Origin of the sequence: Ruixingdingia sedimenti, assembly GCF_031432425.1 — a bacterium.
GTDB lineage: Bacteria > Pseudomonadota > Alphaproteobacteria > Rhodobacterales > Rhodobacteraceae > Ruixingdingia > Ruixingdingia sedimenti.
The window spans coordinates 1-54122 of the sequence record NZ_JAVKPH010000024.1 but is presented as its reverse complement, the minus strand read 5'-3'; the positions used below and the strand labels follow the sequence as shown (position 1 = coordinate 54122).

Here is a 54122-nt window from a genome sequence, read left to right as displayed (position 1 = left end):
GGGGAAACACTCCGACCGCAAGCTCCAGGGCGGCGTCAGGCCCGGCAGCAGTCTTCCCGACGATCCCTGGACAGCAACCGACGACAACACGGAGCGTCACCATGTTCAAGACTACCCCTCTGAAGCGCCTGCGCGAACTGCGCTGGCTGGAAATGCTTCCCGACAACATCGACGTCCCGGCGGTCTTCGACAGGCCGGACCAGGTCGTGCCGATCGAACGCGCCACGGTGGACGAGATCGAGTTTGCCCTTGTCGCCCTGGCGCGACAGCAATCCGACCTCTACCGCCTGACCGGCGCGCTCGGTGACGTGCTGAAGATGGCGCGCCGTCAGGGCGCCTGTGGAGCGGACAATGCCATCTCGGCGGCCGCGCGCGATCTGGAGAGCGGCAAGTGAGCGCCCCGTTCGGCGCCGGGCCGCTCCGGATCATCACCGCCGACGAACGGCTGCGCGAGGCGCGCGGCATCAAGGGGGTGCTCACGGGCACCTCCGGCATCGGCAAGACCACGCAACTCCTGACCCTCGATCCGCAGCGCACGCTGTTTCTGAACCTCGAGGCGGGCGAGCTCGCCGTGCAGGGCTGGCCCGGCGACGAGATCCGCATCCGCGATTGGGAGGTCGCCCGCGATCTCGCAGCCTGGATCGGCGGCGCCAACCCGGCGATGCGGGACGACCAGTCCTATGGGCCCGGGCATTTCGCGCGGGTCTGCGCCGCCTTCGGCCCCGCCACCCAGCTCGACAAATACGACACCGTCTTCGTCGACAGCATCTCCGTCGCCTCTCGCATTTGCCTTCAGTGGTGCAAGGGTCAATCCCAAGCCCAATCCGACCGCACCGGCAAGCCGGATCTCCGCGCGACCTACGGGTTGCTCGGCCAGGAGATGATCGGCTGGCTCACGCATCTGCAGCACACGCCCGCCAAGAACATCTGGCTGGTCGGGCTGCTGGACCGCAAGCTGGACGATTTCGGCAAGCCCTTCTTCTCGATGCAGATCGAGGGCTCGAAGACCGGGCTCGAACTGCCCGGGATCGTGGATGAGGTCATTACCCTGACCGAGTTGCGCCCTGAGAAGGGCGAGGCGTTCCGTGCCTTCATCTGCACCACCATCAACGATTTCGGCCTGCCGGCAAAGGACCGCAGCGGGCGGCTGTCGATGATCGAGCCCGCCCATCTCGGGCGGCTCATGGCGAAGATCCGCCGCCCGCGCCCCGAGGGCGCTGCCCGCCTGAACTTCGATCTGCCCGCGGCCGCGACCGCACCCAATCCCCCGACGACGCAAGGAGCATGACCATGGCGAGCGACATGGATTTCAACGGCGCGGACACGCAGGACGCCGCCTTCGACCTCATCCCGGCCAACACGCTGGCCAAGGTCTGCCTAACCATCCGCCCCGGTGGCGCGGGGCCCGAGGGCTGGCTCACCCAGAGCAAGACCAGCCCGGCCCTTTACCTCAACACCGAGGCGGTGGTGATGGAGGGGCCGTTCGCGCGGCGTCGCATCTACACGCGCATCGGGTTTCGCGGGAAGGCCGCGGGCGGTCCGGGCGACGACACTTACGGCAATCGCGGCCGCGCCATGATCCGCGGCATCCTCGAATCCGCCCGGGGCGTGCGCGCCGACGACCAGTCGAACGCTGCCCGGGCGGCGCGGATGATCCGCAGCCTCGGCGAGTTGAACGGGCTCGAGTTCGTGGCCCGCATCGGCATCGAGCGCGACAAGGACAAGCCCGAGGACAGCGGCCGCAACGTCATCAAGGCGGCCATCGGCGCCGACCATGCCGAATATGCGCGTCTGCTGGGCAGCGTGCCGCAGCCGCCGCAGCAGGGTCAGTACACCGCGACGGGCACCCAGCTGTCGAACACCGGCATGGGCCAGTCCGGCGCGCCGTCCTCCGGTTCCGCACCCTTCTGGGCACGCTGAGGGGGGGACGGTCATGATTCCACGCGACTACCAGAGGGCGGCAGTCGATGCCGCCCGCGACCGCACCGCCACCCACGGCAATACCATGCTGGTCCTGCCGACCGGGGCGGGCAAGACCGCCATCGCCGGTTTCTACATCGGTGAGGAACTGGAACACCGGCGACACGACCGCGTCCTGGTGCTGCAGCACACGGACGAGTTGATCGACCAGAACCGAACCTCCATCGGGGCCGTGACCGGAATGACCACCTCGGTGGTCAAGGCCGAGCAGGACGATTGGGGCGGCCGCATCGTCTTCGGCAGCGTCCAGACGCTCGCCCGTGCCAACCGGCGCGAACGCATGGCGCCGGTCTCGCATCTCGTCATCGACGAATGTCACCGTTCGGCCGCGCAAAGCTATCAGTGCGTCATTGACGCGGCACGGGAACTCAACCCCGAGATCAGGCTGCTCGGACTTTCGGCCACGCCCGGTCGCGGCGATGGGCGCAGCCTCCGGCGCACCTTCAGCAATGTCGGCTATCACCTGAAGATCGGCACGCTGATCAGGCGCGGTCTCCTGGTGCCGCCGCGCACCTATACCATCGATCTCGGCGTCGAGGACGAACTGGCCGGGCTGGAGGCCACTGCGGGCGATTACGACATGCGCGCCGCCGACAAGGTGCTGAACCGCTCGGTGCTGAACGAGGCGGTCGTCGAGCACTGGCAGGCGAAGGCGGCGGACCGGCGCAGCATCTTCTTCTGCGCGACGGTCGACCATGCCGATGCGGTGGCAGAAGCCTTCCGCGCCGCGGGCGTCACGGCCGAGACGATCTCGGGCGACATGCCATCGCGGACGCGCGCCGACCTCATTGCGCGGTTCGACCGGGGCGAAGTGCAGGTGCTGACGAACTGCATGGTCCTGACCGAAGGTTTCGACAGCCAACCGGTCGGCTGCATCGGCATCCTGCGCCCTATGCTGCACAAGGGTACCTTCATCCAGGCGGTCGGTCGCGGCCTGCGCCGTGTCGATCCCGCGCGTTTCCCCGGTATCGTGAAGACCGACTGCATCGTGCTCGATTTCGCGGGCGCCGCGCTCCGGCACGGGTCGCTCGAACAGGAGATCAACCTCGACGAGGACGATCCCGAGCCCGGCCAGGCCCCGTGGAAACTCTGCCCCACCTGCGAGGCGGAACTGCCGCTCGGCGCCTCGGTCTGCGATTTCTGCGGTCATGTCTTCACGCGCGAGCGTGGTGAGGCCCGCCTGCTCACCGCCTTTGACATGATGGAGATCGACCTGCTGGAACGGTCGCCGTTCGCCTGGTGCGACCTGCATGGCGACGGCCAGGCGATGATGGCGAGTGGGTTCAATGGCTGGGCCGGCGTGTTCCACGACGGCACGCTCTGGCATGCCCTCGGACAACCGAAAGGCAGGGCGATCCGGCCGCTCGCCATCGGCACCCGGGTGCAGGCGCTCGCCGCCGCCGACGATTTCCTGCGCGCCACCGAGACCGGCACCGCCTCGATCAAGAGCCGCCGCTGGCTGAACGACCCCGCCACGATGAAACAGATGGCGCTGCTGCAGCGCGCGGGGCACGAGGCCAACGGGCTGGATTTCAGCCTGTCGAAATATGCAGCCAACTGCCACCTGAACTTCCGCTGGAACCGTGGGGCGATCACCGCCGCCGTTCTTGGCCGGGCGGAGCGGTCGGCCGCATGAAACGCCCCAATCCGCTGCCGCCCGACCTGATGACGCCCGCCGAGCGCCGCACCGAGCTCTGCGGTCTGCTGGCGCTCGGGCTGGTCCGGCTGCGGATGCGGGAAAGTGGCGAAGTATCTGACGATACCGGAGAAAGTTGCCTACACTTGTCCAGCGACCAATGCCCTCATGCAACTCCAACGCACCGGAGAACCGCATGACGACCCATGATCCCATCCCCGCGCGCCTGGCCGCGCTGAAGACCACGCCGACGCCAGATTTGAAAGCGCAATGGCGCGAGTTGTTCGACAGCGAGCCGCCGCCGTTCAATCGCCGCTACCTTGAATCCCGGCTGGCCTACCGCATTCAGGAACTCAGCCTTGGCGGGTTGAAACCGGAGACGATCCGGCGGCTGGAACGGCTGGGCGAGGAACTGGATGGCGGCGACCGATTGAGGCGCAGCATCCGCGCCGACCGCAACCGCCCGATCACCGGCACGCGGCTGCTGCGCGAGTGGCAGGGCGTCGAGCAGGTCGTCACCGTCACCGCCGACGGCTTCGAATGGCAGGGGCGGCCCTACAAGTCGCTATCTGCCATTGCCCGCGCCATCACCGGCACGCGCTGGAACGGCTGGATCTTCTTCGGGCTCCGGAACCACAGGAGCCGGTCATGACGAAGGCCCCGGAGAAATCGAAACCTGTCCGCAAGCTCCGCTGCGCGGTCTACACAAGGAAATCCTCCGAGGAAGGGTTGGAGCAGGAGTTCAACAGCCTGCATGCACAGCGCGAGGCCTGCGAATCCTACATCGCCAGCCAGCGGTCCGAGGGTTGGGTGCTGGTCCGCGATCAGTATGATGATGGCGGTATCTCAGGCGGCACGCTGGAACGCCCCGGCCTGAAGCGGCTGCTGGAGGACATCGAGGACGGTTTGGTCGACGTGGTGGTGGTCTACAAGATCGACCGCCTCTCGCGCTCTCTGGCCGATTTCGCCAAGCTGGTCGAGGTGTTCGACCGCAACGGCGTGACCTTCGTTTCGGTCACGCAGTCCTTCAACACCACCACCTCGATGGGCAGGCTGACGCTGAATATCCTGCTCAGCTTCGCCCAGTTCGAACGCGAAGTGACGGCGGAGCGCATCCGCGACAAGGTCGCCGCCTCTCGGCGCAAGGGCATCTGGATGGGCGGGGTGCCGCCCTATGGCTACCGGGTGGAAAACCGGAAGCTGCTGGTCGACGAGGAAGCCGCCGGCCATGTGCGCTGGATCTTTGCTCGGTTCCTCGAGATCGGCTCCTGCACGGAACTGGCGCGGGAGGTGGGCCAGCGCGGCCTGCGCACGCCGCGCGGCAACCGGATCGACAAGAAATACCTCTACCGGATGCTGAATAACCGCGCCTATATCGGTGAGGTGGTGCACAAGGGCGACAGCTATCCCGGCGAGCATGACGGGATCATCGACCGCGAGACATGGGATCGGGTCCATGCGATCCTGACCGAAAGCCCCCGCAAGCGGGCGGCACGAACCCGCGCCGACACGCCCGCGCTGCTGAAGGGGCTGCTGTTCGGACCGGACGGTGCCGCCTTCTCGCCGACGCACACCCGCAAGGGCGACAGGCTCTACCGCTACTATGTGAGCCAGACGGTGCTGAAACACGGCGCTGGATCTTGCCCTGTCGGGCGCATGCCAGCGGGCGAGATCGAGGCGGCCGTCATCGATCAATTGCGGGCCGTGTTCCGCCAGCCCGAGATCGTGGTTGGTACGTGGAAGGCAGCGCGCGCCCACGCCGACAACATCACCGAGGCCGATGCCCGCGCGGCTCTGCAGCAATTGGACCCGCTGTGGGACGAGTTGTTCCCCGCCGAGCAGGCACGGATAGTCGCGCTGCTGGTCGAGCGGGTCGAGATCGGCACCGAAGGGCTGAACGTCCGGCTGCGTATGGACGGACTGGCCGGGCTGGCGCGCGAAATCACCACCGACCTTGGAGCAGCAGCATGACCCGCGCCACGCCGATTCCCGACACCGTCACCATCCACGTCCCTTTCCGCATCGTGAGGCGCGGTGGGCGGAAGGAGATGCAGCTGCCCGAGGGCGCAGCGCAGCAGCGCAAGACCGACAGCGCGCTGGTCAAGGCGCTGGCCCGCGCCTTCCGGTGGAAGCGCATTCTGGAGTCGGGGGATTTTGTAACGATCAATGAGCTGGCCGAGCGCGAGGGTATTGCCGTGTCCTATCTGACCCGCGTGCTGCGGCTGACGTTGCTCGCGCCGGACATTGTGGAGGCAATACTGGATGGCACACAGGAGCCTGATGTGACGCTGTCACGGCTGCTCGAGCCCCTTCCAGCGGACTGGCGATTGCAGTGGCGCGGTCGCAACGGACTCGGGTCTGTAACAGACCTAACGCGAAGCTAAGTTCTTCGGGCCCTGGTCACCTTCCGCATCATGCGATCGCACGGGTTGGCTGACAGGGGGTTGCCAGAACGACAGTCACCACCTATGTGATCCCTCACAGGGATCGTTTTGCATTGACGGGCTAGGGGATCGCTGTATAAGCATGATGGATGAGAATCATCTCCCGGCCCAAGCTAATCGCTTTCGGGGAGCGCTTTCCAGATGCGAAAGCGCAGATCGACGTTTGGTGGGCTGAGGCAAGGCGAGCAGAGTGGAAAACGCCAGCAGACATCAAGGCCCAGTACCGCAACGCGAGTATTCTCAAGGGGGGGCGTGTGGTCTTCAACATCTGCGGCAACAAATATCGGCTGATCGTGAAGTTCGAATACGAGAAGGGGATGGGGTTCGTCCGTTTCCTAGGAACTCACAAGGAGTACGACGAGATCAACGCGGAGGAAGTATGATGATGAACGAACATCGTATTCGGCCAATTCATTCCGAGCAGGACTATGCAACCGCTCTCGCCCGCGTTGAATCGCTCATGGATATGGGGCGCTCTCCTGCGGAGGATGACGAGCTCGACGTGCTCGCAACTCTCGTCGAGGTCTACGAAGATCGGCGTTTTCCAATGGATGCGCCCGATCCCGTAGAAGCGATCAAATTCCGCATGCAGCAGCTCGGAATGAGTCAAAGTGACCTGGCCCCAATCTTCGGAAGCCGAGCCAAGACTTCTGAGGTCTTGAGCGGCAAGCGCGATCTGACCCTGAAGATGATCCGCGCACTGCACGAACATCTGGGTATTCCCGCCGAGGTACTGATCCGAGATGGGGGGGGCCTGCCAAAGGCTCCAGCCGGTATCGAACTCGACCGCTTCCCGATTGCGGAGATGGCGAAGCGAGGCTGGATCAAGAAGACAGCCGACATGAAGGATCGCGCCGAGGAGATCGTGCGTGAGTTGATAGCGTGTGCCGGTGGTCCGGCTGCTCTTCCCCAGGCGCTCTTTCGCCAAGGTGGCGGCGCTCGCGCGAACGCCAAGTCGGATGTGCATGCCCTGCAAGCGTGGTGCCTCCACATCCTCTGTGTGGCACGCCGTACTGGGCTTGCGGGTGTCTACAAGACCGGAACTATCGACCACGCTTTTTTGCGAGAGCTCGCTCGGCTAAGCACCTTCGACGAAGGCCCGAAACTGGCCCAAGAGAAGCTCGCGAAGCACGGGATCGCGCTTGTCGTCGCAGCCCACCTGCCGAAGACCTATCTCGATGGTGCCGCGATGTGGACCGTAGACAAGGTTCCCGTAGTCGGAATGACGATCCGTTACGACCGTCTCGACAACTTCTGGTTCTGCCTCCTGCATGAACTTGCGCACATCGGCCGCCATTTTCCGGATGGCAACGGCGAGGTCTTCATTGATGATCTTCAGCTTCGCGAGCGCAACCATGAACGCGATGACGAGCGCGAACGCGAAGCTGACGAATGGGCGCAGGAAGCCTTGATTCCGTCGAAGCTTTGGGACGAGCATCCAGCGCGTTTCAGCCCGAGCGTTCAAAACGTCCTCTCGCTGGCGCGCAAGGCTGACGTGCATCCCGCCATCGTCGCAGGGCGCATCCGCCATGAGATGCACAACTATCGGCTCCTTTCACAATTCGTCGGGACAAATGAAGTGGGACGGCTGCTGATGGAGGATGCCGCATGAAAGGTTAAGCGGGGCGCCCGGCAAGGCACCCCGCTTTTCACTACACGTCGGAAGGGCTTAGGCGCACCCAACTTGCGTGGCTCCGGAGACCGAAGCACTCTTGTGGTGGTACGCGAGAGATAGACGTTTCGAGTCTCCAGGGCAAATGTTTTCACCTGCGCCTCGGAGTTGCCTCAATGGCTACCATCACCAAGCTGACACCGCAGGAGGTGTCGATCATCAAGGCCCGGCTTGCCCGGGGAGACTTCCAGCACCGGATCGCTGCGGACTTCGATCTGAACCAAGGTCGTATCAGCGAGATCGCGACTGGCAAACGCTTTGCGGACGTCCCACCCGAATCCATGGGGGTGGGGCATGCCTGACAAGCTCCTCAAGCCTGGGCAAAAAGCCCCGAAATCCGGTCAGTATGAGATCACCGGCCCACGGGGTGGCGGAACCGGCGTTGAGCGCACCGTCACGCGCAACGAGCCCCTGCCTCCGCCCGAACAGAAGGGCCAGCGGTACCGCCTCGTCGATCCGACCCAGCACCGCCGCAAGCCCTGAGAGAAACTGCACGGTCCGGCATTCGCTGGGCCGTGCGCTCTATTCACCCATGTCGCAGGCGTATCGCATGAACTATGGCTGGTCGACAACCCTTCCCATCATCTGAGCCCGCATGTCCTTCCCGTCCACCGTCTTCTCGACCACGACGAACAAGCCCTTGCCGCCGCTTTTTCTCTCCCACAACTGGCCGATGGTCCGCTTTTCAGCGGTATCCGGGCCGTCGGCGATGTGGGCGCCCTTGTACTCGACGACGAGCAGGCGTCCGTCATCCATCCGCGCCACGAAATCCGGGTAGAACTTGTCGGTGGCGGTCGGCAGCCAGAACGAGTTGGGATGCCGGGCGACGTTGCGAATCCAGAACTTCAGGCCCGGAAGGCTGTCGATGGCCTGCGCGCACTGGAATTCCTCACCATTCTCCGCGCCGTCGAAGGCAGGCACATGGTCGGGGCCGAGGAAGTGCCGTCGCGGTTTCCAGCGCCCGCGATACCGGCGCTGATCCCAATACATCCCGTCCTTGAAGGTGAAAGCCTCGTCGAACGACACCTCGACCCGGGCTTCCGGCGCAAACAGGTACCGCTGATAGACGCCGTCGCGTTCCTGCTGGCGGATGGCGGCGAGCTTCTCGCGGGCCTTGCGGGCGAGGATGAACTTGCAGCGCATCAGCGCCGCGACGTGCATGCCGCGCGCGGTGATCAGGTGGCTGACGAGGTCGCGCAGCCAGCGCAGAAGTTCGCTCTGATGGATGTCCGGCTGACGCACCTGCCGGTCGAGCCACAGCACCAGCGCCTCGGGCGTCCAACCTTCGACATCGATATCCAGCGCCAGTTGCTCGGCCTCGTCGGCGAACTGATAGGTGACGCGGTTGCCGTCGAGGTCGATCTCGAAGCTGCGGGCCGTCTCGCGGATCGCGAACTCGGCCTCGCCCAGCTTCGACGAATGATCGAGCAGCGACCAGTCGTGGAACTCCATGAACACGTCGGTGTCTGCGAATTCGAACGCGCCCTGAATCTCCGACACCAGACGGGGAACCTCGAACGCCTCGCCCTGTTCCGCAGGCGACAGCTGGTCCTTCACCTCGACGCGATACTTGGTGACGGCGGCTGAGAAACCCGTCCGTTCGGTCTCGGGCAGCGCCGCGATGATCGCCTGTTCGAGGCCGCCATCGACGCGGCCGGTCACGACGATCTCGACCTTGCCATCGGCGGTCTCGCGGACGCTCACACCTTCGCGCTTCTTCAACTCGGCAACCACCTCTGGCGTCGCCGCTACCGTGTGCCGGAAGGTCGGCTTTGGCTTGTCGCGTGGGCCGAACAGGCCGGTATCGGCATCGAGCGACCCCTGCGCCGGTTCGATATTGTCGAGCGCCTCGTCCTCCTCGAAGCCCATCGCCACCAGCTTGTCGGCCAGCGACCGGGCCGCCTCGCCGAATGACGGCTCCGACAGGAACGCATAGGCGCGGTTCAGATCCTCGGCCTTGCGGCGCCGCGCATAGGGCATCCGCAGGACGCGGCCCAGCAATTGCTCCACATCCACCGCGCTCTGGATCCGCGAGACTGAGCAGAACGCATAGGCGAAGGAGCAATCCCAGCCCTCCTTCAGCGCCTCGACGGTGATGACGTATTCGATCGGGCATTTCGGATCGAACAGGTTGATCCCGTCCAGTTCACGCTGATCGCCGGTCGCGATGGCGATCTTGTGCTCGGGGATCTGCTCCACCTCCATCAGGTGCTTCTTCAGCACCTCGACCGTCACCTCCTGGTTCTTCGGCTGCGCCTGGAACAGGACGATGGGGCGGATGTAGTCGGAATCTCCTTCGGCCGTCTCGGCCAGCGACGCCCGCGACGCGATGGCGCCGTTCACCGCGTTCTGCCAGGTGTCGTGCTCGGACAGCATGATCGGCAGCTTGATCATCTCTTCCAGCTTCAGCTCCTGCGCCGTCACGCTGTGCAGGATGTTGGAATTCAGCCGCGGCGTCGCCGTGAACTCGATGATCGCGGACGGGTTCACCCGCGCCTGCATCTCGCGCGTCAGGCCGGTGACGGCGTTGTGCGCCTCGTCCACGATCATCAGCGGCCGGTGCACATGCATCAGATTGGCGAAGGAGAACTTGCACCCGCCGCCTTCCAGCGTCTCCAGCCCCGGTAGGGTCTTGGGCAGCGCGGTGAAATGCGGCTCCATGTTCTCGTTATGGGCATAGACCTTGCGCCCTTCGGTGTTCGACACGCGCAGGGTCTGGATCGTGCCCACGATGATGCAGCAATGGTCGCGGATGTCGTGCGGGCGGATATGGGTGAAATCCGCGATGTCGAACACCCGCACCCTTCCGTCGAAGGCCTCGTCCAGCGCCTGCCGATAGGGGTGGCGGGGGTTCTTCAGCGCCTCGGCGGTCTGCAGCCGGATGGTGTTCGACGGCACCAGCCACAGCACCATCGGATAGTCCTTTTCCACCCAGGCGTCGCGCGCGATGCCGATGGCATGGGCGCCGAGGATTGTCTTGCCGCCGCCGGTGGGCAGGCGCAGGCAGACGTAAGGCACGGCCGGCAGTTCGGCGAGCGGCGCGTAGGTGCCGCCATAGCGGCCGAGCCGCCGGGCCTGCTCCGGCTCCGCCGTGATCGCCTCATAGGCGCCCTTCGGACCCGCCACGCGCGCCTCCTCGAAGAAGCGGCGGAGAACGGAGAGAGTATCGGCCTGGTATTGCTTCAGCTTCATCGGATGCCCCGTTACTTGCGCGCTTTGACGTCGTAGGGCGTCTGCTTGAAGGTGATGCGCTCGCGGTCGAGCGTGGCGGGCGTCAGGCGGGATTGCTCGCCATAGACAGTCAGCGGATAGCCGGGGTTTTCCCTGACGAAATCCGGCGCGAGCCTGGCGATATCTTCCCGGATCAGGGCCAGCGTCGCGCGGGTCAGCACATTGCCGCCGCCTGGCCGCTTGTCGCCGAGAATGCCGTTGTAGAGCAGCGCATGGGCGCGGCCGCCATGGATGCCGAGCAGCGGGCTGTCGCCCTTGCCATCCCAGGGCCGGTCGGTTTCCGAGAACCAGACATGCGCCGCCAGCACCGCAAAGCGGATGTCCTGCCGGATATGGCCCTCCGCGTCGAAGACCGGCGGGCCGAGGCGGTAGAAGCGAAACCCGCCGCCGCCCTGCCAGCCGACGGCTTTCGAGATACCACCCTGTTCGCCCTCGATGACCTTTTGCAGGCGCGGGGCGCAATGGGTGCGGGCGTGCTCGCCCATCTCGATGCCGATCCAGCGCCGCCCCATCTTCTGCGCGACGGCCGCCGTGGTGCCCGAGCCGAGGAAGGAGTCGAGCACGAGGTCGCCGGGGTTGGTGGCGATATGCAGGATGCGCTGGATGAGGCGTTCGGGTTTGGGCGTGTCAAAAACGGTCGATCCGAAAACTTTCACCGTTTCTTTTTTCGCCTCGTCGTTTGTACCCACGTCAGCCGCGAGCCATAGGGTATTCGGCGTCAAGCCGGCTTTCGCCTCGGACAGGAATTTCTTTTCTCGCGGTGCGTTGTTCCCTGTGGCACCAAACCAAATCCGATTGTCTGCGATTTTCTCCTGCATCACCGGCCAAGTGTAGAGCCAACAGCGCCCGGCCGGGAGCATGTGAACTTTTCCGTTGGGTGCCGTGAAATCATAGAACTGGCTTGGAGTTCCATGCCCGCCCTGTGCGTTCACCGATACGGACTGCCATGGGCCTCGCGGGTCGTCGTCAGGATTCTTGTATCGGCCCTTCACCGTGTCGGAGAGTTCGAGATCATTTCGCGCTGCCCCAAACTTCGCAGGCTCTCGACAATAAATCATGACTCGTTCGCAATCCTCCGAGAACACTTTGCGATTTTCCCGGGTTGTCCGTTGTTGCCATGTGCATGAGGTGACGAAGTTCCTGCGCCCGAACACCTCATCCATGATGACCTTGAGGTAATGCCCCTCGTTGTCGTCGATGCTGACCCAGATCGAGCCATCCTCGGCCAGCAGCTCCCGCAGCAGTTCCAGCCGCGGCCACATCATGGCCAACCACTTCGTGTGCTCCAGGTTGTCGTCGTAATGCTCGAAGGCCGAACGTGTGTTGTAGGGCGGGTCGATGTAGATGCACTTCACCCGACCGGCGTAGAACGGCAGCAGGGCCTTCAGCGCTTCCAGGTTGTCGCCCTGGATCAGCATGTTGCCCGCGTCACCGCCGCCGGCCGACAAATCCGGGACTTCTTCCAGCAGGCGATAGGGCACGTGCTGTGCCGTGCGGATGTCCTCGTCCCGTGTCAGCCAGTTCAGTATCGGCATGCGCTACCGCTCGTCCTCTCGTTTCTTGCCAGAGGGTTCCACGGTCCGGCCGGTCAGCCGCTGGTACTCTTCGACCGCGAGGACGACCACCACCGGGCGCCCGTGCTTTTCGACCACCACAGGCTCGGCCCGCGCCTCGTCGATCAACTGGCCGAAGTGATGCTTCGCCTCACGGGCAGACACGGCCTTCATAGGCCCCTCCCTGATTTGTGGTCAGAATGGTCACAATGGGTCGGGATGGTCAACGGCCCGCGGGAATGCGGTCGTTAAATCATGGAGTTCGACGCCAGTGGCATTTCACTCGAATGGCACCGGGATCGGAGTCCGCGAGGAGGCATGAGAAAACGCATTTATGATCAGATGCTTACAAGCTGTTCACTAAATCCGCGCAGTCAACAGGTCCAGAGAATATCGGCCCGGAGAGAACGCTTCCGGGCCTCCTGGCGCGGGGGCCAGTGCTCAGCCACTCCCGCATAACCCTCGGAAACAACGGAAAAATCCAGTCGCAGCCGGATCGGGAGAACGCTTTCGCGGGGGAAAATGGCGGAGGGGATGGGCCTGATGTCCAACCTTCTCCACCCTAAGTCATTGTTTTCGTTATGACCGACTTCGCATCGCCACCGCACGGTGGCTGGTGTCAGCCAGCATCCTCCTTTCCTCCATGTCCATACAGGCTTGCGTTCTGGTGGGCCCGCTCTTGTCGCTCGAATTCCAGCGTCGAATGAGCAATGCCGAACTGGCTCTCAAGCATTCGCTTGATCTCGTCCTTGATGTCCTCGAGGCGCTCCCAAGATGCTGTCTCGATGACAACATGCGTATCGAGTGCCGCCGCGTGTTCTTGCATCTGCCAGAAATGAGCGTGGTGGATGTCCGCCACGCCGGCGATGCCGCGCACCGCGTCGACGACAGCGCCGTTGTCGATGTCGGGCGGACTGCCGAGCATCAGTGTGCGAATGGGGCCGCCGATCTCCGTAAACGCCAGGTAGAGGATGTACAGCGCGATACCGATGGTGATCGCAGGATCGACCCATCGCATGTCGTAGAGGATGATGAGCGCACCACCGATGATGACCGCAACGGAGGCCAGCGCATCCGACAGGTTGTGCAGGAACAGGGCGCGAATGTTCACGCTGCCCTTCTGCATCGAATAGGTGAGCAGCGCTGTCAGCGTGTCCACGGCAAGCGCCACACCGCCGAGGATCACGACCGTCCAGCCGGCGACCTCAGGCGGGTCGATCATCCGCATCCCGCCTTCGTAGATCAGGTAGAAGCCGACGAGGATCAACGTGGTGTAGTTGATCAGAGCCGCCACGATCTCGATCCGACCATATCCAAAGGTCATCCGTTCATCCGCAGGCCGCCGCGCGATCTTGCGTGCTGCGAAGGCGATCACCAGGGACGCCATGTCCGAGAAGTTGTGCAGCGCATCAGCAATCAGCGCGAGGCTGCCCGAGAGGATGCCTCCGACGATTTGCGCGACGGTTAGAAGAGCATTCGCCCAGATCGCGACGGAGACGCGGCGATCGCCGGACTTGGGGTCGATATGGGCGTGGCCATGATCATGCGGCATGTGCGTCCCCCTCGTGGCGGTGCCGGGCAGTGCCTGGCTTGAGAGGCAGGCGCCCATCGCGGATCCTGCGAACCCGAGCATTCATCCAGTGCCGGACGATGTGACGATAGAGCCAATCGCGCAGCTGGCCGAACGCTTGCCGGTGCACATCATAAAATTGGTCCGGCGTCTCGAATGTTCCCAGATCCCGGGCAATGCCGGTTTTTTGGATATACGTGCTGGCCCCCGTCCATTCGACCGGCGGACTGTTCAGGCACTCGGTGCCCGCACCATAGCCGCAGAGGCTGTCACTGTCGCTGAACGCCCGCTGCAACGCCGTGAGGTACGGCGCGTCGAGGATGAAACCCTCCAGGTCGATCCACGTGTCGCCGGTCTCCACCTCGATCCAGGAATGGAGGATTTCCGCGGGCGCGACCGGATAGACAAGCTCGGGGACGACACCGCGCTGGAGCGCCTTGTGAATGGTGAAGCCATGCAATCTGCACCGGATGCCGGTTCCCCTGAGCAGCGCCATCAGCAATGTGCCCTTGGTGTTGCACTGGCCGAAGCCGTCCACCAGCACCTGTGATGCCGGAATGTCGTCCGCCCGATTGTAGCCGAAGGCGATTTCGTTGCGGACGAAATCGTAGATGGCCCCGATCCGCGCGTCAGGCGGCAGAGCTTTCCAGCCCCGCGCTTCCAATAGCGCCGCGATCGCCGGACTCTCGAAATCGAGAAGCCGCGTGGGGGCGAGCAATGGGTCTGTTTGAATCATGACATCTCTCCTCGAATCGGTATGGGAGAGAGATAATTGCTACAGCGACTGCAGCTTCAAGCCCTGAATTCACGCACCGCGCGGGGCGGCCAGAATGATCGCGGCGCCAACCAGGCACACCGCTGTACCAAGTAAGTCCCACCCATCCGGCCTGTGTCCTTCCGCGAGCCACATCCACAGAACCGATGCCGCGATATAGACCCCGCCATAGGCCGCAAAGGCGCGTCCCGCAGCCACGGTGTCGACCTGCGCCAGAAGCCAGCCGAACGCCACCAGCGCGGCCACGCCAGGCACGAGCCAGAGGGCGGATGCGCCGAGACGCCACCACGCCCAGATTGCGAAGCATCCGGCGGATCTCGGCCAAGGCCGCGAGCGGATAGGCGAGCGCGGCAGGCATCTCAGGCGCCGATCTCGTCGTGGTCCGTCAGGCACTCGGAATGGTCGCGCAGCACCTCCAGCACGCGGCAATCGGCCGTCTGCCCGCCACTGCATTCGTGAACCATGCGCTGTAGTTCGGTGTGCAGGGCTTCCAGACGCGCAAGGCGCTGCTCCACCTGCTTCAACTGCCTGCGCGCGATGGCGTCGGCCTCAAGGCACGGGCGATGGGGGTGATCGCTGAGGTCCAGCAATTCCCGGATCGCTTCGAGGGAAAAGCCCAATTGTCGCGCGTGCCGGATGAAGGCGAGCCGGTCGAGCTCATCGTCGCCATAGCGGCGCTGGCCACCCTCGGTCCGGCCGGGTTCCGGCATCAGACCGATCTGCTCGTAATAGCGGATCGTCTGCACCTTGGTGCCGGTTTTATTGGCCAGACTGCCGATCGTAAGCATGGGCGCCTCCGTAATGCTTCAGTGTTGGTAGGTTTTGCCGCACCGATTGGCAAGGCCGTGAGCCGCTACACAGGTCCGTGAAGCCGCCATGACGACGGAACAAGCGGGTTGAACCTCTAGTAGCTTGAGGGTGTACACGACCACAAAATCAAGAATCACAGGCAGGCCACGCGCATTGCGACTGACATTTCTTCAAAAGATCCTCTGGGGGCTCGTGGGCGTTGCGGCGCTGGCTTTCGTCTGGTTGCTGCTCTGGGCGGACTATCGAGCCGACCAGGCTGGGGAGGGCGAGCCTGCGTTTCGTGCGGATTTCGAATTGACGGATCACACCGGAATGGTCCGGACGCAGGAAGATTACGCGGGCCGCTGGATGCTGGTCTTCTTCGGTTTCGCCAACTGCCCCGATGTCTGCCCGACGACGCTGGCCGAGGTCGCCGCCGTCATGGACGGGCTGGACGAGGATGCGGCGCAGGTTCAGCCTCTCTTCATCACCATCGACCCCGAGCGGGACACGCCGTCGGTCCTCGCGGATTTCGTGCCGAGGTTCGAGGCCGGGATCGTGGGCCTGACCGGAACGCCCGACCAGATCGACCGGACCGCCGACAGCTTTCACATCTTCTACGAAAAGGTCGAGGAGGCCGCGGCGCCCGGCGGCTACACGATGGGTCATTCCTCGCAGTTGTTTCTGTTCGATCCGGAGGGCGGTTACGTGAAAGCCTGGAGCTACGGCACCCCGGCCGAGGAGATCCTTGCCGATCTGAGGGGGCGCGTCGCCGGATGAGTCGGGGATTGACGGGAGAAGCGGCTCTGACTGCCGCCTGGGTGGTGGCGCTCGTGGCAACGCTCTCGGTGCTGTTCATCGGCGAGGTGCTGGGCCAGATGCCTTGTCTGCTGTGCTGGTATCAGCGCGCCTTCATGTTCCCGTTGCCCATCGTTCTGGGGCTCGGCCTGTGGTTGCAGGACGCCCGCGTCGGACGCTATGGGTTGGCGCTCAGCCTGCTCGGCGGGGCCGTCGCGCTCTGGCACATGGGCCTTTACGTCGGCATCATCCCGGAGCCCATCCAGCCCTGCACGGCGACCGGCCCCTCCTGCACCGACGCCAATCAATTGATCCTCGGGGTTCCGATCCCGCTCCTGTCGCTTGTCGCCTTCACGCTCACCGCGAGCCTGTCGGCCCTCTCTCTGAAGGACCCGCGCCCATGAATCGTCGCGCTATCATGCTCTCCGTTGTTGCCGTCGCCGTTGCCGTCTTTGCCGCAGCGGCCTGGTTCACGACACGTCCCGCGTCCGTCGCCGCGACCGCGACGGTTCCGCCAGAACAGAGCGAGGCGCTGCTGCGGTCTTACTCCCCGATCCTCGGACCCGAGGATGCCCCCGTCACCATCGTCGAGTTCTTCGATCCGGCCTGCGAGGCGTGCCGCGCCTTCTATCCGGTGGTCAAGGACATCATGGAAGAGCACGGCGACGCGGTGCGCGTCGCGATCCGCTACACGCCGTTCCACGGCGAAGCGTCGGAGGAAGCGATCCGCGTGCTCGAGGCGGCCCGGATGCAGGACGTCTACGAGCCCGTGATGGAGGCGCTGCTGCGCGAGCAGCCCCGGTGGGCCTCGCATGGCGCGCCGGCTCCGGGACTGATTCTGGAGGTCGCTGCGACCGCGGGGCTGGATGTGGAAGCGGCGCGCACGCAGATGCTCGCGCCGGACGTCGTGGCGATCCTGAACCAAGATCGCGCCGATGTCGAAACCATGGGTGTGCGCCAGACGCCCACATTCTTCGTCAACGGGCGGCCGCTCGATCCGTTCGGTGAGGCCGAACTGCGCGCGCTGGTGGCCGAGGAAGTGGCCGCGAGCGGCTCGTGACCCTGGCACGCACGACAAGGAGGCACTTACGAATGACCAAGCTCACCACCCCGATGCTGGCGACCCTCACCACACTTGCGCTCACCTCCGGTGTCGCCCTTGCCGGGTCGGAGGATGTGGTCGTCGATGACGCGTGGGCGCGGGCCTCCATCGGCGTCAACCGCCCCGGCGCGGCCTACATGACGATCCGCAACAACGGAGACGAGGCCGTCACGCTGACCGGCATTTCCACGCCGCTCGCCATGATGCCGGAGATCCACGAGAGCAAGACCAATGCCGAGGGTGTCAGTTCGATGGCGCCTGCGGGCGAGATAACCATCGCCCCCGGCGAAGCCGCGGAACTGGCGCCCGGCGGGCTGCACGCGATGCTCATGCAGCTACAACAGCCGATGACCGAGGGCGACAGCTTTCCGCTGACGCTGAGCTTCTCGGATGGCGGCGACGTGACAGTCGACGTGCCGATCCTCGGAATCGCGGCGCGCGGGCCGGAGGGCTGATGCGGCGCCGAACGGCTCTTGGATACGGCGCCACTGCTCTGGGTGCCATGGGGCTGACGCTGTTCGTCGGCTGGTGGCGGGTGGACGGCCCCGGCGCGCCGGAGGCTGTGGCAAGCCTTCCCCTACCGCTCACTGAAATGGACTTTCGTCTTACTGATCACGAGGGGCAGCCGGTTGGCCCGGAGACCCTGGTCGGCCGTCCGACCATGGTGTTCTTCGGCTTCACCTTCTGCCCCGACGTCTGCCCGACCACACTGTCGGACATTTCCGGCTGGCTCGATGCGCTCGGCGAGGATGCCGGGCAGATGAACGTGGTCTTCATCACCGTGGATCCGGACCGCGACACCGTCGAGGCAATGGCCGAATATGTCGGCTACTTCCATCCGGCGATCCGCGGCTGGACCGGTGCGCAAGATCAGATAGCACGCGCGGCGGAAGGGTTCCGGGCGAGCTACGAGCGTGTTCCGACCGACGGCGGCGACTACACCATGAACCACACGGCGAGCGTGTTCCTGTTCGACGCGGCCGGCGGGTTCGTCAGCATGATCGACTATCACGAACCGAGGGAGTTCGCAGTGCCGAAGATCCGCCGGGCACTGGAAGAAGAAACGGAGGGGGCGACATGAAGCTGAGGTATCTGGCAGTCGGAATCGTGACGGCGGGAAGCGTGTCTGCGACCGCCCTCGCTCTTTCGGGCACCTGGACACGGGACCCTGTTCCGCCCGGTCTTGCCGAGGCTGCACTCTGGACGCCTGAGGCCATGCCCATGCCGGCGTCCACTGAGGCCCCGGTCCTCGCGCCGACCCTCGCCCGTTCGGATGTTGCCCCGATGGTCAGCCCACCGGCTCTGCCGTCTGCCGTGGTAGTCGCGCCATCGCTTCCGAGGGTCGAGCCTTCGCTCCGGACGTGGGCACGGGAGATCGCCGCGGGCGAGACGCTCGATGCAGTTCTCGCGGAGGCAGGTCTCGATGCCCCGGTTCGCGCCGAGGTGGCGCTTGCACTTGCGGCAGAGTTCGACCTGCGCCGCTTGCGTCCGGGACATGCCCTGAGCGTCATCACCACCCCGGAGGGCAGCCCCCGTCGCGTCGTTCTGGAGGTGGACGACGGCGTCCGGATCGAGGCTGTCTTTGGCGTGCAGGTTGCGACGCGCGTTGTCGCCCCCGATCCCGAAACCGTCCACCTCGCCGGTGAAGCCCGCATCGAAAGCTCGGTCTTCGCCGCGCTCGACGCGGGCGGCATTCCGGCACGCTTCGCGGTCGATCTGGCGCAGATGCTGGGTGGCGCCGTAGATTTCCGGCGCGACCTGACGGGTGGCGAAACCCTTAGGCTGATGTGGCGCGAGGCGCGGATCGGCGACGACATCGTCGGCCAGCCGGACCTGACCTTCGCGGCGCTTGACCTTGGCGACACGCTGTTCGAGATCGTCTGGCCGGAGGATGGCTCCGGGCGGGCCACGATTTACCGTGATGGCGTGGTTTTGCGCGTCTTCGCGCAGCCGGTCGAGGGCGCGCGGCTCAGTTCCGTGTTCGGGCGCAGGACGCACCCTGTTTACGGCGATGTGCGGATGCACACGGGCGTCGATTTCGCGGCCGCACGGGGTACCCCGGTCTACGCGACCGCACCGGGCCGCGTCAGCTTTGTCGGCTCGCGCGGCGGCTATGGCCGCGTGGTCGAGATTGCGCATGGCTCGGAGACCACGACCCTTTACGCGCATCTCAGCGCTGTCCCCGATGGGCTGGCGCAGGGTGACCGAGTCGCGGCGGGCGATCTTATTGGCAGCGTTGGCGCGACGGGCACCGCAACTGGGCCCAACCTGCATTACGAGGTGCGCGTGAACGGCCGTCCGACCGACCCTCTCTCGGACGACCGCCTTGCGGAAGCCGCGGAGCGGGTCGCCGACGACGGAGCGGCTCTTGCGCGTCTTGGCGATGCGCGCGCCCGTCTCGAGGAGCGTCTCGCAAGTGCGCTCGCCCCTAATACCAACGAAAGGCTCTGACCCGTGAAACGATCCCTTGCCGCTTTGGCCCTCGCCCTTGCTCTCCTCCCGGCCGCACAGGCGCTGGCGCAGGCGACGCCGATCGAGGTCCGCAAGACCAACGGCTGCGGGTGTTGCCTCGCCTGGATGGAGCACCTGGAAGAAAACGGTTTCGCGCCGACCGGGCAGGACATGTTCGCGGGACTTCTGGTGCGCTTCAAGCTCGACAATGGCGTGCCCCCGCGGATGGTCTCCTGCCACACGGCGCTCGTCGACGGCTACGTGATCGAGGGTCACGTGCCCGCGTCGGACATCCGGCGATTGCTGGCGGAGCGTCCGGACGCGGTGGGTCTTGCGGTGCCCGAGATGCCGCTCGGGTCGCCCGGCATGGATCAAGGCAGATGGCGCGAAGCCTACGACGTCTTCCTCATCCGAAACGACGGCTCGACGGAAGTCTTCGCCAGCTATGAAGGAAATTGACACATGATCCGATCGCGCACGCCGGGCAAGACGCTTCTGCTGATTGGAAGCTTGCTGGCCCTCGGCGCCTGCGCCGTCCCAGTCGCCGAAACCGCAGACCCGGATACGGGCCTTTCGGCAGAAGTGATGACCCAGCTGAGTGCGATGGCGGCACCCTACCAGGATCTGCAGTCGGTCCGGTTGCGTCCCGAGGACGGCTGCTACTGGTACCGCCACGTCGGACCCGTCGAGACGACGCTGCTTCCGCTCCGAACGGCGGACGGTCGACCGATCTGCACACAGCGCGTGGCCGAGGCGTGATGGCTGGATCGGCGCGCCCCGGTCCCCTGGCTTCGGAGTGCGATCTCCCGCGGATCCGAAAGCCGTCAGCTGTGTGCGGTGACCGGTCCGTCGCCCGCAGCCGGGTAGAGGTGAGCGGTCACCCCGGTCTCGACCTGCTCGTAGAGGTCGTTGATATGGGCCATGACCATGCGCACGCAGCCCGAACTGGCCCGACTGCCGATCGAGCGGGGGTATGGCGTGCCGTGGATCCGGAGGTAGGTGTCCCTGTCGCCGACAAAAAGATAGAGCGCGCGCGACCCAAGGGCGTTCTGGGGACCGGGCTCCATCCCGTCGGCATACTGCGCGTAGGCTTCGGGTTCCCGCTCGATCATCGTCTGCGTCGGCGTCCAGTGCGGCCACTCCACCTTGCGGCGGATCGTGTAGGTGCCAGGCTCGTAGAGGCCACCCCGACCGATGGCCACACCGTAGCGCATGGCCGTTCCGCCTTCCTCGATATGATAGAGGTAGCGCGCGGTCGCATCGACGTGGATGTCCCCCGGAACGAGTCCGGCCCGGGCCTCGACCCGCTGCGGCAGCAGACGCGGATGCAGACCCCACGGGTTCGTCGTGGCCGGATCGTATCCCGGCGGCGTCACTTGCGCGTCCCACGCAGCCTTCTGGTCTTCGGTCGGCCAGGAGCTGGCAAAGACCGGCCCGGCGATCGGCGCAGAGAACATTGCGGCGGCCGTAACAATGAAATGGCGTCGGGTAGTCTTTTCGGTCACTTGCACCTCAGGGTCTCTGCTTCATTTTCTGCTTATAGCCGGTTCGCTTCTGAAATAGAACCGAAGGCCACGGATGTTGGTTCCGATCACGTGGGTGTGAGGTCGCTGAATATAGATCGGTCAATTCCGCGACGAATGCTTCGTCACGAGGTCGCAATGCTAACAATTCAGCCGATCCGTTTATTTTGTCAGGAGCGATCATGAATGAACTTTCGCCGATCGCGCTCGGCTTTCTGGGTAGCCTCGCGGCCGGGTCCCTGACCGCGGTCGGAGCTGTTCCGGTCCTCTTCGGCAAGGTGCCCTCGCGGTCCACGCGGGACATGGCACTCGGCTTTGCGGCCGGTGTGATGCTGGCGGCGTCGTTCTTTTCGCTGATCATCCCGGCACTGGATGCAGCCGAACCCATGTTCGAGAACGGCGCGATGCCCGCCGCCATCGTCTGCGTCTCGATCCTGCTCGGAATGGGAGCGGTCGCGCTGATGAACGAGCGTCTGCCGCACGAGCACTTCAAGACAGGGCGCGAGGGGCCGGAGGCCGCGTCGCTCAGGCGCGTCTGGCTCTTCATCATCGCGATCACCATCCACAATTTCCCCGAAGGCCTTGCCGTCGGCGTGGGCTTCGGAGCGGACGGGCTGTCTGGCGGACTACCGCTCGCAATCGGCATCGGCCTGCAGAACGCGCCCGAGGGTCTGGCGGTGGCCGTCTCCCTCCTCGGCGAGGGCTATCCCAGGGTTCGCGCCTGGGGCATAGCTGCGCTGACCGGTCTGGTGGAACCCATTGGCGGCCTTCTCGGTGCCGGGATCATAACCTTGTCCCAGCCGCTCCTGCCTTGGGGCCTCGCTTTCGCGGCCGGCGCGATGCTCTACGTCATAAGCCACGAGATCATTCCCGAGACACATCGCAGCGGACACCAGAACCGCGCAACGCTTGGCCTCGCTATCGGCCTCGTCCTGATGCTGTTCCTCGATGTCTGGCTGGGGTGACGACTGTGTAACGTCCCGGCTCTACCCTCAGTGTCCGTGCGCCAATGCCCCTTCGGCCATCCGTTCGCCCACTCGCTCACCGTCCTGGCGCGGTCTCGGCTTTCGCTCGGTCCCGTTCAGAAGCCTTAGTGCGTTGGCGACAACGACGAGCGACACGCCGACATCGGCGGCGATGGCGCCCCACATCGATGCCATCCCGAACGCAGTCAATCCGACGAACAGCGCCTTGGTCGCCAGCGAGATACCGATGTTCTGGTGGATGATCGTCATCGTCCGGCGCGAGTGGTCGATCAGCCACGGAACCCTGGCAAGATCGTCGGTCATGAGCGCGATATCCGCCGTCTCAATCGCCGCATCCGAACCGACCGCGCCCATGGCGATGCCGTAATGCGCGCGCGCCATGGCCGGCGCGTCGTTCACCCCGTCGCCGATCATCGCGACCATCGCGTGGGTCGCCACCAGTTCCTCGATGGCGGCCACCTTGTCCTCCGGCAGCAGTTCGGCGCGCACCTCGTCGATGCCGACCTCGGCCGCCACCGCCCGCGCCGTGCGTTCGTTGTCGCCGGTCAGCATGACGATGGTCTTCACGCCCTGCGCGTGGAGTTGCGCCACGATGGCCCGGGCATCGGGCCGGATCCGGTCGCGCAGTTCCAGCAACCCGCGAAGCCCGGTATCGTCGCCGACGGCGACCAGCGTGCTTCCGGCACCTTCGATCCGGTCGCGCAGCTCGGCGGGGATGGCATCGCCGAACCCCTTTTCCAGGGCAAAACGGTCCGAGCCGAGCCAGATCGCGCGACCGCCCATGCGGCCCACAAGCCCGCGGCCCGGCACCGTCCGCGTATCCTCGGCGGCGGCCACCGGCACGCCGTCCGCCGCGGCCCGCGCCAGGATGGCCCGCGCCAGCGGGTGCGACGAGCGTGCTTCCAGCGACGCGGCAAGCGCGACCAGATCGGCCTCGGAGGCGCCGCCCAGCGGATGGATCGACGCCACCTCGGGCTCGCCCATGGTGATCGTTCCGGTCTTGTCCATCGCCAAGGCCGTCGTGCGACCCGGCGCCTCGACATAGGCGCCGCCCTTGATCAGCACGCCTGCGCGCGCCGACGAGGCCAGCGACGCGACGATCGAGACGGGCGTCGAGATCACCAGCGCGCAGGGACAGGCGATGACCAGCAGCACCAGCGCGTTGTAGAACCAGTAGCCCCAGGCACCGCCCGCCACCAGCGGCGGCAGCACCGCGAGGGCGACGGCCAGCGCCATGACGATGGGCGTGTAGATGCGGGCGAATTTCGCGACCCATTGCTCCACCGGCGCGCGGCGGGCATGGGCGTCGCCGACCATGCGGATGATCCGGGCCAGCACCGTATCCGAGGCCGCCTTGGTGGCGCGCACCATCAGCGTGCCCTCGCCGTTGATCGTCCCGGCATAGACATCGTCGCCGGTCTCCTTGGGCACCGGGGCGCTTTCGCCGGTGATGGGGGCCTGGTTAACGGCCCCCATGCCCTCGGTCACCTCGCCGTCGAGCGGGATGCGATCGCCGCCGCGCACCACGAAGCGGTCGCCGATGGCGACCTGTGCTGCGGGCACTTCCTCTTCGCGCCCGTCCTCGCGGATCACCCGTGCCGTGGGCGGGGCCAGATCGAGAAGCGCCGAGACGGCGTTGCGCGCGCGCCCGACGCTCCAGCTTTCGAGATAGAGCGAGAGCGAGAAGAAGAAGGCTACCGTCGCGGCCTCGAAATACTCACCCAGCCCGATCGCGCCCGCCACGGCCACCACCATCAACAGGTTCATGTCGGGTGAGAGTCTGCGGGCCGACGACCATGCCTTTGGCGCCACCAGCCAGACACCGAACACGATCGCCAGCGCGAAGAGACCGATTTCGACCATCGGCATCGGCGCCTCGCCATGACCCGCGAACAGTCCCAGCGCGCCACCCAAACCTGTCTCGATGATATGATAAATGAAACCCGCGGCCCAGAATCCGCCGCTTGCTGCCGTAAACACCTTCTGGCGGGCGAGATGCGCGGCCTGATCCGCGGCGGCGTTGCCGGCGTCCCAGGGCCTGGCACTCATGCCCGTGCCTGCGACCAGCCTGATGATCCTGTCGTCCGGAATGGATTTCGCAGTATCGAGAACGGTCATGCGCCCGTTGATCACGTCGAAGGCCAGATGCTCCTGCCCGCCGACTGCCGGCCCGACGACCTTGTTCAGGATCGAGACCTCTTCGGCGCAATCCAGCCCGCTGACCTGGAAGCTCCGCCCAGTGACAGGGCCGGACGCGGCAGGAACGACATCCGCACAGGTAGCCGTTCCACCGCAGCAGGCGCCATTCGTGCTCTCCGACGCCAACGGATGCGCGTGGTCGTGATCGTGATCGTGATTGTGGGCAGTCTTGGACGACATGGTCGGGCCTCGGATTTCTGAGTGCCCGTCACGGATACTCCCTACAGCAACTAGAGCTTCAAGAAGAATCTTGCGATCCGCTCGGAGCGAGATGGACGGCGTCGGCCGAACGACGTTTTCTCCAAGCAGGCCACTTCCATCGAGCGCGGGGCGGTCAAGCGCACATTCGAGATCTTGATCAGAGGCAGGCTTTCGCCTGATTCCGCATTACACTGTAGTCGGAGAGCATTTCGGCAATGGCCGAGTCATCCGGCAGCAGGATCAGCTCATCAGCCGCCCGCGCCTGGAACTCTCGGCCATACTCGACCACGGGCGGACAGGCCCAGAACCCACCGCCGTCAGAACTCACCGCCGCGCAGCCGCTCAGCAAGTTCGTCGCGATCGCGAGGGCGGCGAGCAGACACTTCCAGCATCTGGCGTTGGACATCATTGGCCTTCTCCGTGGTCTCAAGGCGTTCGGCGAGGCGTCCCGCTCGCTCGCCGGACCGACGCAAGGTCAGCAGGAACAGAAGGATCGCGATGGCGATGACGCCGTGGCGAAGAGCCGCGCGCGCCCATGCCGATCCGGCGAGCGTGGCGACGAGTTCACCAATCATCGCCGCCCCCGCTTCCAGTCATCGAGCCGAGCGTAGATCGTGACCGCGATCCCGCCGAGAGCCACGGCGATGAACACCCAGCGCAACGTGTCGAGATACGGCACGAGTGGCAGGATTGCGGATTGGGTCTCCGCCAGGACGCTCTGCGCGACCTCCACGCCCGCCGCGCCCAGCGTCGCCACACCGGCTGCCCCGCCGCCCTTCATGGTGCGGCTGTCAGCCAGCACCTCGCGCGCGGGCGGCGTCTCGGCTGCAAATGCCGTCGCCCGGACCGGGAACCGCTCGCCCCACTGACGAGCGGGGCCGAGGTCGACATGCATGAACCCCGAGCGCGGGTAGAACCCGAAGCCGAGGAACCCGACCTCTCGCGCCGCCGCCTCGAAGGCCTCGGGGTCATGGTTCGACATGGCGATATCAAACGCCGTACCGTCCATGTGCTTCGACGCCCTGGCCCCGCCCACCGCGCGGTTGTGCTCGGGGCTGCGATAGGCGGACCGCACGATCAGGGGCTTGCCCAGTCGGTCACGCAGGGCCTGCAGCTTGTCGAGGGCCTCGGGGTGCAGCTTGATCTGCCCGGTGCCGCGGCAGGCGATTTCGGCGGGCGAGAAGTTCGGCCAGCGCCAGAGGGTCTGCGGAACATCGCGGAAATGGCGGTAGGTGCGGATGGGCTCGGACATGGGAGAGTTCCTTTGCGAAGGGACGACAAGACCCGCCCGCAGCGACGTGACTGCGCGTTGGCGTGGTTTGCGGGGATTGGGTTGGTCGCGGGACGACCCGGTTGGCGCTCAGCCGCCCGGGCCGAAGATCTTCAGCTTCAGCGCGATACCCGCGAGCAGCGCGAGGATGATGCCGGTGGTGACGAGATGGGCCGTGGTCTGCACCGCCGTGCGGCGCACGAAGCGGATGCAGTCGAGCAGCGCGCGCAGGTCGCGGACGTCCATCGCGGCCTCATCGCCGTCGAGCCCGGCATCCGCGAGCGCGCGCCTGGCGCCCTCTTGCGCCGCGCGTGCCAGCAGTTCCTCGAACTCGGCATCGGGCATCCGGACATGCCCCTCTCCGGAGCGGCGCGGGCTCATACCGACAGGATCCCGACCTCGTTGGGCAAGGTCAGATCACTCCAAGGGCTCGCATCGACCGGGTTCACCGACCAGCTTGAATAGACGGGCTTGGGCGCGAGGTCCGGCACGGTCTCGGGGGCGGCATCGTGGTTGACCCCGCCGATGCGCAGGAAGCCTGCCGTGGCGTCGGGCCCGACCGTGCCCGCCTGCACGATCTGCTTGAGATGCACGCCCGCGATGGCCGAGACCGAGGCGGGTCCGGTCGGGCCGGTCAGGGAGAAGGACATGCGCTGCCCCGCTGCCGTGCTGGCGACCCGGGTGGCGATATCGCCGTCACGCAGCGCGTCGATGCTGCCCACCATCTGGTTGAAGCTGGCGATGGCGTTGGGACTGCGTCGTACGAAACGCCGCCCGATGGTCGAGACCCCGTCGAGCGCCGCGATATGGGCAAAGTACCAGGTGCGCGTCGAGGCGGAGCCGTGAAGGGCTGTATTCGCAAAGACCACGTAGCGCGGCTTGCCCTTTCCGTTCGCATTCGCCGCGGTGGCCGTCGATTGCAGCACGCCCTCGACATAGAACTCGATGGTGATCTGGGCGCCGACCGCCACCCGCACGTCGATCCATTGCGGCTGGCCATTCGGGGCGGTGTAGGAGGAACTGCCCTGGACGCTGGTGTCGCCAGCCGCGATGGCGTGATAGCGATTGGTCGTCGTGACCGGCTTGATCTGGGCCAGCAGCACGTTAGTGGCACTGTAGAATTCTAGAAAACTCGCCTCGGACCGTGAGATGCTGTTCGCGTCGGAATTCGGCGGCACGTAACGGAACCCCAGCCAGAGGTCTCCCGCAGGTTCCGTCACTGCGAAGGAGAACGGCGCGGAATAGGTGCTCGATCCGGAATGCCGAATCGCGTTCACGTCGAGCGTCGGGTCGAATCCTCCGGCGGTCGTGTTCAGAAGTCCCGAGATGCCGGCGATGTCGGTGGGCTGGTGGCCCAGATGCAGGATGTAACTCATGGCAGTTCCACTTCGATGAAGAGGGCGGATTGGGCGGCGGTGAGGGACGTGCCACCACCGTGATCGAAGAAGATCGAGACGCCGCCCGAGGTCAGACGCGTGCCGCCGCCGAGATCGAACCAGGCCTCCAGCTCGCCGACGCTGAGGTCCTTGTCCCAGGCAAGCTCGATGAAGGCATGCGCCTCGAAGATGCGCAGGTCGGGGTGCTCGTAGCCGAGCGGCAGCACGCCGGGCGGCACCGGGTAGCTGAACTGCGAGGGCTGCGAACGCAGCGTGCCGCCGTCGCCGGGATTGCGGCCCTGGACCTGCGGATAGAAGGCCGTGCTCTGCGCGGCCGTCCAGGTGGCCGCCCCGCTCACCGGATCGTCACGCCAGACGCCGTTCCTGCCGATCCAGAGGCGCGCAGTGCTTGGGTCGAGAACGAACATCAGTACGTCGCCCGCCCCGAAGGTCGGCAGCCCCGTCAACTGCTGGGCGGCCGTGGCAGTGTTCGACGACCAGAGGGAGCCGTTGCCGCGATAGGCGATCGAGCCCAGCGTGATCGGGTTGTTGCCGGTATTGAACTCCTCGCGCTGCGCGGCGGAGACGACGCCCATGTAGCCGTCGAAACTGGCAGCCCCGCTGGCTGCACAGAGAACTTCCCAATAGCGTCGCCCGTCCGAGGGCAGGATCGCCTTGGCACTCGGCACCCAGCGCATATAGTTGGTCCCGCCAGAGGTGTTCACGGCGGTCTGGTTGCCATTGGACAGCGTGTAACCCGGGGGCCGACGGCTTGTGTCGAGTTGCCAGACAGTGCCGATATCGACCGGAGGGGCGGTGTCGCCGCCCTGCGCCAGGATGGCGGCGCGCATCATCAGAAGGCTCATGCGACAGCCCCCGCCAGCGCGCCCTGGATGACCCAGGCATCTGCCCCGCGTTTCACGAGGGCGGCGCCCGACCATTGGCCATCGAGGGCGACCGAGCCTCCGGTGACGCCATTGAGCGACACGCCCGGAGCCGCCGCGACCGTGGCGATCCCGGCGCCGACCTGCGTCACGTTGATGAGCGTGCCGATCTCGAAGGGCACGGTCGCCTCGACCGGGATTGTCACGGTGACGGCCGAGGAGCCGGTGGTCTCCAGGATGCTGCCCAGATCCACGGCTTCCAGCGTGTGGCTGGTCGCCGTCAGCGTCCGGATGCGTACGACGCCCGGTCGGGGCACCTCGATCCATGCGCCGCCCGTGAAACGGACATGCCGCGCTTCATCCGCGATCCAGACCTGCCAGCCTTCCTCTGGGGTGAGGTAGACCCATGCAGCCACCCCGGCTGGCGACTGGTCCCAAAGCGCGAGCGCATTGGCATTGGCGCCTGTCGCGGCGGGCACGATGGTGATCTGGCCTGCGGTGCCGGTGGCAGGAAGTGCTGCGGTCCGCGATGTGGCGCGCGCCTGCACGAGGGCCGAGAGGCGGCGCAGATCTTCGCTGAGGCTGGTGCCCCAGTTGCGCTGGCCGGGATCGTAGAAGGCGCGCAGCCCCAGTCCCGGCATGATCCGTTCGGGCATGCTTGGTCTCGCTTGTCGTGAGGAAGGTGATGGCAGGGATCAGGTCCCCCAGAGGAACCCCCAGCCGCGATCCCATCCGGCGGCAAAGGGCGCGGTCAGCCGGAACCGGCGGGCATCAAAGTCGGTGAGCCAACTGCCGCCGACCAGCCGACGCGCCCGGACGGCGAGGTCGATCTCGGCCGTCCGCTCCGGCGCGCCGGTCTCCGGGATGTCCTCCGGCGCCAGCGTCCAGCTTGTCTCCATGCCCGCGTCGATCACGATGCCAGGCGGCATGAGCGCTGCGCCGGTGTCGGGGTCGATCCAACGCACCTCGATCGCATAGCCGACGCCTGGCTCCGGCCCGATGGAGGAACCGGTGTGATCGACGATCACGGGGCTGGTCTGTGTCAGCCGGTCGCGATGGGCCCAGGTCAGCACCAGATCATTGGCGATCAGCGCATCGACATCCGGCGCATAGCTGCCATTGGCCTGCACGCGACCGGGCGGCAGGGGCCGGATGGCGCGCCGGTCGAGCGTCACGCTGTCCTCGGGCGCCAGCGCAAAGGCGAGCGTGCCACGCCCCGTTTCGGGTAGAAGCCGGATCGCGAGAGTCTCGCCTGCCGCCCAGCTGTCCTCGGTGATCCGCGCGCCCTCGTCGAAGAAGATCACTGGCGTATCTGCGGCATGCGCCCTCGGCACGGTGTCGAGGCAACCCCGACCCACGGTGATGGCGGTGGACGTGATCCCGTCGACGCGCACCAGTTCGCCGCCGATGCTCGCCAGCGTGCCGATGCCGACCTCACCGATGTCGCGCCATCCGGTGACGGGCAGGACACGCACCTCCGGATGGTCCGAGATGTCCGCAGCCAGCAGCGCCGTCGGCGCGAAGGCAACCACACCCTCCCGCGCGGGACCGGTGCCGGGGTCGATCCAGAGCTCCGCCGCCAGCGCATCGGCGCTGGGGCGCTCGCCCGTGGCAACCACTGCGCCCGCATTGGGATCCTCCGAAAGAATCCGGTCGGCCTCGGTATGGCCCAGTTCGCGGACGAGCAGCCAGTAAGGGGCTTCCGCGACCATGCGCCGGGAGAGTGCCCTCGGCGGAGCCGCGACCCCGGACCCGGTCGGCATGCGCCCACCTGCGATGGCGGTGGCGCCCAACGCAAAGACGTCCTCGGCGAGCTTCAATCGGATGCCGTTGTCGCGGCCGTCGCCCTGACCGATCTCGGAGATGCGCATGACAACATCGTCGAGCCCGAGGCGGGGCGACCGCAGCCGGATCACATCGCCTGGCCCGAGATCCGCGCCTTCGCGGTTCACCACGATCTCGCCCGTGAGCAGCGGCACCGAGAGCGCGCGTAGGTCGCGCTCGGCCACGCGGATCCCCAGCCCCTGGTAGCGGATGCCTGGATAGTCGAGCGTGGTGGCGATCACCTCGCCCATGGACTGCACCCGGGCAGTGTCGGTGACAGAAACCGCCCCCGTGTCGTCGGTCCAGGCATCGGTGAAACGCACGGTCACGCTGTTGACCAGATCCGACGGCGCGCGCCGCCCCAGCCGCCCCCAATCCACGACATTGGTCTCATCGAAGAGTGGCAGCGTTGCGGCCGTGTAGTCGGCCCGGATCAGCTTCAGTTCCCAGAGCCCGGTGCGCCGGTCGATGAAGAGTGTCGCGTCGATGTGGTCGAGAACGCTGCCGATGAACTCCTCGATGGAGCTGTCCTGCTGCCAGATCAGCGACAGGCCGAAGCCCTCGGTGTAGAGCGTGTCCGCGGCCGCCGTGAAACTCGCCCCGATCTCCACGGTCGAATAGCCCAGACCCCAGTCCCGGTTGGTCAGGCACTCCCGGATGATATGGGCCGGGTTCATGTCTGGCCCGTTGCCGAAGGCCCCGCGCAAGGAGGCGACCAGCGCCTGCGGGTTTCCCGCCGGGATCACCGGCACGCCGTCCACCGGCGTGTTGTCGATCCGTGCGGTGAAAGTGGTATTTGCGAGCGCGATGTTGAAGCCGAAGATGTCGGCCGGCGGCAGGGTGCGGATGATCGTAAGTGCTGCATCGACCGAGGAGACCGGCGCAGGTTCGCCATCGGTCACGAAGATCACGATCCGTCGCTTGGACCCGCCGCCCGCGAAAAACGCTCCCGCCTGCGAAAAGGCGGCGTCAAAGCTGGTGCCCCCCGAGGTGCTGTTCGAGAGCGCCATCATCCACGCCTCGAGCGCGGCATAGTCGTCCGGTCCCATCTCGCGGCGCTCGATCGCGCCCGCGACGCCTGCGTTCCAGAGCACGATGCGGATATCGTTCGGCCGGTCGGGATCGACGCTGGCTCCGATCTCGCGGATGAGCGCCGCGACGCCCGCTTTCTGGGCGGCCATGCGCGTGCCCGACATCGAACCCGAGACATCAAGCGCAATGTAGATCGCGGCATCCGAGATATTGGCCTCGGGCACGATGGCCGCCTTCTCGGGATACCATTGCGCCGCGCCTGCCTCGCCGGTCAGCACGCGGGTCACGCGGACCGCCCACGGCTTCAGATACGGATTGATGCCGAGATAGACCTGCCGCAGCACCAGGCTGCAGAGCCCGCGATAGCCGGGCACGTCGCCATTCATCCGAGCAGCCAGGTAGTCGTTCTGACCCTGGCCCGGCCCGCCCATCAGCACATCGACATCGCCGCGAATGCCCCCTTCGCGGCTCTCACCGCCGAAGAGGTCGGGCTTGTCGATGCGAATACGCCCACCCCCGGCACCTGCGTTGCTGGCGGCGCTGGTCGCCTCGAACACCTCGACCGCTTGAACCGGGAAGCTCAGCGCCTCGGGCAGGACAGACCAGGAGGTCACATTGGTGGCGGCGTTGAAACTGACGCCGCGCAGCGTGATGGTCTGGCTCGTGCCATTCGCCAATTGCAGCCGGTAGTCCCGGCCGATGCGCACCCCCGCGCGCGTCCCCGGAAAAGTGATCGTGGCGCCCGTGTCGCCCGCCAGCGCCGCAGTTGCCGCCATGCCTGCAACCGCGCCGATCCGCGTCTCCACGGCCGCGCCGCCGCCCGAAACGCCGCCGCCGGTCGTGACAGACCATGCGGTGCGGCGGTCGACGAGGATCTCGCGGATGGCATCGATCGGCCCGTGGCAAAGCGCCAGATGCATCCCCAGCGAATAGCGGAAGCCAACGGTCTGCGCCTTGCTACGCCCGCCCATCGTATGCCTCCCGCTGCTCTGCGATCAGGATCACGGGTTCCACCAGTGCATCCCCGGTCGCGCGCAGCCGGTCGGCCTCGATGCCGCAGTCCAGAAACGCTTGCCAGTCGAGCCCGTGGCGGCGGAACCACGGCCGCACGCCTGCGAGGCAGTAGCGCGCATCGCGCAGGTCCTGGATCGTCACGCGCGTCACTTCTTGCCACCTTTCTTCTTGATCGGGTCCACCTTCAGGTCGCCTGCCCAGACCACGTTCGGCCCCGTGATCAGTACCGTCCCGAATACCACCGGGATCGGCCGCCCTTCCTCGGCGGTGGGCAGCGAGAAATCGTCCAGCCCCGCCGCCTGGGGCTTCTCGACCTTGGGGCGCGGGCTCAGCGCATAGGAAATCGCCGAGAGCACCAGCCCGAGGACGAGCCGCGCGATGAAGGTCCAGACCATGACGACTTCTCAGACGATGGAGCTGCCGCCGAAGGGATTGCGGCCGGGGATCTCGGGGAAGCCACCAAAGTTGGCGAGGTTGCCGAACTTCGCCGCGCAAGTGGCGGCACGCAGATCGCAGCCCGGGGCGATGTCGACGAGGACTGGGATCGGTGTGCCGGTCTCCGGGTCGATCTCCGGGGAGGCTAACGCCGCCACCAGTTCCTGCATCGGGCGCGACAGCGTGAGGGTCGCCCCGGCATGGCCAGTGATGAACCCAAGCTGCGCGCCCAACCTGAGCACACCGCCCCGGTACCAGCCGGTTGGCTCGGCCGCCGCCTCGGGGATTGTGAGGCTCGAGGCGTTGCCGGATACGGCCTTCACCGTGCCGGTCAGCCAGTAGAGCGCGATGTCGAGGCCGCAGCCGCGCCCGTAAAGCGCATGGCGGCAAAGCCGCTGATACTTCGCCCGCACGCCTGCTCGGCGCAGCGTGCTGAAGATCGACTCGGCCTGCAGCAGGATCCGCTGCCCCTCGACCTCGGAGCCCACGACGCGGCCCTTCCAATGCGCGACCGTCTCCCCCAGCACCTGCTCGTGGCCCCGGAAGATGGTCAGCGTCACGGGCGTGTTGCCCAAAGGAGCCAGAAACCGCCGCGCGAAGGGATGCGAAAGCGACCAGGTCAGTTCCAGCCGCCCGCGCTCGATCTCGCTCGTCTGCACCACGTCGCCATGGGCGACGGCAGCGGGCTCCCAGGTGATCGCCGTCCCGCCGCTCCCCGCGCTGGTCCAGGCCGTGGCGCGGCTGGTGAAACGCCAGACCTGATCGCCTTCCACGAACTGGTAGAGGAAATAGGGTCGGCCCTCGGCGACCGAGGCTTCGATGCTGTCATAGGTCATGCGGGCACCTCGATGACAGGCAGCGTGACCTCGCTGGCGACAGCGCCATGCTGGATCTCGACGCGGTCGGCATCTGCGCGCATCGCGGTCAGGAAATGCACCCTCGTCGCGAGCGAAACCGGCTCGCCGAGGTTCGAGGACAGCGTCAGCCGGTGATCCGCGCCCTCGACGATGGCGGCGGTGATCGTTCGGAAGCGCAGCGCGGTCGGCATTTCCAGCAGGATCGCGCGGCCGATATAGGCCGGGAGCGACGCGACCGGGGCGACGCGCATCAGCGTGGATCCGGAGGTCATGGCCGCGCGCAACTGCAGCTCGCGCCCCCAGGTCGGCAGCCAGAAGCTGACCTGCCGTCCTCGGAGCGACCAGAGCCAGCGGCGCAGGGCGTGACGCGCGGCGGGGCCCTGCGCCTTCAGCGTGATCGTCTCCCCTCGCTCGATGATATCTCTCACCGGCTCGGCCACAACCGGGCCGAAACCGTTGTCGACGTATTCCACAGCCCGGCGCAGGCTGGCGCTGAGCGGGCGGCGCACAAGGCTCGGGTCGGTCTGGACCGGGCGGCCGAGATAGATCGGCAGCACCAGTGCGGTGATGTCCGCCGCCTCGCGCAGCAGGAAGCTGGCGTTGACCGTGCCATCTCCCTGCCTGCGGCGAGTGATCTCGACGGCTGAGGTCAGCACGCCTGCGCGGATCGGCGCGACCATGATGCGCGGCGCGGCAACCACCGGACTAGGCAGCTGCAGGACCAGAGGCTCTGCAAGGATGAGCCGGTCGGCCTGAACGCTGGCGATGGACACGGCCGCCGCCTCACGGCCATCGACCGTGATCGCTGCCAGTTCCCCGCTGCGAAAATCCGAGAGCCCCGTATCGAGCAGGATCTCGGTCGCGCCTTGCGCCAGATCGGCATTGGGCTGCAGCGCCATGTGCCAGAGCGGCACATACCAGTCTCCGGCAAACCCGGCGCGGGCGAGTTCCGCGGCGCGCGCCATCTCCAGCGCATCCAGCCTGTGCCGAAAGGTGACGATCTCGCGCGGTCGGGGTCGGAGCGCGATGCGCTGTTCGCCCGCGCGTGATGTCAGCACGTCGGTGCGCCATTCCAGAACCTCCGTGATCTCCTGCGCCGCCGGGAAGGGCCAGAACAACAGCGGCGGTGGGCCTCCCACTTCAGGCATTCAGCGCACTCCGGTTGCGGCGGATCACGTTCAGGATGGCCCGCTCGCCCGAGGGCGTGGCGAGGTAGTCGCCGACCACCGACGGGTCGAGCACGTTGATGATGCGCGTCGACATGTCCTGCGCGGGTTGGGCGGGCGTGCTGTTCATCTCGACCCCGAGCCGCCCGTCGCGCCCGCGCCGCAGCGGCAGGATCGCCTCGGGTCCGGCTTCGCCCATCAGCCCGATGCCTCGCGAGAACGGGAACACTGTGGGCCGGTTCACGACGCCGCCGCGCGCGAAAGCCGTCAGTTCGTGGCCACCTGCAAATGCGCCGCCCCTTGCGAAGCCGAAGAGGCTCGCGAAGAAACCACCCCCGCCGCCCATGCCCGAGAAGGCGCGCATCAGCGCATTCTCGATCGGCTTGAAGGCCAGCTCGATCAGCCGGTTCGCGAGGTTCTGCGCGATGCGCGAGATGGCGCTGGCGAAGGTCTCCCAGGTGAACTCGCCGGACTGCAGCGCCTCCTTGATCGGGCCGACGATATCCTGCGCCAGACCTTGAGCGATCTCGCGGGAACGCTCCTGTGCCGCGCGGACTGCCTCGGCGGTGGCCTCCCATGCACCACGTGCCGTATCGGCCGCCTCGCGCAGCGCCTGACCCGCCCCGCGACCGGCACCGCCCGCGCGGCCCGCAGCCTCGCCGGTGGCCTCGAGCGACTCGCCCAGCCCCTCGGCGGCCGTGCGCGCGCCGTTCAGCGCAGCCTCCGCGTCGAGACCGCTGCCCGTCACCGCCTCGCGCAGGGCGGCAATGGACTCGAGTGGTGCCGTCGCCGCCTCGGCCACGCCAGCCATCGTCGCACGCAGGGACTCGGCTTCGCCGCGCGCTTCCTCCGCATAAGCGCTTAGCCCGAGGTCCGGCATATTGATCGGCTCGGCAGTGAACGCTGCCTGGAACGCCGCGCGTGCCTGGGCACCGGCCTCAGTCGCCGACCCCGCGAAGGGGTTATCGATCCGGCCCAGTTCCAGATTGCCGATCAGCGAAATCCGCCGCTCGATCCCCAGCGCCTCGAGCCCGCCATTGATCCCCTCGAGGAAGCCGTTGATCCGCTGGCCGACGCCATTGAGCATCGCTTCGACGCCCGCGATCAGCGCATTCGCCGCCTGAAACGCGAAATCCCCGATCGCCGAGGGCAGCGCGCCCCAGAGCACCTTGATCGCGTCGAGCGCCCCCTGGAACGTGTTCAGCGCCCCGTTCCCGAAACCGACCACGGCTTCCAGCGATGTCTGCAGCGCCTCGGCGATGGTGGCCTTGATGTCAGCCCAACTCGCCATGATCGCCAGCCCCATGGCGACGGCACCGAGCTTCATGCGTTCCCAGACCTCGCGGGCGAGATCGCCCAGAAGTGAGAGCGCAGTGCCAAACCCGCCCGCGCCGCGCACCAGCTGCCCGAACCAGTAGATCAGCTCGCCCGCGCCCACGATCAGCGCCCCGATTCCGGTACGGATGATCGCCCCGCGCAAGAGCGTCAGCGCGCCCGCGAGGCTGATCGTGGCGACTTGCGCTGCGACAAACCCCGCAACCCAGCGCGCGGCCATGAAGCCCGCGAAAGCGATGCCGATAGCCGCCAGCCGCTCCATGTTGTCGGCGAGCCCGATCAGTGCCGCGGCCACCGTCGATGAGGCCCCGACCATCTGGTCCCAGGTGCCGACCAGTTGCAGCGCGGCATTGCCGATCAGCGTGAACGCATCGCCGATGGTCGCCGGCATGCTGTCGGCTTCCTCGCGCAGCAGTTCGAGATTGCCGATCAGCGCCGTGCGGATCACCTCGCCAGTGATCCCGCCCTCCTGGCCAAGCCTGCGCAGGCCGGAGACAGTGGTGCCAAGCTCGGCCGCCAGAAGTTCCGCGAGCCGCCCGCCGTTCTGGATCACGGTGTTGAGGTTGTCCCCGCTGAGCGTACCCAGCGCCATGGCTCGCGAGAGCGCCGTCTGCACCGAGGCCGCGCGTTCGGCACGCGCGCCGGACACCACCATGGCGTTGTTCAGCGCCTCCGTGAAATCCAGCGACTCCGCCGTGGTCAGCCCCAGTTCGCGCAGCGCCGTGGCATTGGCGAGCCAGGACTCCGTGGTCTGGCCGAGGCTGGAATAGGTCCGCCGCGCCATGGCGGCGAGCCGCTCCATGACGGCCGCCCCCGCCTCCTGGCTGCCGGTCGCGAGATCGACACGCGAGCGGAGGTCGGTCCATTGGTCGGCATAGGCCACGAGCTGCCGCGTGCTGATCGCGGCGCCGAGGATCCCCATGACGCGGCGCACCACGGCGCCGGTGATGTCGGCCTGCCGCTCGATCCGCTTGAAATTGCGCTCGCCCGCATCGCCGATCCCCTGGAATTCGGCCTTCACCTGCCTGCCGCCCTCGGCGACGAGGCGGACGGAAACGCGCTTCTGGGCCATGGATCAGACTTTCTGACGAGCGGGACTTGGCATGCGGGGCGGGTTCATCAACCGCGGGACAGAGACGCTCGGTCATCAGCCGTGCTCTGTTCATTGAACTTGCGGACCATCACGGCCTCGATCACCGGCAGGCATTCGGCCGCGATGAGCGGGTCGCCCCCGAGCGCCTGCGCCATGGCCAGCGCTGCAGTCATGTCCCAGCCGATGACTGTGGAAGCGTCCGGGCCGGTGGCGACACGCAACTGCCCCATCAGGCGCTGCGCCAGATCCCAGACCTGCCAGCCTTCCAGAGTTTCTGGCTGGTTCAACCGCGCCGGGCAATCCGGGCACGGGCCCCCGTTGCTTTCGCAGGGCGTGCAGGCTTGGCAGTAGCGATCGCCCCCGCCGAGCCACCACTCGGCGAGGGCGCAGAGACGTTTTTTTCCTGCTCGAGGAGCAGCCATTTGGCGACATAGGCGGACTGGAAGGCGTCGAAGGCCGGCCAGATGTCGAGGAGTGCGTCGATGCCCTCGGGCGTCACCGGGACCGGGTTGCCCTCGGCATCGCCGACACCCTCCCAATCCAGCACCGCGCGCCGCGCCACGGCCTTGGCCATGATCATCGCCAGTTCCTCGGGCCCGGCCTCGGGCGGCAGTGCCTGGATCGCGGCATCGCTGCGGGCGGAGACCATCAGGGCGGTCGTCAGCGGGCGAAGCTGCAGCCGCACGCCCGGCAACAGGTCGAGCCAGCGCGGCGCATTCGTCAGATCGAGTGTCAGCATCAGTAGGTCTCCCGTTCGTTCACCAGCGTGATCGTGCACATGCGGCCCGTCACCGTGTCCTTCGCCGCCTGCCAGTCGAAGCTGGCCTGCACGCCCTGCGGTCCGGAAATCTCGATGCGCGGGCGCGGCAGGTAGACGGCATGGGCCACCAGAGTCAGGCTTTCGCCCGAGGTCAGCACGTAGGCGAAGGTCATCTCACAGGGCTCGCCATTGATCGCCTGGTTGACCAGGAGCTGATCTGCAAAGCGCACCTCGATCCGGCCGGTGAGCGCAGCCATGCCCGGGTCCGCGCCATCGATGCGGCCATCCGAGCGGATCGTCTCGATCCGGTCGAGCGTGTTGGCATAGGTGATCTCGGCCGAGACGATGTTGCCAAGCGGCTGGCCATTGCGGGTGATCGCGCCGTTGAAATGGCCGAAGCGCTGCAGGTCGATCTCGGCCAACGTGCCTGCGGCGGAGGTCGTGGCGATGGCCTCGCCTTGGGCCACGAGGCTCGCGGTCGCGGTCAGCAGGCCCGAGCGCTGCATCTGCCACGACAGCGTATCGAGCATGCAACCTGAATACATCGCGAAGCGCGGCACCTCCGGCATGCCAGTCTCGATGGACATCGACGGCAGCACCCAGCCGCCCGAGCGGAACTCGTGACTGTAGGGCGCCACCGTGCCAGTAGTGATCGGCTGGCCGAAGGCCGCCTTCAGCCAGAAGCCGAAGGCCTCCGCGTCGATCGGCACGACGACATTGCCGTCCGCCGTCAGCGCGTCCTTGATCGGCGCCAGCGGATCGCGACCGTAGCCGAGCAGCTCGCTGTTCAGGAGCGGCTGCTCCGCCCCCAGCGTCGCGCTGGCGAACGGCATCCGCGTGAAGCCGCTGGCAGGTGGCGCTCCATAGGTCGTCTCGAACGCAAGCGCCATCTGCGCCCGCGCCCCCTGGGCTCGTGCCATGGTATTCTCCTCGGGTTGTCGGGATCAGCCGAGCGGATCGGCCGTGGAATAGTGAAGCACCACCGGGATCACGGCGGCCTTCAGACTGGCGGCGCCCTCGACCGGCAGATCGACCGGTCGCGGCGCTTCCGCCTCGATCCAGTCGCACCGGCCGCCGAGCGTGCGGTCGGCGGCAATCGTCGCACCCACGCTGGCACAGAGCATATCGAAGGCAGCGTCACGATTGGCACCCTGCACGACGGCCTCGATCTCGGCACGGTGCTGGTAGTGATAGGCCAGCGGCGACAGCGTCACCTCCGGCTCTCCCGGCTCGCCGTCGCGGAGGATCAGAAGGCCGGCAGCCGGCACGCGCTCGGGCAGTACCTCACCGCGCAGGGTGGTGGCGGGCAGCGCCGAGAGCCGCGCGTGCAGCGCGGTAATGGTATTTTCGCGGGTGGTGGGCATATTCACATCATTGACGAGGATTAAGGACCATCAGAATGATTGTCGTGCCATTGATCGGACATGGCAACCTTGGCAACTCTCTGGAGGGAGTAACTCATTGGCTCTGATTAGTCCCTATTCGGAATTTGGATCACGGGCATGGTAGCGAGTCTTGCCAGCATACTTGGTGGCCCCCAGCCACCGGCGCTCTTGCTGGGCAACGGCATCAATCGCCATCGAAACAATGACGAAAATTCCAGCTGGGAGAGGCTCCTGCAGATCCTTGCAGAAAGGCACGGACTGCAACTGACACAGGATCAACTTAAAGAAATGTCGAACACCGAGTTTTTCGACATTCTCGACCTAGCTCGCCCATTCGATGATCGCAGCAATCTGCAACGGGATTTCTGCGATCTAATGAAGTCTTGGCAGCATAATGATCATCATGGAACGCTGATGTCATGGGCCGCTCGAAGATCCGCACCAGTGATCACGGTCAACTTTGATGAGATGCTGTCCCAAGCAATTGGCGCCGCCTTCATCCGAACAAAGTCCGGTTTCACTGACTTCTACCCTTGGAGTTCTTACTTTTCGACGGATTCAATCGGAGACGCCCGATCCAGTTTCGCTATTTGGCACGCGCATGGAATGGCCAAGTACCCGCGCAGCATTCGGTTGGGTCTAACCCACTACATGGGCTCCGTAGAACGAGCCCGCCGGCTTATCTATGGGACGGGTGGGCTGAGATCAAAGGCGGTCACCAAACCGGAAGACTGGAAGGGCGCAGGCACCTGGCTGGAACCGTTCTTTTTCTGCCCCATCGTCGTCATTGGGTTTGCCTTCGGAAAAGATGAGAACTTCCTGAGATGGTTGTTTCTTGAGAGAGCGCGCCTTCATCGGATCAAGCCCGACATGAAAACTGACGCTTGGTTTGTCGTGAAGGGAGCCGCAGACGATGACCATCGAAGGCCTTTTCTCGAACGCATTGGCATCAAAATGATCTTCGTCGAAAGCTATGAGGAAATCTACGAGAACCCGGCTTGGAAACGATGAAGCACGGAGATCAGCTACGATTTTGGTGACATGCCAATGGGGCCGGGCGCACTGTTTGTAGGCAGTGCATTGGTGTTCTCAGAGTCTGGTGTCCACCCAATTCGTCACGATCAGCCCCGGCACAGCGTCACGCGCCCGCTCGGCATCCCGCGCGAGGTCCAGCCGCTTCGGCAGCTTGACCTGCGGCACCAGCAGGAAGATCGGCGCGGTCACAACGCCCCTTCCGGTTTTCGACCGTGACGCAACAGCGCGGCCCTTGGTGTTTAGCCGCCCTTCAGCGACCAGCAGGCTCGGCCCCGCTCGACGATAAACAAAACGCAGACGAAGGCCCGTGCGGCGTTCCCATTCGCCGGGCGTGGTCCTTCCGCCGCGCCGTGAAGTGCCTGCTGCGGGCGTGGGGATGGCAAGCCAGAACCCGGTTTTCGACCGGATCAGCGGGCCGGTGTCATGTGCGCTGACGATGATCGGTGCCTTCGACCAGACCAGCGCGGCTGCGTTCAAGCTGGGCCTGCCTTTCGGGAACTGCTCGGAGCGGATGGTCCGCGCCAGACGTGGCCCGAGACCTGCACCGGTGATCTGCGCGCGCCAGGCATCTTTGAGACCCGTCCCGGCAAGCCGCATAGCCGTGCTCACGGCCTTCTCGCCTGCCTTCGCCTCGGCTTCGAGCAGGCTGGCAATGTCGCCGACGATGTTGATGCCGAGTTTCACGCAGGCCTCAGATCGACGGTCCAGACCAGCCGCTCGCGGTCCCGGACAGGCTCGCCTTGGATTAGGAAGGCGTCGCCGTCGATCTCGATCCGGTCGCCGGGACGTGGAGCCGGAACCTCGGCCACTCTCAAGTCGATACGCGTGGTATCGGACCAGAGCCGCGCATCGCCGAAGTCGGTGATCGCATCCGCACGCCGAGCGACGACGCGCACCAACACCGGCGCGCCGCCGTCGGCGATGTAGACCGCGTCCCGGCCGATGTTCGGATCGGCGAAGAGCGCGCTCATGGCGGCGGCGAAGGCGGACATCAGAAGCTCGCGTTCAGGCGCACCCGGCCGATGGTGTCGCCCGCGCCGCTCGCCACTGCCTCGACGGCCACGCCGATGAGCGTGTTGTCGGTCGCCACCGTGGTGCAGCGCTTGTTGGTGTCGTCCCAATAGACCTTTGCGCCGACGGTCCAGGCCTGGGAGCCGACCTTGGTGATGTCGAAGACGCCGAAGAGCGCAGTCTCGACAGGCTCGGCGATGGCGGCGTCCCCGGCGGCGATGCCGAAGATGGAGCCGACGAGCAGTCCATCGCCGGAGGCGACGGCATAGGGTGCGGTCAGGGTGATGGTGTTGCCGGGCTGGACGAAGTTTTTCATGATGAGGATCCTCGTGGAAAGACGAAGGGCGGCCCGTCAGGACCGCCCGTGTGCCAGGGTTCAGCATGGGGTGCGGGTTACGCGCCCGGGTTCTTGTAGAGGCCGCGCCAGTCGATGGCCTTGGCGCCGAAGTCGAGGCGGCACTTGATCTCGACGCCATCGACGTCGAAGCCGTTGCGCGTCTCGATGTAGGCGCCCTGCTGGCCTTCGAGATAGGCGTACTCGATGGTGTCGATCTGGTTCGGGCTGGCCGCCAGATACCACGCGGTCTCGCTGGCGGCGTCGAGGCGCGGCTCGCTGATCGGCGCCAACGTGCGGATCGACTGCGGCACGACGCTGGAGGTCGCGGCGGGCACCAGGTTCTGCGCGACCAGCTGCTCGGCCTTCAGTTCCAGCGAGGCGGGCACGATCAGGAAGGCGGGGCGGACGTTCAGCACCGTCTTCTTGTCGAGCCCCGTCTGCTTGGCCATCGCCGCGCGGGCCGCACCGACGCTGCTCACATCGAGCGCCGCGCCGGTGCCCGCGAGGTTCTTGTGGGTGGTGTGGAACAGCGCGTTGCCGTCGGCCATCGCCGGGTTGGCGGTGATGATGCCCCAGACCACGTCCGACTCCAGCTGCGCGATGGAGTTGCCGTACATCGCCGGGATCCGGGTGAAGGCGTCGAGATCGTCGTTGATCAGCGTCTGGCGGGTGATGGCGACCACCCGGCCATAGGTCTTGACCTTGTAGCTTTCCTTGCTCTCGCCCAGCGTGCCGCGCTTGAACTCGCCACTTTCGCCGACCTCGAGCAGCTGCGGCGCTTCGCCGAGTTGGACCCGGTGCATCGCCTTGAAGTCGGTTGCGAGCACCTGACGGCAGAACAGCATGAACGTGCGGGGATAGGCCTCGTAGGCTTGCCGGAGGGTCTTGTTGGTGACCGCCGAGAGGATCTCGGGGAAGTCAGAGGTCGAGTGCAGCGCCCGCGTCGCCACCTCGTCGCGCGACAGGCCGCGGGTGTTCACCCCGGCATTGCCGAGGCTTTCGCGGGCGAGCTCCAGCAGCGTCATGCCGCGGTACTGGCGGGCGGCGTCCTCCAGCTGGAACAGCGTCGGGCTGTAGCGGTGCAGCAGCGCATTCGCCACGGCATCGCGGCGGGTGATGCGCTCGTCCCGGCCGCCGAGCGGCACGGAGACATGGGGGAAGGTCCGGGTCTCGTCGGATTTCGCCGCGACCTGATCGAGGATCAGGCGGCGGGATTCATCGACACTGACGCCGCGCTTGATCAGATCCTCGGCAAAGCCGCGCTCGAGGTTCAGCCGCCCGGCCAGATCGTAGATGGTGGAGACGCGGTCGCGCTCGGCCTCGCGGGCGCGGGTCGCGACCGCCTCAGTGTCGGGTGCGGGCGTTGCCTGCGGCTTCGGCTGGCTGCGCGTCTCGCTGGCCATGACCTTCGGGTCGGGCGCAGCCGAGCTCAGTTCGGTCATGGGGGTGTCCTCGGTTTCGACCGGCTCGGTCGGCTGGGTGGTGGCGGGGGTTGCGGCGTCGCGCGCCGGGGTCTGGGTCTTGTCCGTCATCGGGAATGCTCCTTGCTCTGTGGGGGCGTCCCGGCGGTGGAGGACGCAGTCGTGAAGGGGGTGCTGGGCGCGGAAGCCCGCGGCGGGGTCGGCCCCGACCGCGACGGCGGAGACCTCGAACGGCGTCCAGTCCACCGCCCGCCAGAGTTCGCGCGCAGCCTCGGGTTTCGAGACCTCGAAGCGGTGGACCTGGTAGCCGATGGAGACCGCGCGGATGTGCCCGGCCTGGATGTCGCGCCAGATCGGCTCGACATCGGCACGCTCGCTGATCCGCACCAAGGCGATGCCGCGCCCGTTCTCGATCCGGGCCGAGCCCGGCACGACCGAGCCGATCACCGCATCGAGCGTGTCGAGCTCGTGCACCTTCAGGAAGGGTGCCCCGGCATTCAGCCGGTCGAGGCGGACATGGGCGGGATCGAGGCTCAGTTCCTCGTCATAGGGCTCGCCGAAGAAGGTGGCGCGGCGCACGCGGGCCCCGGCCGACCAGACCACCTCGACGGTGCGGCTGTCGGCATCGGCCGTGTTCGGCGCAAGCTCCGCCGACCGGCGCATGGCCGGCAGTTCGATCATCGTGTCCATGAAGGTCAGTCCTGTTGGTCGGCCTGCGCCGGGTCATTGTCCGCGTCGGCGGCAGGGTCGTTCGCCGGGTCACTGGTCTGCGCGCTGCCCGTCTTGGTGACGCGTCGCGGATCGCTGTCGAGCACCAGCCCCAGCGCGTCGAGCTTGGCGTTGGTCGCGGCGATCTCGGCCAGCACCGCGTCGGGATTGCGGCCCTGCCGGGCGATCACCTCGGCCAGGGTCATGGTGCCGGAGCGGATCGACAGCAAGTTCGCCATCGCGTCCTTCTGCGGATCGACAGCCTCGAACTTCGGCGGCGACCACTCGACCGGCACGGTCGGCGACGGGATCTGCCCCGCGGCCCATGCCGCTTCGGTGAACCAGCGCCAGACCGGGGCGCAGAACATCGGGATGAACAGCTGCCATTGGACGGCGTCAATCTGTCGGCGGAACTCCACGAGCCCCGCCCGGATCGAGGAATAGTTGACCTGGCTGAGATCGCCGGTCAGCAGCTCGTAGGGCACGCGGAACCCGGCCGAGATCGTGTGCAGGCTCGCCCGCTTGTACTCGCCGTAACCGCCGGTGGCGGAAGGCTGGTTGAACCGGATGTCCTTGCCGCCCCGCGCATAGGCGATCAGCCCCGGCTCGAACTGCTCGACCCGGTTGCCGTCGGCATCGACCACCGAGGGCGCGATGCCCTGCTGCGCCTCGTCGTCGCCGAAGACGATGGCGGTGACGCAGGCTTCGGTCTTCTTGCGGACCAGCTCGGCCACCTCGTAATCGTCGAGGTCGCGCAAACTGCGGATCACCGGCGCGCCCCAGGGCACACCGCGCGCCTGCGTGCGCTGCTTCTCGTAGACATGGGCGATCTCGGTCGCGGGGACCGGGCGGCTCTGCAACCCGTTCTGCAAGGCCCCGTAGGCGTCGCCCGGATGCTCGGCATGCAGCCAGTAGGCCCGGCGCTTGCCGACCGGGTCGAACTCGATCCCCTGGACCAGCCGCCCCGCGCCGAGGGTTCCGGACTTGGTGGCGTCGAGGAAGTCGGCCTCCAGAACCTGCAATTGCAGCGGCACCGGGAGCCCGTCCGAGGATCGCCGCAGGCGGCGGCGCACCAGCACCTCGCCAGCCTCGACCATCTCGCGGCAGATCAGCGTCTGCAGGCCGTAGAAGTCGAGCTGGCCGTCGGCGTCGCAGTCCGCCGTCCAGCGCTCGAAGAGCGCATCGACCTTCCGGTCGAGCGTGTCGTCGCCGCTCGCGGCGCGCGGCATGATCCCCGCGCCGATGATGTTGTTGACCAGCACCGCCACGGCCTTGGCCGCATGCGGGTTGTTGCGCACCAGATCGCGCATCCGGTCGCGCAGCAGCGCCCCGGCGACGCCGATCTCGGTGTCGGCCGAGGATCCCGGCGCGCGCCAGCCCTCGGTGCGACGCCCGCGCGCGGCCCCGTCATAGCCCCGCGTCAGGGTCTCGAAGGCCTGACGCGCCATCACGCGGCGGGCCGCCATGCGCGGCGCCACCGTGGCGATGGCGTGATCGAACCAGGTCGCCGACATCACCGGTCCCCGCGCGAGAAGCCCGCCAGCCCGGCCACCGGCAGTGGCCGTGTCGTGCCCGCGATGGCGCGCTCGATGGTGCGGATGCGGGCGAGCAGATCCTCGGCCGAGCCGTAGTCCACCGACTTGCCGTCATAGCTGACCCGTGTCGTGCCGCTGGCATAGGCCCGGCGCAGCGCCGAGAGCTCGGTTTCCGTCCAGTCCGTCATCTTCAGAACCATCCTCCGCGCCGTCCGAGCCAGTCGGAGCGGCGCTTGCCCTGCGGGGCCTGTCCCGGCCGGTTAATCTGCCCGGCGGGATCGGTGTCGGTGGGGGCCGCCCCGAGCTGATCCTCGAGGTCGCGCCATTTCTCGTCGGGCCAGCGGTCCGCGCCCGCGATCCAGGCGGCGGCGCGGGCATAGACCCGGCAATCCAGCGCCTCGTTGCGTTCGCGCAGCTTCTGCCATTCCAGCCGGGCGAAGCCACGCTTCGTGCGCACCGTCACCAGCTGTTCGGCCACGAACTGCTTCAGCCATTCGTTCTCGACCCAATGCGGCAGGTGCACCGAGCCGGGCGGGAACGCAGCCCCCTCGGCCATCTCCTCATCGGTCGGGCGTGCCAGCCGCAGGAAGCGGTAGGTCTCGGCCTTGAAGGTCGAGACCGCCACGGTCCAGAGCCGCGCCCCGCGCCGTAGGCGTTTGCCGCCTTCGGTCGCGTCGACGAAGGTCGGGCCCGACACCGGGCTCGAGCGGTTGAACCCCTCGACGCCTTTCACCGGCGACACCTGCCCGAAGCCTTGCGCCCGCGACCAGGAATAGACCGCTGGGGCCTCGTAGCCGGTGTCGATGGCGAGCCGCGCGATGCGCAGATGCGCGCCGCGTTCATGCGGCCAGCTTCGGTCGAGCAGCGCCGTCAGTTCCGACCAAGCGTCATGCCGGTCGGGCCCGCCCTCGATCACGACGTGATCGACGAGCCACGACTCAAGACCACGGCCCCAGGCCCAGACATCGACCTCGATCCGGTCCTTCTGGACGTCGGCCCCGGCCGTCAGGAACAGCCCGCCCGCTGGCACCGTGCCGGATGTCCAGCGCTCGCGCCGGTCGTAGAGCCGCTGCCAGTCCGGGGCTTCCCCGGTCTCGACCCAGGTCTCACCGAGGATCGTGTTGCGGAACGCCTTGATCGCCTCGTCCGACCCTTGTGCCGCGTCCCATGCCCGCACGATCCGCTCCCAGCTCAGCCAGCCGATCGGCGAATAGAGCGCCGAGAGGTGATATCCGACCGTGGTCGGATCGGCGGCAACGGCATTTGCGCGCCATTCGCCGCCCTCCAGCATCGCCGTCTTGTGATGCTCGCCGATGGGCTGGTCACAGCCTTCGCAATGATATTCCGCCGTCTCCGGGCGACCCTTCTGCCAGCGCAGCCGGTCGAACTTCAGCCACTGCATCGCGCCGCAGTGCGGGCACGGCACGAAGAACCGGCGCTGGTCGCTGGCCTCGTATTCCCGTTCGATCCGGCTCAGCCCCCGGATGGTGGGCGTCGAGACCAGAAACACCTTGCGCCGGTGGGCGAAGGTCAGTGACCGCGCTTCCGCCAGCGTGACCGGATCGCCTTCCTCGTCGGCCGAGGCCGGGTAGGCGTCGACCTCGTCGAGGAAGATGTAGCGCGCCGGGGTCGAGCGCAGCCCGACCGCCGAGTTCGCGCCCGTCATGATCAGGATGCCACCCGCGAACTCCTTCGAGAGCATCGTGTTGCCCGCGTCGCGCGAGCGCGCGGGCTTCACCCGCTCGCGCAGCTCCGGGCTCTCGTCGATCAGCGGGTCGATCCGCTGGCGCGAGTTGCGCTTGGCCAGCTCGACCGTGGGCTGGACCGCCAGCATCGGACCCGGCGCCTGGTGGATGGCGAAACCGATCCAGTTGTTGCCCGCCTCGGTCGCACCGACCTGCGCGGCCTTCATGAACACGACACGCTGCGTGGGATCGCCGGGCGACAGCCGGTCCATGATCTCCCGCATGTAGGGCGTGCGCACGGTGCGGTATCGCCCGGGCTCGGCCGAGGCGCGACCCGAAAGCATCCGGTGCCGGTCCGCCCATTCCGAGACGGTCAGGTCCGGGTCGGGCCGCAGCCCATTGCCCCAGGCGCGCAGGATCTCGCCCGCGCCGTCGAAGTCCGTCAGGCCACCAAAATCAACGCTGCTCTCATCGGAAGTCGGGCCGGACCTCGGCGAGTTCGTCGAGGTGGGCGCGTACATGTTTCTCCAGCACCTTCTGCATCGCGGCTGGCTCCACGGTGATCTGATGGCCCGTCGTGTCGCTGGATGCCGCCGAGAGCTCGGCCGCCATCAGAGCCGCCGCGCGCGCGGGCCAGTTCACCCACGTGTCCCGTTCCTCCCGCGCCAGGCGGAACACCAGCGCCAGCGCCCGGGCCCGCTCGATCAACTCCCCCTTCAGCTTCTGGAGCCGGATGCGTCGTTCCTGGGCCTTCAGCACTTCGTTCGCAGTCTTGGCCTGCAGGAAGGTCGTGCCGCCGCCGACCGCCGGCACCGCCAGACCCTGTTCGCGGAGCGTGTCTCCGACCGCTGCCACCGCCGCCTCGGGGACAGGCTTCAGCTTCGGCGCAGGCGGCTTGCGGGTCTTCGACGGGTCCGTCATCTCCGCCCGCCGCGTGTCGCTGGCCGCCGCGTTGATGCTGCCGTCCGGATAGAGGACCAGCCGCTCGGCCGTCTTCGCCTTCTGGATCGCGCCGCGCGACAGCCCGACATGGACGGCGTACTGGCGCTCGCTCATGCCCTGCATCGACGGCTCCGATTATCATTCAGTTTCATGTGCTTATCGAGTTGATAAGCCTCGCCAGTGGAGCGAACGTCACTCCAACGAAGCGATGCAACTCACCAAGGAGCCACCACGATGACCCGCCGCAAGACCGACCCCGCCGCTGCCCGCGATGCCCTGATCCTCGAGATCGCGCAGCGGCGCTTTTCTCTGGAGACGCTCGAAACCCGGAACTCAGATCGCCTCGACTTTCACGATGTCGCCGTCTGGGCGATCCGCGACGCGCTCGAAGAGGCGTTTGAAGCCGGGCGGCGCGCCGCCAGCCAATCCTGAAAGGACCTCACAATGAGCACCACCACCATCCGCATTGATCACGCAGCCCTCCCGGACCATTTCGACCGCTCGCGCCCCGACGCCGTCGCCGAGGTGATCGAGGCGGCCCTGCGCGAGGACGGGATCACGGCCGAGGTTTCGGACGTCATCTCGCACCTCAAGATCGAACTGCCCACCGCGCAACTCGCCACCGCCAGCGCATCGCTGGCCGGGATGGGGCTGATCTGAGCGCGGGCAGTCAGATAGCAATCATATGGCTCTGAATTGCCTACACTTTCCAGCCAAGCAGAGCGATTCTGATTGCACAGGGACGATGCAACTCACCACGGAGCCACCACGATGACCCGCCGCGCGACCGACAACACGAAAGCCCTCGACGCCTTCATCGCCGCGAAGACCGAGATCGATGCGATGCTGGAGCGGCTCGCCGCCCTCAGCGCGGACCATTTCGAGACCAGCCCCAACGAGATCAACTGGGGCCATGTCGGCACCCTGAACCACTACCGCGCCAAGCTGCGCGAGATCAGCGATATGGCCTTCAGGGAGGGCGAACATGCCGAATGAGGCGACCCGCTCCCGGTCCCGCCCGCCGACTGGCGGGCTTGGCCTCGTAGAAGGGCCCGCATCCTGCGCGCCCCGATACGGGAGACTACGATGACCCAGCTTTCCGACACCCAAGCCCTGATCCTGAGCGCCGCCGCCCAGCGGCCCGATCACATCGCCCTGCCGCTGCCCGAGAGCCTGCGCGGCGGCGCCGCCGCCAAGGTGGTCGGCGCGATGCTCGCCAAGGGATTCTTGCAGGAGGTCGACGCCGACACGCGCAAGGGCGAGCCCGTCTGGCGCGAAACCGGCGACGGCCACGGCGTCACGCTGGTCGCCACCGACGCGGGCCTCGCCGCAATCGGGATCGAGCCCGAGGACGCGGACACCGCGCCTGCGGGCGCGACGGACGCGCCGACCGAGGAACCTGCGCCGGACACCCTCACCGAGCCCGCAGCCGCGCCCAAGACGCGCACGCCGCGCGAGGGAACTAAGCAGGCCACCCTGATCGCCATGCTGCGCGCGCCGGACGGCGCGACCATCGAGGAGATCATGGTTGCAACGGGCTGGCAGTCTCACACGGTGCGCGGCGCGATGGCCGGGGCGCTGAAGAAGAAACTCGGGCTCGAGGTGGCCTCCAAGAAAATCGAAGGGCGCGGGCGAGTGTACAGCCTGCCGTCCGCCTAAACACCAATTCACGGATTCTTACTACTGAGCCGTATCGAGGTGCGGCTCAGCCCCACCAATATGGTTTTCTGCAGATCCTTGGCTCGAATGGCTGGACAACTACGTCGCAATGATCGCGTCCGGATGAAACAAACGCCTTCCGCACTTGATTACCGTGTTCAGGTGTCTCGACCCATGCACCCAGAAGATAGTCAGGGTGGACAGGGTTCATGACCTGCACTTCGGCGTCTGGGAATGTGGGCCAACCCGATGGTAGGCCATGCGCCTCTCGGAATCCTGTCCCTCGTGGATCCATCAAATTGGAGCAATCGTCAAAGAGCCGTTCTAGAGCGAACCCGCCGTACCTTTTTCCGTGCTCGTATTTGGTTGCATTTGTCGATGCACCATTCCGGTAAAACAGACAGTGATAGTTCCACAATAAGCTCGGGTCGAACGCAAGAATGACCCACGGCGCGTTGCCAGAGCGAAAGCGCTTCGCGTCGAACATCTTCGGATAGAAGCAGGAGATTGACACTGAGATTGCGCCATCCTCACCATCCAAGCGATCCGCATCGCTGGCAAACACGGCGTAGTCCGCTTCTCGAAGGATCGATCGGCTGAGGAGCCCATTGCTTAGAATGCCCGGTAGATTGTCTAGCAGCGTGAAGTGCAAGACATGTTCGATATTTCGGGCCTCAACCACCGCAGCGATGTGATCCGCGATCTTCTCGCCATAGGTCTTTTTTCGCGCCATTTCTTGCCCTACCACCTCAGCAGTAGTTGCTTACGAAATACGAGGCCGCGCGTGAAGCTGCTTTAGTTTTTCGCAGCTCAAACCTTCGAAACGTGACGCAACTACCGCTGCTTCAACCTGCCTTGTTCAGGGATGCTCCGCGTCCGGATCGCCTCGAACAGCCGCCGTAGGACGTAGGACCGCGCTATGCTCACCACGGTGAACACCGCGCCCATCTTCAGGTTCTGCGCCAGCGTCGTGTGCAGCCCAAAGACCGGGAAGATCAGGATCTGCGTCACCACCGCGACGCCGTAGCCGACGATCACGTTGGCGACGGACTCGACCAGCGACATGAGGCGGGACTGCTTCATGTCGCCGCCTCATCCATCGGCCAGCAATTCAGCCGCGAGAGTTCGCAGCGCATGCGCTGCAACCAGCGGGACCACGCCGTTGCCACAGAGGCGAAGCCGGTCCACCCGGTGGGCCAGCCCATCAGTGCCTCGACGAATAGCGGGTTCAAGGTCCGGCGCGGCTCGGAGGTATCGCTCCCAGCCATCGGCGTCACCAGGACCTGGCGGCCAAGCAGGCCGTTCACCGGCGTGTTCGCGAGTGTCGTCGCTCCGTCCTTGTGATCCCGCGCCGTCGGCGTCATCCACATCCCCGCCGCATGGGTCAGGTCTGCACTCCTGCGGTTGCCCGCGCTCGGCTTGCAGCCGTCGTTCGCCATCGGCGTCGGCCAATCCCGCGCCATCCGGTCCAAACCCTTCTCGTCGCGCCTTTCGCCGCCCCGGCTGCGAAAGCTGTCCGTCTGCGGCGTCGGCCACATCGCGGCCGTCGTCGCGAGGTTCATGCCGTGCTGGCCCGCTTCCTGCGATGGCGTCGGCTTCGTCTGCCGGTTCTCGTTGGCGCTGGCCCTCGGCGTCGGCCAGAGGCGCAGCAATTCCGTCCGGTTCCCGCCACTCGACCGGATGCCAGAGCAGGCGCGCGGGGTCGGCCATGTCGTCCCCGTCGCGGATGGCGAGGATGAAGAGCCGCTCGCGCTTGTGGGGCGCGCCGACTTCCGCCGCCGTGAAGAGGCCTGCCGCAAGGCGGTAGCCCATGCCGACCAGTCCGCTGGCGACTTCGGGGAAGCCGAGGCGGAGATGATGGGCGACATTCTCGAGGAAGACGAAGGGCGGTTTGATTTCGCCGATGATGCGGGCGACATGGGGCCAGAGGTGGCGAGGGTCGTCCGCACCCCGGCGCTTGCCAGCGACGGAGAACGGCTGGCACGGATAGCCCGCAGTGACGATGTCCACCGCGCCGCGCCACGGGCGGCCGTCGAAGGTTCCAACATCGTCCCAGACAACAGCCTGATCCAGGGACGCGTCTTCCATCCGCGCCACGAGAGTGGCTGCGGCGAAGGTTTCCCGTTCGACATGGCCCACAGCACGATATCCGGGGATGGCGATGGCGAGCCCGAGATCGAGCCCGCCCGCGCCGGAGCAGAGGGAGAGGCCGAAAAGGCACGCGTTTCCGGTTCCGGAAGCGCGTCCGGAGGAAGGTAAAGCCAGGTCATGCATGTCACGCGGCGGTCTTGCGCTTTCGCGCGGGTTCGGGGGCAGCGTCCGTGTCCGGCGTATCGGTGTCGTCGCCCAGCCGCTCGGTTCTCACCTGCGCGAAAGTCCGACCTTCGCCGTCGAGGATCGCCTCCTTGCCGGTTTCGGCCTGCCAACGCTCCACGGCGACATCGACATACGCCGCGCTGATCTCCATTGCGAAGACGCGGCGGCCATTGGCCTCGCCCGCCATGATCTGCGACCCGGAGCCGGAGAACGGCTCATAGCAGAGGCCGCCCCGCGCCACATGCTGGCGCATCGGGATCCCGAAGGCGTCGAGCGGCTTCGGCGTCGGATGGTCAGGCCGGTCATCCTTGGCGAAGCTGGGAAGCGCCCATGTCGATGGCAGCGTTTCCTCGGCCACCTTCGGCGGGCGGTTCGGGCGACGCCAGCCCATGAAACAGGGTTCGTGTTTCCAGAGGTAGTGGGACCGGGTCAGCACCCCGCGGTCCTTCACCCAGATGATCTGCTGGTGGACGAAGGCACCCGCCTTTTCCCAGCAGGCTTCCAGCATCGCCTGGCGGCGCGAAGCGTGCCAGCAGTACCAGGCGGCATCTTCGGTGATCGCCTCGGCCACGGCCGCGGCGATGAAGCCGTCGTAAAGCTCGGCCCCTTGCGAGCTGTCGTCCCAGGTCGTGCCGTAGGAGGCAGACCAATCCTTGTTGCGGGTCGGATGGTTGGAGCCGTCGTAGTCGACGAGGTATGGCGGGTCGGTGGCGAACAGGATCGCGCGCTCGCCATTCATCAGGCGGCGCACATCGGCAGCGCTGGTGCTGTCCCCGCACAGGAGGCGATGGTCGCCGAGGATCCAGAGATCGCCCGTCCGCGAGGCTGGATTACGCGGCGGCTCGGGGATGGTCACCGGCGGCACGGAGCCCCCGGCGCCACCTTCTTCACCGTCGTCTTCCGCGACGTAGGCCAGCAGCTTGTCGAGTTCGCCATCGGAGAAACCCACGAGCGACAGATCGAAATCCTCGGCCAGCAGGTCGTTCAGTTCCGCCGAGAGCAGCGCCTCGTCCCAGGTGCCGAGTTCGGTCAGCTTGTTGTCCGCGATACGGTAGGCCCGTCGCTGCGCCTCGGTCAGATGGCCCAGCACGATCACCGGCGCCTCGGTCAGCCCGAGCTGCGTGGCGGCCAGCACGCGCCCGTGGCCCGCGATCAGCTCGCCGTCCTCGGCCACGAGGCAGGGCACGGTCCAGCCGAACTCGGCCATGCTGGCGGCGATCTTCGCAACCTGGTCCGCGCCGTGCGCCTTCGCGTTCTTCGCGTAGGGTTGGAGCTTGGCCAGCGGCCAGGTTTCGATCCGCTCGGGTGCGAAGGCGAGGGACATGAGGTGGCTCCTTGTCGTGCAGGCGACGGTAAAAGGATCGGCACGTCAGGCAGTGCTTTTGTTTCTCGTCGCGGTGGGCCACTCTGACCAGGCGCTACGGACTGACGGGAGGACAGAGCATGTGGCCCGATCGACGGATCCAGGACCTGTTCGGCATAGAGCTGCCAATCATTCAGGCGCCGATGGCAGGCGCCGGACTATCGGATCTGGCCGTTGCGGTGGCCGAAGCGGGCGGGCTCGGATCGCTTCCCTGCGCACTGCTCACGCCGGACCATCTGCGCAACCAGTTCGGCGTCATTCGCCAGCGGACCGCGCGACCGATCAACGTGAATTTCTTCTGCCACCGTCCGGCCACGCCCGATGCCGCGCGGGAGGCGACGTGGCGGCGGAGACTGGAGCCGTACTACCGAGAGTTCGGTCTCGACCCGAACGCACCGGTTCCCGCGTCCAACCGCGCGCCTTTCGACGAGGAGTTCTGTGCGCTGGTCGAGGAGCTGCGCCCGGAGGTCGTCAGCTTCCATTTCGGTCTGCCGGAGCAGCGCCTGCTGGACCGGGTAGTCGCGACGGGCGCCAAGATCCTGTCCTCGGCTACCACCGTTGACGAGGCGCGGTGGCTCGAGGCGGAGGGATGCCACGCAATCATCGCGCAGGGTGCCGAGGCCGGTGGGCACCGCGGCATGTTCCGCACCGAGGACATCGCGACGCAGGTTGGGACGCTCTCGCTCGTGCCGCAGGTCGTTGATGCAGTGCGCGTGCCGGTGATCGCGGCGGGCGGCATCGCCGACGGGCGCGGCATCGCCGCGGCCTT

The 54122-nt window shown here is 66.5% G+C and carries 63 protein-coding genes and 2 pseudogenes; 27 read left to right on the top strand and 38 right to left on the bottom strand.

The features are described from left to right. Window positions 1–101 precede the first annotated feature (101 nt). The 11 genes from RGD00_RS17195 (at window position 102) to RGD00_RS17145 (ending at window position 8215) form a co-directional block, all read left to right on the top strand. On the top strand, window positions 102–395 hold the full coding sequence (locus RGD00_RS17195; RefSeq protein WP_310458516.1) for a hypothetical protein: 294 nt from the start codon (window positions 102–104) through the stop codon (window positions 393–395). After that, complete coding sequence (locus tag RGD00_RS17190; protein WP_310458515.1) at window positions 392–1288, top strand: ATP-binding protein; 897 nt, start codon at window positions 392–394, stop codon at window positions 1286–1288. Before RGD00_RS17195 ends, RGD00_RS17190 begins: the two co-directional genes overlap by 4 nt. A 2-nt stretch (window positions 1289–1290) precedes the next feature. Continuing rightward, on the top strand, window positions 1291–1920 hold the full coding sequence (locus RGD00_RS17185; RefSeq protein WP_310458514.1) for a hypothetical protein: 630 nt from the start codon (window positions 1291–1293) through the stop codon (window positions 1918–1920). 13 nt (window positions 1921–1933) lie between these two features. Beyond that, on the top strand, window positions 1934–3616 hold the full coding sequence (locus tag RGD00_RS17180; protein ID WP_310458513.1) for a DEAD/DEAH box helicase: 1683 nt from the start codon (window positions 1934–1936) through the stop codon (window positions 3614–3616). A 196-nt stretch (window positions 3617–3812) separates the two neighbouring features. Continuing rightward, window positions 3813–4268, top strand: coding sequence for a DUF2924 domain-containing protein (locus tag RGD00_RS17175; RefSeq protein ID WP_310458512.1), 456 nt, complete (start codon window positions 3813–3815; stop codon window positions 4266–4268). Beyond that, window positions 4265–5587: a recombinase family protein gene (locus RGD00_RS17170; RefSeq protein WP_310458511.1), complete on the top strand. Its 1323-nt coding sequence runs from the start codon at window positions 4265–4267 to the stop codon at window positions 5585–5587. Before RGD00_RS17175 ends, RGD00_RS17170 begins: the two co-directional genes overlap by 4 nt. Continuing rightward, window positions 5584–6000 (top strand): hypothetical protein, encoded by a 417-nt coding sequence (locus RGD00_RS17165; protein WP_310458510.1) that lies wholly within the window; start codon window positions 5584–5586, stop codon window positions 5998–6000. Before RGD00_RS17170 ends, RGD00_RS17165 begins: the two co-directional genes overlap by 4 nt. 149 nt (window positions 6001–6149) lie before the next feature. Continuing rightward, a complete protein-coding gene (locus RGD00_RS17160) occupies window positions 6150–6443 on the top strand; it encodes a type II toxin-antitoxin system HigB family toxin (protein ID WP_310458509.1) in 294 nt (97 codons plus the stop codon). Window positions 6444–6445: 2 nt separating this feature from the next. After that, window positions 6446–7672, top strand: a complete 1227-nt coding sequence (locus RGD00_RS17155) for an ImmA/IrrE family metallo-endopeptidase (protein WP_310458508.1) — start codon at window positions 6446–6448, stop codon at window positions 7670–7672. Window positions 7673–7848: 176 nt separating this feature from the next. Continuing rightward, window positions 7849–8034 carry a hypothetical protein gene (locus RGD00_RS17150; RefSeq protein WP_310458507.1) on the top strand — a complete coding sequence of 62 codons (186 nt, stop codon included), beginning with the start codon at window positions 7849–7851 and terminating at the stop codon, window positions 8032–8034. Next, window positions 8027–8215, top strand: coding sequence for a hypothetical protein (locus tag RGD00_RS17145; RefSeq protein ID WP_310458506.1), 189 nt, complete (start codon window positions 8027–8029; stop codon window positions 8213–8215). The genes RGD00_RS17150 and RGD00_RS17145 overlap by 8 nt, the downstream gene beginning before the upstream one ends. Window positions 8216–8287: 72 nt before the next feature. On the opposite strand, the gene RGD00_RS17140 is transcribed toward RGD00_RS17145, so the two are convergent. From RGD00_RS17140 to RGD00_RS17110, 7 genes and pseudogenes are all read right to left on the bottom strand, one after another. Next, on the bottom strand, window positions 8288–10924 hold the full coding sequence (locus tag RGD00_RS17140) for a DEAD/DEAH box helicase (RefSeq protein WP_310458505.1): 2637 nt from the start codon (window positions 10922–10924) through the stop codon (window positions 8288–8290). A gap of 11 nt (window positions 10925–10935) precedes the next feature. Next, window positions 10936–12498: a site-specific DNA-methyltransferase gene (locus tag RGD00_RS17135; protein ID WP_310458504.1), complete on the bottom strand. Its 1563-nt coding sequence runs from the start codon at window positions 12496–12498 to the stop codon at window positions 10936–10938. Between the two features lie 3 nt (window positions 12499–12501). Next, complete coding sequence (locus RGD00_RS17130; protein WP_011910684.1) at window positions 12502–12690, bottom strand: type II toxin-antitoxin system Phd/YefM family antitoxin; 189 nt, start codon at window positions 12688–12690, stop codon at window positions 12502–12504. Between the two features lie 445 nt (window positions 12691–13135). Then, complete coding sequence (locus tag RGD00_RS17125) at window positions 13136–14068, bottom strand: cation diffusion facilitator family transporter (protein ID WP_310458503.1); 933 nt, start codon at window positions 14066–14068, stop codon at window positions 13136–13138. After that, the gene (locus RGD00_RS17120) at window positions 14058–14822 is read right to left on the bottom strand and encodes a transglutaminase-like domain-containing protein (protein WP_310458502.1); all 765 of its coding nucleotides are present in this window, start codon (window positions 14820–14822) and stop codon (window positions 14058–14060) included. Before RGD00_RS17120 ends, RGD00_RS17125 begins: the two co-directional genes overlap by 11 nt. Window positions 14823–14891: 69 nt before the next feature. After that, a pseudogene (locus RGD00_RS17115) lies at window positions 14892–15219 on the bottom strand (YnfA family protein). 1 nt (window position 15220) lies between these two features. Continuing rightward, window positions 15221–15649, bottom strand: a complete 429-nt coding sequence (locus RGD00_RS17110) for a MerR family transcriptional regulator (protein WP_310458501.1) — start codon at window positions 15647–15649, stop codon at window positions 15221–15223. Window positions 15650–15824: 175 nt separating this feature from the next. Here RGD00_RS17110 and RGD00_RS17105 point away from each other — a divergent pair, with 175 nt between their 5' ends. From RGD00_RS17105 to RGD00_RS17070, 8 genes are read left to right on the top strand one after another with little or no spacing between them, the layout of a single operon-like run. After that, window positions 15825–16430 carry an SCO family protein gene (locus RGD00_RS17105; RefSeq protein WP_310458500.1) on the top strand — a complete coding sequence of 202 codons (606 nt, stop codon included), beginning with the start codon at window positions 15825–15827 and terminating at the stop codon, window positions 16428–16430. Next, complete coding sequence (locus RGD00_RS17100; RefSeq protein ID WP_310458499.1) at window positions 16427–16852, top strand: disulfide bond formation protein B; 426 nt, start codon at window positions 16427–16429, stop codon at window positions 16850–16852. Before RGD00_RS17105 ends, RGD00_RS17100 begins: the two co-directional genes overlap by 4 nt. Further along, a complete protein-coding gene (locus RGD00_RS17095) occupies window positions 16849–17508 on the top strand; it encodes a thioredoxin domain-containing protein (protein ID WP_084863762.1) in 660 nt (219 codons plus the stop codon). The genes RGD00_RS17100 and RGD00_RS17095 overlap by 4 nt, the downstream gene beginning before the upstream one ends. Window positions 17509–17540: 32 nt before the next feature. Then, complete coding sequence (locus RGD00_RS17090) at window positions 17541–18005, top strand: copper chaperone PCu(A)C (protein ID WP_310458498.1); 465 nt, start codon at window positions 17541–17543, stop codon at window positions 18003–18005. Continuing rightward, window positions 18005–18631, top strand: a complete 627-nt coding sequence (locus tag RGD00_RS17085; RefSeq protein WP_310458497.1) for an SCO family protein — start codon at window positions 18005–18007, stop codon at window positions 18629–18631. The genes RGD00_RS17090 and RGD00_RS17085 overlap by 1 nt, the downstream gene beginning before the upstream one ends. Beyond that, a complete protein-coding gene (locus RGD00_RS17080; protein ID WP_310458496.1) occupies window positions 18628–20001 on the top strand; it encodes a peptidoglycan DD-metalloendopeptidase family protein in 1374 nt (457 codons plus the stop codon). Before RGD00_RS17085 ends, RGD00_RS17080 begins: the two co-directional genes overlap by 4 nt. Window positions 20002–20004: 3 nt before the next feature. Continuing rightward, window positions 20005–20460 (top strand): DUF411 domain-containing protein, encoded by a 456-nt coding sequence (locus RGD00_RS17075; RefSeq protein WP_310458495.1) that lies wholly within the window; start codon window positions 20005–20007, stop codon window positions 20458–20460. Window positions 20461–20463: 3 nt separating this feature from the next. After that, on the top strand, window positions 20464–20760 hold the full coding sequence (locus RGD00_RS17070) for a hypothetical protein (RefSeq protein WP_310458494.1): 297 nt from the start codon (window positions 20464–20466) through the stop codon (window positions 20758–20760). 65 nt (window positions 20761–20825) lie between these two features. Here the strand turns inward: RGD00_RS17070 and RGD00_RS17065 are convergent, their stop codons facing one another. Further along, window positions 20826–21458, bottom strand: coding sequence for a L,D-transpeptidase (locus RGD00_RS17065; protein ID WP_310458523.1), 633 nt, complete (start codon window positions 21456–21458; stop codon window positions 20826–20828). A gap of 248 nt (window positions 21459–21706) precedes the next feature. Here RGD00_RS17065 and RGD00_RS17060 point away from each other — a divergent pair, with 248 nt between their 5' ends. Then, the gene (locus RGD00_RS17060) at window positions 21707–22489 is read left to right on the top strand and encodes a ZIP family metal transporter (RefSeq protein WP_310458493.1); all 783 of its coding nucleotides are present in this window, start codon (window positions 21707–21709) and stop codon (window positions 22487–22489) included. Window positions 22490–22516: 27 nt separating this feature from the next. Here the strand turns inward: RGD00_RS17060 and RGD00_RS17055 are convergent, their stop codons facing one another. Continuing rightward, window positions 22517–24379, bottom strand: a complete 1863-nt coding sequence (locus RGD00_RS17055; protein ID WP_486663185.1) for a heavy metal translocating P-type ATPase — start codon at window positions 24377–24379, stop codon at window positions 22517–22519. A 12-nt stretch (window positions 24380–24391) separates the two neighbouring features. On the opposite strand from RGD00_RS17055, the gene RGD00_RS23600 reads away from it, so the two are divergent. Beyond that, window positions 24392–24910 (top strand): hypothetical protein, encoded by a 519-nt coding sequence (locus tag RGD00_RS23600; RefSeq protein WP_486663183.1) that lies wholly within the window; start codon window positions 24392–24394, stop codon window positions 24908–24910. A 317-nt stretch (window positions 24911–25227) separates the two neighbouring features. Here RGD00_RS23600 and RGD00_RS17050 read toward each other — a convergent pair whose 3' ends face one another. The 16 genes from RGD00_RS17050 to RGD00_RS16975 form a co-directional block, all read right to left on the bottom strand. Continuing rightward, window positions 25228–25485 carry a hypothetical protein gene (locus tag RGD00_RS17050; RefSeq protein ID WP_310458491.1) on the bottom strand — a complete coding sequence of 86 codons (258 nt, stop codon included), beginning with the start codon at window positions 25483–25485 and terminating at the stop codon, window positions 25228–25230. Next, window positions 25482–26162 (bottom strand): YcbK family protein, encoded by a 681-nt coding sequence (locus RGD00_RS17045; RefSeq protein ID WP_310458490.1) that lies wholly within the window; start codon window positions 26160–26162, stop codon window positions 25482–25484. The genes RGD00_RS17050 and RGD00_RS17045 overlap by 4 nt, the downstream gene beginning before the upstream one ends. A 108-nt stretch (window positions 26163–26270) precedes the next feature. Then, on the bottom strand, window positions 26271–26525 hold the full coding sequence (locus RGD00_RS17040; RefSeq protein WP_310458489.1) for a DUF6127 family protein: 255 nt from the start codon (window positions 26523–26525) through the stop codon (window positions 26271–26273). 32 nt (window positions 26526–26557) lie between these two features. Beyond that, window positions 26558–27556, bottom strand: a complete 999-nt coding sequence (locus RGD00_RS17035; protein WP_310458488.1) for an FscB — start codon at window positions 27554–27556, stop codon at window positions 26558–26560. Continuing rightward, window positions 27553–28422 carry an SPRY domain-containing protein gene (locus RGD00_RS17030; RefSeq protein ID WP_310458487.1) on the bottom strand — a complete coding sequence of 290 codons (870 nt, stop codon included), beginning with the start codon at window positions 28420–28422 and terminating at the stop codon, window positions 27553–27555. The genes RGD00_RS17035 and RGD00_RS17030 overlap by 4 nt, the downstream gene beginning before the upstream one ends. Then, window positions 28419–29096, bottom strand: a complete 678-nt coding sequence (locus RGD00_RS17025) for a DUF2793 domain-containing protein (RefSeq protein WP_310458486.1) — start codon at window positions 29094–29096, stop codon at window positions 28419–28421. Before RGD00_RS17025 ends, RGD00_RS17030 begins: the two co-directional genes overlap by 4 nt. Window positions 29097–29135: 39 nt before the next feature. Next, window positions 29136–32267 carry a phage tail protein gene (locus RGD00_RS17020; protein ID WP_310458485.1) on the bottom strand — a complete coding sequence of 1044 codons (3132 nt, stop codon included), beginning with the start codon at window positions 32265–32267 and terminating at the stop codon, window positions 29136–29138. Further along, window positions 32254–32451: a hypothetical protein gene (locus RGD00_RS17015; protein ID WP_310458484.1), complete on the bottom strand. Its 198-nt coding sequence runs from the start codon at window positions 32449–32451 to the stop codon at window positions 32254–32256. The genes RGD00_RS17020 and RGD00_RS17015 overlap by 14 nt, the downstream gene beginning before the upstream one ends. A 5-nt stretch (window positions 32452–32456) precedes the next feature. Next, complete coding sequence (locus RGD00_RS17010) at window positions 32457–32705, bottom strand: hypothetical protein (protein WP_045685068.1); 249 nt, start codon at window positions 32703–32705, stop codon at window positions 32457–32459. Window positions 32706–32714: 9 nt separating this feature from the next. Continuing rightward, the gene (locus tag RGD00_RS17005) at window positions 32715–33581 is read right to left on the bottom strand and encodes a phage BR0599 family protein (RefSeq protein WP_310458483.1); all 867 of its coding nucleotides are present in this window, start codon (window positions 33579–33581) and stop codon (window positions 32715–32717) included. Continuing rightward, window positions 33578–34750 (bottom strand): hypothetical protein, encoded by a 1173-nt coding sequence (locus RGD00_RS17000; RefSeq protein WP_310458482.1) that lies wholly within the window; start codon window positions 34748–34750, stop codon window positions 33578–33580. Before RGD00_RS17000 ends, RGD00_RS17005 begins: the two co-directional genes overlap by 4 nt. After that, window positions 34743–37175, bottom strand: coding sequence for a tape measure protein (locus RGD00_RS16995; RefSeq protein ID WP_310458481.1), 2433 nt, complete (start codon window positions 37173–37175; stop codon window positions 34743–34745). The genes RGD00_RS17000 and RGD00_RS16995 overlap by 8 nt, the downstream gene beginning before the upstream one ends. A gap of 47 nt (window positions 37176–37222) precedes the next feature. After that, a complete protein-coding gene (locus tag RGD00_RS16990; protein WP_310458480.1) occupies window positions 37223–37483 on the bottom strand; it encodes a DUF7697 family protein in 261 nt (86 codons plus the stop codon). Next, window positions 37480–37935: a hypothetical protein gene (locus RGD00_RS16985; RefSeq protein ID WP_310458479.1), complete on the bottom strand. Its 456-nt coding sequence runs from the start codon at window positions 37933–37935 to the stop codon at window positions 37480–37482. The genes RGD00_RS16990 and RGD00_RS16985 overlap by 4 nt, the downstream gene beginning before the upstream one ends. After that, window positions 37935–38876: a phage tail tube protein gene (locus tag RGD00_RS16980; protein WP_310458478.1), complete on the bottom strand. Its 942-nt coding sequence runs from the start codon at window positions 38874–38876 to the stop codon at window positions 37935–37937. Before RGD00_RS16980 ends, RGD00_RS16985 begins: the two co-directional genes overlap by 1 nt. A gap of 24 nt (window positions 38877–38900) precedes the next feature. Beyond that, window positions 38901–39320, bottom strand: a complete 420-nt coding sequence (locus tag RGD00_RS16975) for an acyl-CoA transferase (RefSeq protein WP_310458477.1) — start codon at window positions 39318–39320, stop codon at window positions 38901–38903. Window positions 39321–39458: 138 nt separating this feature from the next. Between RGD00_RS16975 and RGD00_RS16970 the strand changes: the two genes are divergently transcribed. Further along, window positions 39459–40352, top strand: coding sequence for an SIR2 family protein (locus tag RGD00_RS16970; RefSeq protein WP_310458476.1), 894 nt, complete (start codon window positions 39459–39461; stop codon window positions 40350–40352). Window positions 40353–40430: 78 nt separating this feature from the next. On the opposite strand, the gene RGD00_RS16965 is transcribed toward RGD00_RS16970, so the two are convergent. From RGD00_RS16965 to RGD00_RS16930, 8 genes are all read right to left on the bottom strand, one after another. After that, window positions 40431–41060: a DUF6441 family protein gene (locus RGD00_RS16965; RefSeq protein ID WP_310458475.1), complete on the bottom strand. Its 630-nt coding sequence runs from the start codon at window positions 41058–41060 to the stop codon at window positions 40431–40433. After that, complete coding sequence (locus RGD00_RS16960; RefSeq protein ID WP_310458474.1) at window positions 41057–41368, bottom strand: head-tail joining protein; 312 nt, start codon at window positions 41366–41368, stop codon at window positions 41057–41059. Before RGD00_RS16960 ends, RGD00_RS16965 begins: the two co-directional genes overlap by 4 nt. After that, the gene (locus tag RGD00_RS16955; protein WP_310458473.1) at window positions 41368–41703 is read right to left on the bottom strand and encodes a DUF2190 family protein; all 336 of its coding nucleotides are present in this window, start codon (window positions 41701–41703) and stop codon (window positions 41368–41370) included. Before RGD00_RS16955 ends, RGD00_RS16960 begins: the two co-directional genes overlap by 1 nt. 77 nt (window positions 41704–41780) lie before the next feature. Further along, entirely contained in the window at window positions 41781–43835 is a 2055-nt protein-coding gene (locus RGD00_RS16950; RefSeq protein ID WP_310458472.1) for a prohead protease/major capsid protein fusion protein, read from the bottom strand. Between the two features lie 5 nt (window positions 43836–43840). Beyond that, window positions 43841–45367 (bottom strand): phage portal protein, encoded by a 1527-nt coding sequence (locus tag RGD00_RS16945; RefSeq protein WP_310458471.1) that lies wholly within the window; start codon window positions 45365–45367, stop codon window positions 43841–43843. After that, the gene (locus RGD00_RS16940) at window positions 45367–45576 is read right to left on the bottom strand and encodes a phage head-tail joining protein (RefSeq protein WP_028030714.1); all 210 of its coding nucleotides are present in this window, start codon (window positions 45574–45576) and stop codon (window positions 45367–45369) included. The genes RGD00_RS16945 and RGD00_RS16940 overlap by 1 nt, the downstream gene beginning before the upstream one ends. A gap of 2 nt (window positions 45577–45578) precedes the next feature. Continuing rightward, a complete protein-coding gene (locus RGD00_RS16935) occupies window positions 45579–47594 on the bottom strand; it encodes a phage terminase large subunit family protein (RefSeq protein ID WP_310458470.1) in 2016 nt (671 codons plus the stop codon). Next, entirely contained in the window at window positions 47542–48138 is a 597-nt protein-coding gene (locus RGD00_RS16930; protein WP_310458469.1) for a hypothetical protein, read from the bottom strand. The genes RGD00_RS16935 and RGD00_RS16930 overlap by 53 nt, the downstream gene beginning before the upstream one ends. Window positions 48139–48249: 111 nt before the next feature. Between RGD00_RS16930 and RGD00_RS16925 the strand changes: the two genes are divergently transcribed. The 4 genes from RGD00_RS16925 (at window position 48250) to RGD00_RS16910 (ending at window position 49674) form a co-directional block, all read left to right on the top strand. Further along, entirely contained in the window at window positions 48250–48447 is a 198-nt protein-coding gene (locus RGD00_RS16925) for a DUF6900 domain-containing protein (RefSeq protein ID WP_310458468.1), read from the top strand. 12 nt (window positions 48448–48459) lie between these two features. Next, window positions 48460–48675, top strand: a complete 216-nt coding sequence (locus RGD00_RS16920; protein WP_310458467.1) for a hypothetical protein — start codon at window positions 48460–48462, stop codon at window positions 48673–48675. 111 nt (window positions 48676–48786) lie between these two features. Next, window positions 48787–49011 (top strand): hypothetical protein, encoded by a 225-nt coding sequence (locus tag RGD00_RS16915; RefSeq protein ID WP_310458466.1) that lies wholly within the window; start codon window positions 48787–48789, stop codon window positions 49009–49011. A gap of 90 nt (window positions 49012–49101) precedes the next feature. Beyond that, window positions 49102–49674, top strand: a complete 573-nt coding sequence (locus RGD00_RS16910) for a DUF3489 domain-containing protein (protein WP_310458465.1) — start codon at window positions 49102–49104, stop codon at window positions 49672–49674. 46 nt (window positions 49675–49720) lie between these two features. Here RGD00_RS16910 and RGD00_RS16905 read toward each other — a convergent pair whose 3' ends face one another. From RGD00_RS16905 to RGD00_RS16885, 5 genes and pseudogenes are all read right to left on the bottom strand, one after another. Continuing rightward, on the bottom strand, window positions 49721–50422 hold the full coding sequence (locus RGD00_RS16905; RefSeq protein ID WP_310458464.1) for a DarT ssDNA thymidine ADP-ribosyltransferase family protein: 702 nt from the start codon (window positions 50420–50422) through the stop codon (window positions 49721–49723). Between the two features lie 86 nt (window positions 50423–50508). Next, the gene (locus RGD00_RS16900; RefSeq protein ID WP_310458463.1) at window positions 50509–50757 is read right to left on the bottom strand and encodes a DUF7220 family protein; all 249 of its coding nucleotides are present in this window, start codon (window positions 50755–50757) and stop codon (window positions 50509–50511) included. Then, on the bottom strand, window positions 50754–51236 hold the full coding sequence (locus RGD00_RS16895) for a hypothetical protein (RefSeq protein WP_310458525.1): 483 nt from the start codon (window positions 51234–51236) through the stop codon (window positions 50754–50756). Before RGD00_RS16895 ends, RGD00_RS16900 begins: the two co-directional genes overlap by 4 nt. A gap of 205 nt (window positions 51237–51441) precedes the next feature. Next, window positions 51442–51948: pseudogene (locus RGD00_RS16890) on the bottom strand (DNA cytosine methyltransferase); the annotation flags it as partial. A gap of 1 nt (window position 51949) precedes the next feature. Continuing rightward, on the bottom strand, window positions 51950–53314 hold the full coding sequence (locus RGD00_RS16885) for a site-specific DNA-methyltransferase (protein ID WP_310458462.1): 1365 nt from the start codon (window positions 53312–53314) through the stop codon (window positions 51950–51952). Between the two features lie 119 nt (window positions 53315–53433). Between RGD00_RS16885 and RGD00_RS16880 the strand changes: the two genes are divergently transcribed. Continuing rightward, window positions 53434–54122 (top strand): NAD(P)H-dependent flavin oxidoreductase (locus tag RGD00_RS16880; RefSeq protein ID WP_310458461.1); only part of this gene is annotated, 689 nt, incomplete at its 3' end.

Coding starts and splice junctions, on each gene's coding strand:
- RGD00_RS16885 (WP_310458462.1), bottom strand. CDS start 53,314: ATGTCCCTCGCCTTCGCACCCGAGCGGATCGAAACCTGGCCGCTGGCC.
- RGD00_RS16955 (WP_310458473.1), bottom strand. CDS start 41,703: ATGAAAAACTTCGTCCAGCCCGGCAACACCATCACCCTGACCGCACCC.
- RGD00_RS16915 (WP_310458466.1), top strand. CDS start 48,787: ATGACCCGCCGCGCGACCGACAACACGAAAGCCCTCGACGCCTTCATC.
- RGD00_RS17160 (WP_310458509.1), top strand. CDS start 6,150: ATGAGAATCATCTCCCGGCCCAAGCTAATCGCTTTCGGGGAGCGCTTT.
- RGD00_RS17060 (WP_310458493.1), top strand. CDS start 21,707: ATGAATGAACTTTCGCCGATCGCGCTCGGCTTTCTGGGTAGCCTCGCG.
- RGD00_RS17120 (WP_310458502.1), bottom strand. CDS start 14,822: ATGATTCAAACAGACCCATTGCTCGCCCCCACGCGGCTTCTCGATTTC.
- RGD00_RS17000 (WP_310458482.1), bottom strand. CDS start 34,750: ATGCCTGAAGTGGGAGGCCCACCGCCGCTGTTGTTCTGGCCCTTCCCG.
- RGD00_RS17090 (WP_310458498.1), top strand. CDS start 17,541: ATGACCAAGCTCACCACCCCGATGCTGGCGACCCTCACCACACTTGCG.
- RGD00_RS17010 (WP_045685068.1), bottom strand. CDS start 32,705: ATGGTCTGGACCTTCATCGCGCGGCTCGTCCTCGGGCTGGTGCTCTCG.
- RGD00_RS16895 (WP_310458525.1), bottom strand. CDS start 51,236: ATGAACCTCGCGACGACGGCCGCGATGTGGCCGACGCCGCAGACGGAC.
- RGD00_RS16995 (WP_310458481.1), bottom strand. CDS start 37,175: ATGGCCCAGAAGCGCGTTTCCGTCCGCCTCGTCGCCGAGGGCGGCAGG.
- RGD00_RS17065 (WP_310458523.1), bottom strand. CDS start 21,458: ATGTTCTCTGCGCCGATCGCCGGGCCGGTCTTTGCCAGCTCCTGGCCG.
- RGD00_RS16940 (WP_028030714.1), bottom strand. CDS start 45,576: ATGACGGACTGGACGGAAACCGAGCTCTCGGCGCTGCGCCGGGCCTAT.
- RGD00_RS17195 (WP_310458516.1), top strand. CDS start 102: ATGTTCAAGACTACCCCTCTGAAGCGCCTGCGCGAACTGCGCTGGCTG.
- RGD00_RS17045 (WP_310458490.1), bottom strand. CDS start 26,162: ATGTCCGAGCCCATCCGCACCTACCGCCATTTCCGCGATGTTCCGCAG.
- RGD00_RS17100 (WP_310458499.1), top strand. CDS start 16,427: ATGAGTCGGGGATTGACGGGAGAAGCGGCTCTGACTGCCGCCTGGGTG.
- RGD00_RS23600 (WP_486663183.1), top strand. CDS start 24,392: ATGACCCGCGAACAGTCCCAGCGCGCCACCCAAACCTGTCTCGATGAT.
- RGD00_RS16975 (WP_310458477.1), bottom strand. CDS start 39,320: ATGCCCACCACCCGCGAAAATACCATTACCGCGCTGCACGCGCGGCTC.
- RGD00_RS17020 (WP_310458485.1), bottom strand. CDS start 32,267: ATGGGCGGGCGTAGCAAGGCGCAGACCGTTGGCTTCCGCTATTCGCTG.
- RGD00_RS17130 (WP_011910684.1), bottom strand. CDS start 12,690: ATGAAGGCCGTGTCTGCCCGTGAGGCGAAGCATCACTTCGGCCAGTTG.
- RGD00_RS17125 (WP_310458503.1), bottom strand. CDS start 14,068: ATGCCGCATGATCATGGCCACGCCCATATCGACCCCAAGTCCGGCGAT.
- RGD00_RS17165 (WP_310458510.1), top strand. CDS start 5,584: ATGACCCGCGCCACGCCGATTCCCGACACCGTCACCATCCACGTCCCT.
- RGD00_RS16925 (WP_310458468.1), top strand. CDS start 48,250: ATGACCCGCCGCAAGACCGACCCCGCCGCTGCCCGCGATGCCCTGATC.
- RGD00_RS17185 (WP_310458514.1), top strand. CDS start 1,291: ATGGCGAGCGACATGGATTTCAACGGCGCGGACACGCAGGACGCCGCC.
- RGD00_RS17170 (WP_310458511.1), top strand. CDS start 4,265: ATGACGAAGGCCCCGGAGAAATCGAAACCTGTCCGCAAGCTCCGCTGC.
- RGD00_RS17145 (WP_310458506.1), top strand. CDS start 8,027: ATGCCTGACAAGCTCCTCAAGCCTGGGCAAAAAGCCCCGAAATCCGGT.
- RGD00_RS17035 (WP_310458488.1), bottom strand. CDS start 27,556: ATGAGTTACATCCTGCATCTGGGCCACCAGCCCACCGACATCGCCGGC.
- RGD00_RS16900 (WP_310458463.1), bottom strand. CDS start 50,757: ATGAAGCAGTCCCGCCTCATGTCGCTGGTCGAGTCCGTCGCCAACGTG.
- RGD00_RS17175 (WP_310458512.1), top strand. CDS start 3,813: ATGACGACCCATGATCCCATCCCCGCGCGCCTGGCCGCGCTGAAGACC.
- RGD00_RS17030 (WP_310458487.1), bottom strand. CDS start 28,422: ATGAGCCTTCTGATGATGCGCGCCGCCATCCTGGCGCAGGGCGGCGAC.
- RGD00_RS16945 (WP_310458471.1), bottom strand. CDS start 45,367: ATGTCGGCGACCTGGTTCGATCACGCCATCGCCACGGTGGCGCCGCGC.
- RGD00_RS17070 (WP_310458494.1), top strand. CDS start 20,464: ATGATCCGATCGCGCACGCCGGGCAAGACGCTTCTGCTGATTGGAAGC.
- RGD00_RS17155 (WP_310458508.1), top strand. CDS start 6,446: ATGAACGAACATCGTATTCGGCCAATTCATTCCGAGCAGGACTATGCA.
- RGD00_RS16960 (WP_310458474.1), bottom strand. CDS start 41,368: ATGTCCGCCTTCGCCGCCGCCATGAGCGCGCTCTTCGCCGATCCGAAC.
- RGD00_RS17055 (WP_486663185.1), bottom strand. CDS start 24,379: ATGCCGATGGTCGAAATCGGTCTCTTCGCGCTGGCGATCGTGTTCGGT.
- RGD00_RS17180 (WP_310458513.1), top strand. CDS start 1,934: ATGATTCCACGCGACTACCAGAGGGCGGCAGTCGATGCCGCCCGCGAC.
- RGD00_RS17080 (WP_310458496.1), top strand. CDS start 18,628: ATGAAGCTGAGGTATCTGGCAGTCGGAATCGTGACGGCGGGAAGCGTG.
- RGD00_RS16980 (WP_310458478.1), bottom strand. CDS start 38,876: ATGGCACGAGCCCAGGGGGCGCGGGCGCAGATGGCGCTTGCGTTCGAG.
- RGD00_RS16910 (WP_310458465.1), top strand. CDS start 49,102: ATGACCCAGCTTTCCGACACCCAAGCCCTGATCCTGAGCGCCGCCGCC.
- RGD00_RS16970 (WP_310458476.1), top strand. CDS start 39,459: ATGGTAGCGAGTCTTGCCAGCATACTTGGTGGCCCCCAGCCACCGGCG.
- RGD00_RS17005 (WP_310458483.1), bottom strand. CDS start 33,581: ATGACCTATGACAGCATCGAAGCCTCGGTCGCCGAGGGCCGACCCTAT.
- RGD00_RS17140 (WP_310458505.1), bottom strand. CDS start 10,924: ATGAAGCTGAAGCAATACCAGGCCGATACTCTCTCCGTTCTCCGCCGC.
- RGD00_RS17135 (WP_310458504.1), bottom strand. CDS start 12,498: ATGCCGATACTGAACTGGCTGACACGGGACGAGGACATCCGCACGGCA.
- RGD00_RS16920 (WP_310458467.1), top strand. CDS start 48,460: ATGAGCACCACCACCATCCGCATTGATCACGCAGCCCTCCCGGACCAT.
- RGD00_RS17110 (WP_310458501.1), bottom strand. CDS start 15,649: ATGCTTACGATCGGCAGTCTGGCCAATAAAACCGGCACCAAGGTGCAG.
- RGD00_RS17050 (WP_310458491.1), bottom strand. CDS start 25,485: ATGATTGGTGAACTCGTCGCCACGCTCGCCGGATCGGCATGGGCGCGC.
- RGD00_RS17095 (WP_084863762.1), top strand. CDS start 16,849: ATGAATCGTCGCGCTATCATGCTCTCCGTTGTTGCCGTCGCCGTTGCC.
- RGD00_RS17150 (WP_310458507.1), top strand. CDS start 7,849: ATGGCTACCATCACCAAGCTGACACCGCAGGAGGTGTCGATCATCAAG.
- RGD00_RS17085 (WP_310458497.1), top strand. CDS start 18,005: ATGCGGCGCCGAACGGCTCTTGGATACGGCGCCACTGCTCTGGGTGCC.
- RGD00_RS17025 (WP_310458486.1), bottom strand. CDS start 29,096: ATGCCCGAACGGATCATGCCGGGACTGGGGCTGCGCGCCTTCTACGAT.
- RGD00_RS17040 (WP_310458489.1), bottom strand. CDS start 26,525: ATGCCCGATGCCGAGTTCGAGGAACTGCTGGCACGCGCGGCGCAAGAG.
- RGD00_RS16985 (WP_310458479.1), bottom strand. CDS start 37,935: ATGCTGACACTCGATCTGACGAATGCGCCGCGCTGGCTCGACCTGTTG.
- RGD00_RS16950 (WP_310458472.1), bottom strand. CDS start 43,835: ATGGACACGATGATCGAACTGCCGGCCATGCGCCGGTCGGCGGAGCTT.
- RGD00_RS16935 (WP_310458470.1), bottom strand. CDS start 47,594: ATGTACGCGCCCACCTCGACGAACTCGCCGAGGTCCGGCCCGACTTCC.
- RGD00_RS16930 (WP_310458469.1), bottom strand. CDS start 48,138: ATGCAGGGCATGAGCGAGCGCCAGTACGCCGTCCATGTCGGGCTGTCG.